General features: G+C 71.4%; 55 protein-coding genes, 3 tRNA genes and 2 pseudogenes (2 of these 60 cut by a window edge). 26 read left to right on the top strand and 34 right to left on the bottom strand.

All coding sequences use genetic code 11. From position 1 onward, the window contains the following. Together AC4IHM_RS20880 and AC4IHM_RS20885 are read left to right on the top strand one after the other, a co-directional pair. On the top strand, positions 1 to 749 hold the end of the coding sequence (locus AC4IHM_RS20880) for an MFS transporter (RefSeq protein ID WP_490868526.1). 757 nt of this gene lie to the left of the window's left edge; the window shows 749 of its 1506 coding nt (coding positions 758-1506); the start codon falls outside the window, past its left edge; the stop codon is at positions 747 to 749. Then, a complete protein-coding gene (locus AC4IHM_RS20885) occupies positions 749 to 1111 on the top strand; it encodes a VOC family protein (RefSeq protein WP_490868527.1) in 363 nt (120 codons plus the stop codon). The genes AC4IHM_RS20880 and AC4IHM_RS20885 overlap by 1 nt, the downstream gene beginning before the upstream one ends. A 34-nt stretch (positions 1112 to 1145) precedes the next feature. Here AC4IHM_RS20885 and AC4IHM_RS20890 read toward each other — a convergent pair whose 3' ends face one another. Continuing rightward, positions 1146 to 1448 (bottom strand): hypothetical protein, encoded by a 303-nt coding sequence (locus tag AC4IHM_RS20890; RefSeq protein ID WP_490868528.1) that lies wholly within the window; start codon positions 1446 to 1448, stop codon positions 1146 to 1148. Between the two features lie 215 nt (positions 1449 to 1663). Here AC4IHM_RS20890 and AC4IHM_RS20895 point away from each other — a divergent pair, with 215 nt between their 5' ends. Continuing rightward, positions 1664 to 2137 carry a carboxymuconolactone decarboxylase family protein gene (locus AC4IHM_RS20895; protein ID WP_490868529.1) on the top strand — a complete coding sequence of 158 codons (474 nt, stop codon included), beginning with the start codon at positions 1664 to 1666 and terminating at the stop codon, positions 2135 to 2137. A gap of 63 nt (positions 2138 to 2200) precedes the next feature. Here the strand turns inward: AC4IHM_RS20895 and AC4IHM_RS20900 are convergent, their stop codons facing one another. The 11 genes from AC4IHM_RS20900 to AC4IHM_RS20950 all read right to left on the bottom strand — a co-directional run bounded on the left by AC4IHM_RS20900 (position 2201) and on the right by AC4IHM_RS20950 (position 11072). Then, complete coding sequence (locus AC4IHM_RS20900; protein WP_490868530.1) at positions 2201 to 3427, bottom strand: cytochrome P450 family protein; 1227 nt, start codon at positions 3425 to 3427, stop codon at positions 2201 to 2203. Positions 3428 to 3438: 11 nt separating this feature from the next. Further along, positions 3439 to 4659: a cytochrome P450 gene (locus AC4IHM_RS20905; protein ID WP_490868531.1), complete on the bottom strand. Its 1221-nt coding sequence runs from the start codon at positions 4657 to 4659 to the stop codon at positions 3439 to 3441. Beyond that, on the bottom strand, positions 4656 to 5276 hold the full coding sequence (locus tag AC4IHM_RS20910) for a GTP-binding protein (protein WP_490868532.1): 621 nt from the start codon (positions 5274 to 5276) through the stop codon (positions 4656 to 4658). Before AC4IHM_RS20910 ends, AC4IHM_RS20905 begins: the two co-directional genes overlap by 4 nt. Then, on the bottom strand, positions 5254 to 5607 hold the full coding sequence (locus AC4IHM_RS20915) for a DUF742 domain-containing protein (protein ID WP_490868533.1): 354 nt from the start codon (positions 5605 to 5607) through the stop codon (positions 5254 to 5256). Before AC4IHM_RS20915 ends, AC4IHM_RS20910 begins: the two co-directional genes overlap by 23 nt. Further along, the gene (locus AC4IHM_RS20920; RefSeq protein ID WP_490868534.1) at positions 5604 to 6026 is read right to left on the bottom strand and encodes a roadblock/LC7 domain-containing protein; all 423 of its coding nucleotides are present in this window, start codon (positions 6024 to 6026) and stop codon (positions 5604 to 5606) included. The genes AC4IHM_RS20915 and AC4IHM_RS20920 overlap by 4 nt, the downstream gene beginning before the upstream one ends. 2 nt (positions 6027 to 6028) lie before the next feature. Then, positions 6029 to 7615, bottom strand: coding sequence for an ATP-binding protein (locus tag AC4IHM_RS20925; RefSeq protein ID WP_490868535.1), 1587 nt, complete (start codon positions 7613 to 7615; stop codon positions 6029 to 6031). Between the two features lie 716 nt (positions 7616 to 8331). After that, the gene (locus tag AC4IHM_RS20930; protein WP_490868536.1) at positions 8332 to 9177 is read right to left on the bottom strand and encodes a helix-turn-helix domain-containing protein; all 846 of its coding nucleotides are present in this window, start codon (positions 9175 to 9177) and stop codon (positions 8332 to 8334) included. Positions 9178 to 9199: 22 nt separating this feature from the next. Then, positions 9200 to 9643, bottom strand: coding sequence for a DUF6879 family protein (locus AC4IHM_RS20935; protein ID WP_490870888.1), 444 nt, complete (start codon positions 9641 to 9643; stop codon positions 9200 to 9202). Between the two features lie 43 nt (positions 9644 to 9686). After that, on the bottom strand, positions 9687 to 9914 hold the full coding sequence (locus AC4IHM_RS20940; protein ID WP_490868537.1) for a hypothetical protein: 228 nt from the start codon (positions 9912 to 9914) through the stop codon (positions 9687 to 9689). Positions 9915 to 10034: 120 nt separating this feature from the next. After that, positions 10035 to 10226, bottom strand: coding sequence for a DUF397 domain-containing protein (locus AC4IHM_RS20945; protein WP_490868538.1), 192 nt, complete (start codon positions 10224 to 10226; stop codon positions 10035 to 10037). Next, positions 10227 to 11072, bottom strand: a complete 846-nt coding sequence (locus tag AC4IHM_RS20950) for a helix-turn-helix domain-containing protein (RefSeq protein ID WP_490868539.1) — start codon at positions 11070 to 11072, stop codon at positions 10227 to 10229. Positions 11073 to 11289: 217 nt separating this feature from the next. Here AC4IHM_RS20950 and AC4IHM_RS20955 point away from each other — a divergent pair, with 217 nt between their 5' ends. Beyond that, complete coding sequence (locus tag AC4IHM_RS20955; RefSeq protein WP_490868540.1) at positions 11290 to 11925, top strand: ATP-binding protein; 636 nt, start codon at positions 11290 to 11292, stop codon at positions 11923 to 11925. Positions 11926 to 11955: 30 nt separating this feature from the next. On the opposite strand, the gene AC4IHM_RS20960 is transcribed toward AC4IHM_RS20955, so the two are convergent. Beyond that, on the bottom strand, positions 11956 to 12180 hold the full coding sequence (locus tag AC4IHM_RS20960) for a hypothetical protein (RefSeq protein ID WP_490868541.1): 225 nt from the start codon (positions 12178 to 12180) through the stop codon (positions 11956 to 11958). A gap of 27 nt (positions 12181 to 12207) precedes the next feature. Between AC4IHM_RS20960 and AC4IHM_RS20965 the strand changes: the two genes are divergently transcribed. Continuing rightward, on the top strand, positions 12208 to 12795 hold the full coding sequence (locus AC4IHM_RS20965; protein WP_490868542.1) for a hypothetical protein: 588 nt from the start codon (positions 12208 to 12210) through the stop codon (positions 12793 to 12795). Positions 12796 to 12843: 48 nt separating this feature from the next. On the opposite strand, the gene AC4IHM_RS20970 is transcribed toward AC4IHM_RS20965, so the two are convergent. The 4 genes from AC4IHM_RS20970 to AC4IHM_RS20985 form a co-directional block, all read right to left on the bottom strand. Then, positions 12844 to 15990, bottom strand: a complete 3147-nt coding sequence (locus AC4IHM_RS20970) for a DEAD/DEAH box helicase (protein WP_490868543.1) — start codon at positions 15988 to 15990, stop codon at positions 12844 to 12846. Positions 15991 to 16156: 166 nt separating this feature from the next. Beyond that, entirely contained in the window at positions 16157 to 17461 is a 1305-nt protein-coding gene (locus tag AC4IHM_RS20975; RefSeq protein WP_490868544.1) for a hypothetical protein, read from the bottom strand. Between the two features lie 245 nt (positions 17462 to 17706). Then, positions 17707 to 18750, bottom strand: coding sequence for an SEC-C domain-containing protein (locus AC4IHM_RS20980; RefSeq protein WP_490868545.1), 1044 nt, complete (start codon positions 18748 to 18750; stop codon positions 17707 to 17709). Positions 18751 to 18837: 87 nt separating this feature from the next. Continuing rightward, on the bottom strand, positions 18838 to 20187 hold the full coding sequence (locus AC4IHM_RS20985) for an MFS transporter (RefSeq protein ID WP_490868546.1): 1350 nt from the start codon (positions 20185 to 20187) through the stop codon (positions 18838 to 18840). Between the two features lie 32 nt (positions 20188 to 20219). On the opposite strand from AC4IHM_RS20985, the gene AC4IHM_RS20990 reads away from it, so the two are divergent. The 4 genes from AC4IHM_RS20990 (at position 20220) to AC4IHM_RS21005 (ending at position 22993) form a co-directional block, all read left to right on the top strand. Further along, positions 20220 to 20771, top strand: coding sequence for a winged helix-turn-helix transcriptional regulator (locus AC4IHM_RS20990; protein WP_490868547.1), 552 nt, complete (start codon positions 20220 to 20222; stop codon positions 20769 to 20771). Between the two features lie 56 nt (positions 20772 to 20827). After that, positions 20828 to 21148: a DUF6412 domain-containing protein gene (locus AC4IHM_RS20995; protein ID WP_490868548.1), complete on the top strand. Its 321-nt coding sequence runs from the start codon at positions 20828 to 20830 to the stop codon at positions 21146 to 21148. A 106-nt stretch (positions 21149 to 21254) separates the two neighbouring features. Further along, positions 21255 to 21974: a YidC/Oxa1 family membrane protein insertase gene (locus tag AC4IHM_RS21000; RefSeq protein WP_490868549.1), complete on the top strand. Its 720-nt coding sequence runs from the start codon at positions 21255 to 21257 to the stop codon at positions 21972 to 21974. A gap of 161 nt (positions 21975 to 22135) precedes the next feature. After that, entirely contained in the window at positions 22136 to 22993 is an 858-nt protein-coding gene (locus tag AC4IHM_RS21005) for a fumarylacetoacetate hydrolase family protein (RefSeq protein WP_490868550.1), read from the top strand. Positions 22994 to 23018: 25 nt separating this feature from the next. Here AC4IHM_RS21005 and AC4IHM_RS21010 read toward each other — a convergent pair whose 3' ends face one another. The 3 genes from AC4IHM_RS21010 to AC4IHM_RS21020 form a co-directional block, all read right to left on the bottom strand. Further along, positions 23019 to 23891 carry an LLM class F420-dependent oxidoreductase gene (locus tag AC4IHM_RS21010; protein WP_490868551.1) on the bottom strand — a complete coding sequence of 291 codons (873 nt, stop codon included), beginning with the start codon at positions 23889 to 23891 and terminating at the stop codon, positions 23019 to 23021. Between the two features lie 94 nt (positions 23892 to 23985). Then, positions 23986 to 24426, bottom strand: a complete 441-nt coding sequence (locus AC4IHM_RS21015; protein ID WP_490870889.1) for a heme-degrading domain-containing protein — start codon at positions 24424 to 24426, stop codon at positions 23986 to 23988. A gap of 38 nt (positions 24427 to 24464) precedes the next feature. Then, on the bottom strand, positions 24465 to 25568 hold the full coding sequence (locus tag AC4IHM_RS21020; protein WP_490868552.1) for a Gfo/Idh/MocA family oxidoreductase: 1104 nt from the start codon (positions 25566 to 25568) through the stop codon (positions 24465 to 24467). Positions 25569 to 25623: 55 nt separating this feature from the next. Between AC4IHM_RS21020 and AC4IHM_RS21025 the strand changes: the two genes are divergently transcribed. Continuing rightward, positions 25624 to 26751, top strand: a complete 1128-nt coding sequence (locus AC4IHM_RS21025; RefSeq protein ID WP_490868553.1) for an ROK family transcriptional regulator — start codon at positions 25624 to 25626, stop codon at positions 26749 to 26751. A gap of 125 nt (positions 26752 to 26876) precedes the next feature. After that, complete coding sequence (locus AC4IHM_RS21030; RefSeq protein ID WP_490868554.1) at positions 26877 to 27689, top strand: hypothetical protein; 813 nt, start codon at positions 26877 to 26879, stop codon at positions 27687 to 27689. 13 nt (positions 27690 to 27702) lie between these two features. Here AC4IHM_RS21030 and AC4IHM_RS21035 read toward each other — a convergent pair whose 3' ends face one another. Then, the gene (locus tag AC4IHM_RS21035) at positions 27703 to 28482 is read right to left on the bottom strand and encodes an HAD-IIA family hydrolase (protein WP_490868555.1); all 780 of its coding nucleotides are present in this window, start codon (positions 28480 to 28482) and stop codon (positions 27703 to 27705) included. Between the two features lie 187 nt (positions 28483 to 28669). Between AC4IHM_RS21035 and AC4IHM_RS21040 the strand changes: the two genes are divergently transcribed. The 3 genes from AC4IHM_RS21040 (at position 28670) to AC4IHM_RS21050 (ending at position 31074) form a co-directional block, all read left to right on the top strand. Further along, entirely contained in the window at positions 28670 to 29242 is a 573-nt protein-coding gene (locus AC4IHM_RS21040) for a hypothetical protein (protein WP_490870890.1), read from the top strand. 2 nt (positions 29243 to 29244) lie between these two features. Next, complete coding sequence (locus AC4IHM_RS21045; RefSeq protein ID WP_490868556.1) at positions 29245 to 29943, top strand: class F sortase; 699 nt, start codon at positions 29245 to 29247, stop codon at positions 29941 to 29943. Positions 29944 to 30033: 90 nt separating this feature from the next. Then, positions 30034 to 31074: a glycoside hydrolase family 6 protein gene (locus AC4IHM_RS21050; RefSeq protein WP_490868557.1), complete on the top strand. Its 1041-nt coding sequence runs from the start codon at positions 30034 to 30036 to the stop codon at positions 31072 to 31074. A 70-nt stretch (positions 31075 to 31144) separates the two neighbouring features. Here AC4IHM_RS21050 and glxA read toward each other — a convergent pair whose 3' ends face one another. From glxA to AC4IHM_RS21065, 3 genes are all read right to left on the bottom strand, one after another. Next, positions 31145 to 33082 carry a radical copper oxidase GlxA gene (gene glxA / locus AC4IHM_RS21055; RefSeq protein WP_490868558.1) on the bottom strand — a complete coding sequence of 646 codons (1938 nt, stop codon included), beginning with the start codon at positions 33080 to 33082 and terminating at the stop codon, positions 31145 to 31147. Then, entirely contained in the window at positions 33079 to 35043 is a 1965-nt protein-coding gene (locus AC4IHM_RS21060) for a glycosyltransferase family 2 protein (protein ID WP_490868559.1), read from the bottom strand. The genes glxA and AC4IHM_RS21060 overlap by 4 nt, the downstream gene beginning before the upstream one ends. Before the next feature lie 281 nt (positions 35044 to 35324). Then, positions 35325 to 35398 (bottom strand) — tRNA-Lys (locus AC4IHM_RS21065). A 210-nt stretch (positions 35399 to 35608) separates the two neighbouring features. Between AC4IHM_RS21065 and AC4IHM_RS21070 the strand changes: the two genes are divergently transcribed. The 3 genes from AC4IHM_RS21070 to AC4IHM_RS21080 all read left to right on the top strand — a co-directional run bounded on the left by AC4IHM_RS21070 (position 35609) and on the right by AC4IHM_RS21080 (position 38841). Then, the gene (locus AC4IHM_RS21070; RefSeq protein ID WP_490868560.1) at positions 35609 to 36922 is read left to right on the top strand and encodes a peptidoglycan-binding protein; all 1314 of its coding nucleotides are present in this window, start codon (positions 35609 to 35611) and stop codon (positions 36920 to 36922) included. A 60-nt stretch (positions 36923 to 36982) separates the two neighbouring features. Next, entirely contained in the window at positions 36983 to 38128 is a 1146-nt protein-coding gene (locus tag AC4IHM_RS21075; protein ID WP_490868561.1) for an SPFH domain-containing protein, read from the top strand. A gap of 107 nt (positions 38129 to 38235) precedes the next feature. Then, entirely contained in the window at positions 38236 to 38841 is a 606-nt protein-coding gene (locus AC4IHM_RS21080) for a lytic polysaccharide monooxygenase auxiliary activity family 9 protein (protein ID WP_490868562.1), read from the top strand. Positions 38842 to 38898: 57 nt separating this feature from the next. Here AC4IHM_RS21080 and AC4IHM_RS21085 read toward each other — a convergent pair. From AC4IHM_RS21085 to ehuB, 6 genes and pseudogenes are all read right to left on the bottom strand, one after another. Next, positions 38899 to 38972 (bottom strand) — tRNA-Lys (locus AC4IHM_RS21085). A gap of 100 nt (positions 38973 to 39072) precedes the next feature. Further along, positions 39073 to 39831, bottom strand: a complete 759-nt coding sequence (locus AC4IHM_RS21090) for an IclR family transcriptional regulator (RefSeq protein WP_490868563.1) — start codon at positions 39829 to 39831, stop codon at positions 39073 to 39075. Positions 39832 to 40005: 174 nt separating this feature from the next. Next, positions 40006 to 40791 (bottom strand): amino acid ABC transporter ATP-binding protein, encoded by a 786-nt coding sequence (locus AC4IHM_RS21095; RefSeq protein ID WP_490868564.1) that lies wholly within the window; start codon positions 40789 to 40791, stop codon positions 40006 to 40008. Further along, entirely contained in the window at positions 40781 to 41431 is a 651-nt protein-coding gene (ehuD, locus tag AC4IHM_RS21100; protein ID WP_490868565.1) for an ectoine/hydroxyectoine ABC transporter permease subunit EhuD, read from the bottom strand. Before ehuD ends, AC4IHM_RS21095 begins: the two co-directional genes overlap by 11 nt. Next, the gene (gene ehuC, locus AC4IHM_RS21105) at positions 41428 to 42129 is read right to left on the bottom strand and encodes an ectoine/hydroxyectoine ABC transporter permease subunit EhuC (protein ID WP_490868566.1); all 702 of its coding nucleotides are present in this window, start codon (positions 42127 to 42129) and stop codon (positions 41428 to 41430) included. Before ehuC ends, ehuD begins: the two co-directional genes overlap by 4 nt. Then, positions 42126 to 43046, bottom strand: a pseudogene (gene ehuB, locus AC4IHM_RS21110) (ectoine/hydroxyectoine ABC transporter substrate-binding protein EhuB). The gene ehuC and the pseudogene ehuB overlap by 4 nt, the downstream one beginning before the upstream one ends. Positions 43047 to 43153: 107 nt before the next feature. Here ehuB and AC4IHM_RS21115 point away from each other — a divergent pair. Further along, entirely contained in the window at positions 43154 to 43648 is a 495-nt protein-coding gene (locus AC4IHM_RS21115; RefSeq protein ID WP_490868567.1) for a DUF3830 family protein, read from the top strand. Positions 43649 to 43845: 197 nt separating this feature from the next. Here AC4IHM_RS21115 and AC4IHM_RS21120 read toward each other — a convergent pair whose 3' ends face one another. Then, on the bottom strand, positions 43846 to 45222 hold the full coding sequence (locus AC4IHM_RS21120) for an amidase (RefSeq protein WP_490868568.1): 1377 nt from the start codon (positions 45220 to 45222) through the stop codon (positions 43846 to 43848). Positions 45223 to 45250: 28 nt separating this feature from the next. Continuing rightward, positions 45251 to 46198: a D-2-hydroxyacid dehydrogenase gene (locus AC4IHM_RS21125; RefSeq protein ID WP_490868569.1), complete on the bottom strand. Its 948-nt coding sequence runs from the start codon at positions 46196 to 46198 to the stop codon at positions 45251 to 45253. Positions 46199 to 46384: 186 nt separating this feature from the next. Between AC4IHM_RS21125 and AC4IHM_RS21130 the strand changes: the two genes are divergently transcribed. From AC4IHM_RS21130 to AC4IHM_RS21155, 6 genes are all read left to right on the top strand, one after another. Then, positions 46385 to 47254 (top strand): maleate cis-trans isomerase family protein, encoded by an 870-nt coding sequence (locus AC4IHM_RS21130; protein WP_490868570.1) that lies wholly within the window; start codon positions 46385 to 46387, stop codon positions 47252 to 47254. After that, the gene (locus AC4IHM_RS21135; protein WP_490868571.1) at positions 47251 to 47982 is read left to right on the top strand and encodes a maleate cis-trans isomerase family protein; all 732 of its coding nucleotides are present in this window, start codon (positions 47251 to 47253) and stop codon (positions 47980 to 47982) included. Before AC4IHM_RS21130 ends, AC4IHM_RS21135 begins: the two co-directional genes overlap by 4 nt. A gap of 400 nt (positions 47983 to 48382) precedes the next feature. Beyond that, on the top strand, positions 48383 to 49909 hold the full coding sequence (locus tag AC4IHM_RS21140; RefSeq protein WP_490868572.1) for a pectate lyase family protein: 1527 nt from the start codon (positions 48383 to 48385) through the stop codon (positions 49907 to 49909). A 162-nt stretch (positions 49910 to 50071) separates the two neighbouring features. Beyond that, positions 50072 to 50443 (top strand): DUF8844 domain-containing protein, encoded by a 372-nt coding sequence (locus AC4IHM_RS21145; protein WP_490868573.1) that lies wholly within the window; start codon positions 50072 to 50074, stop codon positions 50441 to 50443. Between the two features lie 133 nt (positions 50444 to 50576). After that, complete coding sequence (locus AC4IHM_RS21150; protein WP_490868574.1) at positions 50577 to 51173, top strand: bifunctional DNA primase/polymerase; 597 nt, start codon at positions 50577 to 50579, stop codon at positions 51171 to 51173. Next, positions 51164 to 51237: transfer RNA gene (locus AC4IHM_RS21155), tRNA-Lys, on the top strand. The genes AC4IHM_RS21150 and AC4IHM_RS21155 overlap by 10 nt, the downstream gene beginning before the upstream one ends. Before the next feature lie 166 nt (positions 51238 to 51403). On the opposite strand, the pseudogene AC4IHM_RS21160 reads toward AC4IHM_RS21155, so the two are convergent. Further along, a pseudogene (locus tag AC4IHM_RS21160) lies at positions 51404 to 51917 on the bottom strand (isochorismatase family protein). A 26-nt stretch (positions 51918 to 51943) separates the two neighbouring features. Then, positions 51944 to 52930: a helix-turn-helix transcriptional regulator gene (locus tag AC4IHM_RS21165; protein ID WP_490868575.1), complete on the bottom strand. Its 987-nt coding sequence runs from the start codon at positions 52928 to 52930 to the stop codon at positions 51944 to 51946. A gap of 102 nt (positions 52931 to 53032) precedes the next feature. On the opposite strand from AC4IHM_RS21165, the gene AC4IHM_RS21170 reads away from it, so the two are divergent. Beyond that, the gene (locus AC4IHM_RS21170) at positions 53033 to 53398 is read left to right on the top strand and encodes a VOC family protein (RefSeq protein WP_490868576.1); all 366 of its coding nucleotides are present in this window, start codon (positions 53033 to 53035) and stop codon (positions 53396 to 53398) included. A gap of 101 nt (positions 53399 to 53499) precedes the next feature. Next, positions 53500 to 54147 carry the 5' portion of an LLM class flavin-dependent oxidoreductase gene (locus AC4IHM_RS21175; protein ID WP_490868577.1) on the top strand. It continues 453 nt past the right edge of the window, so the window shows 648 of its 1101 coding nt (coding positions 1-648); the start codon lies at positions 53500 to 53502; its stop codon lies beyond the right edge, outside the window.

The following is a 54147-nucleotide window of genomic DNA, read 5'->3' on the forward strand; positions in this document are numbered from 1 at the left end:
AGAAGCTGCCGCCACCGGCCGGTGAGATCACCATCCACCAGCGCAAGAGCGTCGGGTTCGGCCTGATCGCCAAGACCGTCTTCGGCCGCTACCCGCGCCGCGCGGTCCTCGGCCTCTCGCTCTTCGTCGGCCAGGCCTTCCTCTACAACGCCATCACCTTCGGCTTCGGCACCATCCTCATCACCTTCTTCGACGTGCCGACCGGCAGCACCGGCTACTACTTCGCCGTCATCGCCGCGGGCAACTTCATGGGCCCGCTGCTGCTCGGCCACCTCTTCGACACGGTCGGCCGCCGGATCATGATCTCCAGCACCTATCTGCTCTCCGGCCTGCTGCTGTTCGGCACGGCCTGGCTCTTCGACCGCGGCTCGCTCACGGCCACGACGATGACGGCCTGCTGGTGCGTGGTGCTGTTCTTCGCGTCGGCGGGCGCCTCCAGCGCGTACCTGACCGTCTCCGAGATCTTCCCCATGGAGACCCGGGCCATGGCCATCGCCTTCTTCTACGCCCTCGGCACCGCCGCCGGCGGGATCAGCGGCCCGCTGCTCTTCGCCGACCTCACCGAGTCCGGCGTGGTCGGCGACACGGTGCTGGCCTTCCAGATCGGCGCCGGGCTAATGTGCGCGGCGGGTCTGGTGGCGGCGTTCCTGGCGGTGAACGCGGAGCGCCGTTCGCTGGAGGACATCGCGCAGCCGCTGTCCACGGTGGGAGCACAGTCGCAGGGAACCACGCAGTCAGGAGCCAGCTGATGACCATCCGCAGGGTTGTCCCCAACATCCACGTCCAGGCCGAGGACCGGTGGAACACGAGCCGCGACTTCTACGGTCTGCTGGGCTTCGAGGAGGTCATGGACATGGGCTGGGTGACGACCCTGGCCTCCCCGTCCAACCCCACCGCCCAGATCGGCCTCTTCACCGAGGAGCGCACCGCCTCCGTCGTCCCCGACATGAGCGTGGAGGTCGAAAACGTCGACGAGGTGTACGACCAGGTGGTCGCGTCGGGCGCGGAGATCGTCCGGGAGCCGCAGGACGAGGAGTGGGGCGTACGGCGCTTCTTCGTGCGCGATCCCAACGGCCGGGTGGTCAACGTGATGACGCACAACCGGCCCTGACGCGTCCGGCCATGGTCCGTCCTCCGCCGGGTGTTCAGGCCCGTCGGTCGGCGACCGCCCAGGAGGCCAGTGCCACGGCACCGGCGACGCCGAACACGGCGGGCCAGGCGCCCACCTTCTTGGCCAGCGGGTGGGACCCGGCGAATCCTGCGACGTACGCGGCGCTCAGCGCCCCCGCGGCCCGGCCGCCGGCCCGCTGCCGCCACTGCCGCGCGGCGGCGGCCCCGGCGGCGGCGAGCACGACCCCGCCGAGCTGCCGCTTCCCGCTCCAGCGGGCCACGCCGTACCCGCCGACGAGCCCGCCCGCGGCGATCACCGCACTGGGAACCTTCGCCATCTCCGCCTCCTGCTCCTGCCGCGCCGACCGGTGCAACCGAGGCTAATGCCCGCCGGACCCGGCGCCCGAGCGGGGGTCGCAGGGGGAGCGGCGTTGCGCCGGACGGGTGAGACGCAGGTCACATCGATGTCTTTGCCGGGGCTGTCACATCGCACCCCCCGGGCTCCGTCGTAGCTGTGTAAGCGCGAAGACGTGACACCGACGGAGGAACCACCATGGAAGCTCGTCTCAACATGTTCGCCAGCCCGCTCGCCGGCAAGATCCTGCGGCACATCAACTCCGCGGGCAAGGCCGTGGCCGACTCGGGGCTGCCGGCCACCACCCAGGAGCTGGTCAAGATCCGAGCCAGCCAGATCAACGGCTGCGGCTTCTGCCTCGACATGCACACCAAGGACGCCGCGAAGGCGGGGGAGACCTCGCTGCGCCTCAACCTGATCGCCGCGTGGCGGGAGGCGAAGGTCTTCACCGACGCCGAGCGCGCCGCCCTCGAACTGACCGAGCAGGGCACCCGCATCGCCGACACCTCCGGCGGTGTCACCGACGAGGCCTGGGCGGACGCGGCGAAGCACTACGACGAGGAGCAGCTCACCGCGCTGGTCGGGCTGATCGCCGTCATCAACACCTACAACCGGCTGAACGTCATCACCCAGCAGCCGGCGGGCGACTACGAGCCCGGCATGTTCGGCTGACGGGCCCGGTCCCCGACGCCGCCGGGGACGGCTCACCCGAACGAGGGCGAGCCGTCCCGACGTTCACTCGGCGTACAGGCGGACCGGGAGCCGCTGGTGGCCGTTGCTGATCAGGGAGGGCACGGGCGGCAGTTCGGCCGCAGGTTCGGCGAGACGGATGTCGGGGAAGCGCTCGAAGAGGCTCTCCAGCGCGAGGGCGACCTCCATCCGGGCGAGGGGCGCGCCGAGGCAGAAGTGGACGCCGTGGCCGAAGGCCAGATGGTCCTTGACCGTGCGGGCCGCGTCGAAGGTGTCGGCGTTGTCGTGCCAGTCGGGATGGCGGTTGGCGGCGGCGTACGAGGCGAGGATCGCCTCCCCGCGCGCGATGGTCCGCCCGTCCGGCAGGGGGATGTCGGTGACGGCGTACCGGAGCGGCAGGTGTTTGACCGCCGGTTCGTGACGCAGCGTCTCCTCGATGACGTCCTCCCAGGTGACGGCGCCCTTGCGGACCAGTGCGAGCTGCTCGGGCTGGGTCAGCAGGGTGTGGACGGCCTGGTCGATGACGTTGACGGTGGTCTCGTAGCCGGCGCTGATCATCAGCAGCAGGGTGTCGCGCAGTTCCTCGGGGCCGAGGCGGGAGCCGTCCTCCTCGTCGTCCCGGGCGGCGATGAGCAGGGACGTCATGTCGTCGCCGGGAGCGGCCCGCTTGGCGGCGATGAGCTGGTCCAGCACCTCGTACAGGCGCACGGTGTTGGTCTGTGCCTCGGCGGGGCTCAGCGTGGTGTCGAAGACGCCGTCCACCAGGGCCCGGAAGCCCTCCCGCCGCTCCTCGGGGACGCCCATGAGGTGACCGATCACCCCGATGGGCAGCGGATAGGCCAGCTCCTGGCGCAGATCGACGGCCTCGTGCGCGGGCAGGCCGGCGAGGCGGTCCACGAGCCGGCCCACCAGCTCCTCGACGGCCGGCCGCAGGCCAGCGATGCGGCGGGCGCTGAAGGCGGGGGCGACCAGCCGGCGCAGCTTGCGGTGGTCGGAGCCGTACGCGGTGAACATGTTCTCCACCGCGACCCACAGGGCGAGCGGCCAGGTGCCGACCACCTGCTCGAAGGCGGGCCAGTGCGCCCGAGCGTCCTTGGACACGTCGGGGCTGGTGAGCAGTCGTTTGAGCAACGCCGGGTCGGTGATCGACCAGGCTTCCACACCGAGCACGTCCACCTTGGTGGCCGGGCCGCGGGCTCGCAGGGCGCGGTGCTCGGCCAGGTGACCGGTACCGGTGGGGTCGAGGACGAGGGGAGGCTGCTGGGCCGCCATGGCCTGGCTCCTTACTGTGTGGGGGGAAAGGCGACGGGCAGGGATTCCAGGGCCCGGTGGAACGGGCCGGGGCGCCACGTGAGTTCGCCGAGGGGACGGGCGAGGTCCGTCTGCGGCAGCGCGTCGAGGAGATGGGTGACCGCGGTCTCCGCGATGAGATAGGCGTGCGAGCGGGCGGGGCAGGAGTGCGGGCCGATGCTCCAGGCCAGATGGGCGCGGTTGCCCGTACGGCGGCCCTCGGGCACGCCCCGGGTGAGCGCCGGGTCGTTGTTGGCGGCGGCCATGGAGATCACCACCGGCTGGTCGGCCGGCAGCAGCACCCCCTCCACGTCGATGGGGTACGGGGGATACGAGATGCAGTAGTTCGCCATCGGCGGGTCGGTGTACAGGACGGCGTCGAGCGCGTCGCGCACCGTGGACAGCCCCGCGTGCAGGTCCGCGGAGAACTCCTCGTCGGTGAGGATCTTCAGGACGGTGTTGCTGATCAGGTTGGTCAGGGGCTCGATCCCGGCGCCGTACAGCGTGACCAGCTGATGGCCCATCTCCTCGTCGCTCAGCCCGGCGGGATGGAGGGTCAGCCGGGACGTGATGTCGTCGCCGGGGTGGCGCCGGCGCAGCGCCACGAGGTCGGACACGGCCTGGGCCAGGATCCGGTTGCCCTGCTCGGCGTTGGTGGTGTCGAAGATCTTCGCCATGCCGTCCGCGATGCGCTGCCCGATCTCGTCCGGGCAGCCCAGCAGCGCGCTCAGGACGCGGAAGGCGATGGGGAACGAGTACTGGGTCAGCAGGTCGGCCTCGCCCAGGGCGCGGAACTCGTCGATGGCAGAGGAGGCGACCTTCTCGACGAGGGCCCGCAGCTCGTGCTGGTCGACCCGGTCGATGGCGGAGGTGTTCGCCGAACGGTAGCGGGCGTGCTCGGCGCCGCCGGACCGCAGCGCGTTGGGACGCCACTCCATCATCGGTCTGACCGGGCAGGACGCCGGGATCAGCCGCTCCCAGACGCGCGGATCGGCGGGGAAGTGCAGCGGGTCGTTGAGGATGCGGCGGGCCTGGTAGTAGCCGATGACCAGCGTCGCGGGTACCCCGGGCGCCAGATCGACGGGGACGAGCGGGCCGTGGGTGCGCCGCATGCGCCGGTAGGCGGCGTGCGGGTCGGCGGCGAACTCCGGTGCGTACAGGGCGATCCGGCCCGGTGGGCTGGTGGGCGCGGGCTCGGCGGAGGGCAGCGTCATCGGCGGGACTCCAGAAGGGCGGCCGAGCGGTGCTCGGTGAGGTACTCGGTGAGCGTGATCAGGGCGTGCAGGGCGGAGGTGCGGTCGCGGGCGTCGCAGGTCGTCAGGGGGGTCAGGGCGTCGAGCGCCAGGGCCTCGCGCAGCTCGGCCTCGGGGTAGACCGGCGCGCCGGGGAAGGTGTTGACGGCGACGGCGTACGGGATGCCCGCGCCGTCCAGGAGACCGAGCGCGTCGTGGGAGGCGTCGAGGTCGCGGGTGTCGGCCAGGACGAGGCAGCCGAGCGCCCCCTCCGCCAGGTCCTCCCACAGCGGCTGGAAACGGGACTGCCCCGGCAGCCCGAACAGATACAGCGCGATTCTGCCCCCGGCCATGTGGATGCGGCCGAAGTCCATCGCCACGGTGGTCGTCGTCTTGTGCGGGGCGCCGCGCAGGTCGTCGACGCCTGCGCTGGCCTGCGTGATGGGTTCCTCCATCCGCAGCGGTGTCACCTCCGAGACACTGCCGATGAGGGTCGTCTTGCCGACGCCGAAGCCCCCCGCGACCACGATCTTGGCCGACCGTGTCACCGTGGCCGGGACGTAGGTGACGGGCGGGTCAGACCATGGCGCGCAGTCCACGGAGTACCTCCTGGAGCAGGTCGAAGTCGGGCTGGTGGTCGGTCGCGGGTGCCGGGCTGGACAGGTGGCCGGAGTCCATCAGCGAGGAGACGAGAATGCGCACCGTGGAGGGCGGCAGCTCCAGCGCGGCGGCGATGTCGGCGACGGCCAGGCCGCCCTCCGCGCCGGCGAACAGCCGCATCACCCGGCGGGCGTCCGGGCCGAGGGTGTCCGTGGGGCCGGTCGCGGCGATGACCACGCTCTCCAGGCGCACGTCGTCACGGGCGCGGACCTGACCGCCGGTACGGACGTAGGGCCTGACCATGTCGGGGTCACGCCGCGGCCCCGTCATGCCGGCGAGCCGCCTTCCGCGGCCGGCAGGCGCTCCGCGGTGGCCATCTCGTGCCCCACCCGGGTGGCGAGCAGCACCATGTGATGGGAGATCAGTCCGACGTCGGCCTCCGGACCCGTCGTACACACGGACAGCATGGTGTTCTTCGCCGCGGTGGTCGTCAGCCCGATGCAGCCGGCCGACTCGATCAGCAACTGCCGCATGCCCGCACCGCCGGTGAACTCGTCCCAGGCCTTGCCCGCGGCCCGCAGCGCCGCCGTCAGCGCGGCGAACTTCTCCCCGTCGTCCTGGCTGATCGTCTCGGTACGGGCCTTCAGCAGGCCGTCGCTGCTCATCAGCACGGCGTAGCGGACGCCCTCGACGGTGCCGAGTTCCTGGTCGAGCAGCCAGCCCAGGCTGTTGGTGTGTGTGTCTTGCACGGTCAGTGTCCTTCGTCGTGTGCGGCGTCGTGACCGGCGTCGGGTGCGGTGTCCGGTCCGGCGGAGGTCGAAGAGGGCTCGTCCTGCCGGCCGCGGCGGGTGCCCGCCGCCCAGGCCGCGGCGACCGCGGGCCGGCCGGGCCCGGCCTCGGCGGAAGCGGCGGTACGGCGCGACGGCGCGGGGCCGGAGGAACGGCGGCGGACGGTCAGGCCACTGGCGGTGGTGGTCGTGGGGGCGGTTGTGGTGCTGGTTGAGGGGGCGGGGGCGGGGCTGGGGCCGGGGCCGGGGGTGGAGGGCGTGCGGGGTGCGGGTGTGCCGGTCGCCGGGGTGGGGGGCCGCTCGGGCTCGGCGGCCGGTTCTGGCGCGGGCTGCGTGCCGGAGGCCGACAGCGCGGGGGCGGCGAGGGCCGGGGTGGCGACGGCCGGGGCGGCGACGGCCGGGGTGGCGAGGGCCGGGGTGGCGGCGGGGGCGGCCGTCGCGGGGTCGACGATCAGGTTCTTCGGCAGTACGACCATGGCCCGGGTCCCCTGGTAGATGTTCGGCGCGGTCAGCTCGACCCGGAAGCCGTAGCTCTCCGCCAGCAGGGACGCCACGCGCAGCCCGGTCTGCGGGTGGGCGCCCAGGCGCGTGATGTCGTCGCGCTGCTCGCCGGACATCACGTCGCTGGCCCACAGCAGCCGCTCGTCGTCCATGCGCAGCCCGGCGTCGTCCACGATCAGGAAGCAGGCGTGGTGGCCCTGTTCGAGCGAGACGTGGACACTGGCGGCGGGCGGCGAGTAACGCAGCGCGTTGTCCAGCAGCGTCGCCACGGCGTGCACGACCGCCTCCACCGCGCGGCCCTCGACCATGACGGAACCCATCTCGGGATGCTTGATCCGCTCGTATCCCTCGATCCGGCCCATGGCCGCCCGCACGATGTCGGTCAGTGTGGTGGCGGGCCAGCGCCGCGACAGCTTGTCCCCGGCGAGCACGGCGTATCCCGAGGCGGTGAGCAGCATCTGCTGGGCGAGATGGTCGATCTCCACGAGCGTCGCGTACGCCTCGTCCGAGATGTGCCGCCGCACGCCCTGGCTGACGGCCCGGCCCAGCCTCGCCGACCGCGCCACGATGTTGTTGGCGAAGCCGCGCACGGCGGCTCGGGCCACGCCCACGGACTCGTTCCGTACCTGCGCGATCTGCCGCTCCGCGTCCTGCCGTACCCGGCCGACGGCCTGATCCACAGCCTGTTCGACGGCCTGTTCGACGGCTTGGGAGGCCGCCGCCCGCTCCTGGGTCCTGACCTCCTCGACCGCCGAGGCGAGCGCCTTGGGGACGGCGGACAGGCGCTCGGCGAGCGGCGTGCCGTGGAGCTGAGCCGGTACGACGAGCCCGTCCCCCTGCCCGGCGCCCGCCACCGCCGGGACCACGGTGGCCGCGAGCTGCCCCACGCACTGCTCGGCGGCGACGAGTTGCAGGGTGAGCCGGTCGGCGTGCTCGCGCAGCAACTCGGCCTGGCGCCGGGCCTGATCGCGTTTGCGCCGGAATCGCCAGGCGGCCCCGAGTCCGGCCGCCGTCAGCAACGAGGCGACGGTCAACAGCAGTTCAGTCATCAGGTCCTCACGGATCAAAAGCCGTCGGTGTGGGGGGATGGGGCCGCGCCCGACCCGGTGGCGTCCGGGCGGGGCCGCCCGGGGCCTCCCGGAGCCGAAGTCACCGAGCCCGGCGGGCGCGAGGGCGCGGCGACGCCGGGTGCCGCCCGGGGGCGTCCTCAACAGTCCGCAGCGAACCGGTGTCTCCCGCCCTGCCGAGGGACGCGGCGACGGACCCGCGCCCTCGTCGGGCCACCATGTGCCGGGGGTTCAGCGCTGCGGACGACGGTGAGGGCGCACGACATGGATCTCCAAGGAACGGGCGAGGGCCTGTACGGGCGGGGGCAACGAGGAGCCGGGCACCCGGAGCAGCACACAACCGCACCGCCACCGCGCCTGAACTCCCTTGCCCACAAGCGGCGTTCGGCAGGGACCATACCGCTTGCGCTCACGCGTTGTGTCAGCTTGGTGACTGAGAATCCGATCCGCCGGGGGTTTGACACGAAAAATGCGCGCATGGAGGCCAACTCCTTTTGACTGAAAAGGAGTTGGCCTTTGGGGTGGGGGTGCTGGTAGGGGCTGCGCGCGCCGGTTGCCGCGTCGGGCCGGTCGCCTGGACCACCTACGCCGACCTCGCCGAGGGGGCCGCTTCGACGGCCCCACGCCGGGTTCCACGACGACGAAGTGAGGAACACGTGGAGGAACGCTGCAACGAGCACGCGTGGACTTGCGCGCAGTTACCCCAGGGAGTCGATGGCCGACGTGATCAGCGTGCGCGCGGGGGCGCCGTAGACAGCCGAGTCGGCAAGAGCGGCGAAGGTCCTTGCGTACATGCCGACCTCGTGGGGCTGCGTGATGGTCAGGAAGGCAGAGACCAGCTCGACGTTGACCTGGGAATCGTCAAAGATCCAGAAGTCCTCTGCCGGCCACAGTGCGGTGCGGTCCGTGCTCAGCGGAATCACGCCCAAGCTGACGTTGGGGAGCGTCGCCAGCGACAGCAGGTGCCCGAGTTGCCCGGCCATGGTCTCCGGACCACCGATCAGGTGCCGAAGCGTGCTCTCCTCCAGGACCACGGCGAACCGGCGTGCTCCCTCGTATAGGACGCGCTGCTTGTTCACGCGAACGTCGACGGCTGCCTCCAGGTCATCGGGCACCCCGCGACGGTCGCGGATCGACATCAGCAGAGCCCTGATGTACGCGGGTGTCTGAAGCGGTCCGGGTATGAGCCACGACGAGTACGCCCGGAAGTGCCGGGTGCGCTCCCACAACGGAAGGACCGATTCCTGCGCACGACGCAGCCCGGAACGCTCCATACGCCGCCACTCGACGTAAGCACCGTCTATGTTGCGCGCTGTGGCGATCAGGTCAGCCGTCTGGTCGGCCGCGGCGCAGTGGAGTGCGTACACGCGCAGATCGTCATCGGACGGTGGCGTACGGCCGTTCTCGATGCGGCTGCACTTGCTTTCATGCCAGCCCGCCCTGGAGGCAAGCTCCCGCGCGGTGAGCCCCGAGTCCTTGCGGATTTCGCGCAGTCGCTTGCCCAGGGCCTCTCGGGCCTGCCGGATGCTGGATGACGAAGACATGGGGTGTGGCGGGCGGGTCACGTCAGGCCGGCCGGTACTCCTCATGACGGATCGCCCGCTCCCAGACGGCAGCGAACGCGGAGGAGCACAGGCTGACGACAGTCTGGTCCGTCACCAGTTCCTCACCCGTCATCGTCCCGTCCCCCGCGAAGTGGTTGAACAGGACGGACGTGCCGTCGAAGAGCCAGAAGTCGTTCCCCGGCAGCGCAAGGCCCGAAGCCTGCCTGCGAGGCAGCCAGCGCACGTCTTCGCCGGCCTTGACGTTGTGCCCGTCCGTCAGCTCGTACTCGTAACGGGCGTAGGAGGACAGGGGTTCGGAGACGACGCGAGCGCGGTGCACGGCCACGCCCCGGGCCACCGCAGAGGAAACGAGGTCGATCCACCAGGGCCAGCGCTCCGCAGGATCGAACCGGTGCCCCGCTGACCACTCCTGGTAGTCCTCGTCGAGACCGTAGGCGTCGCGCATCTCCAGGTGATAGGCGCTGTGCCGGGCCGACCGGAAGAGTTCCTCAAACGTCGGCTGCGGCACTGCCGCTCACCTCCGGGAAGAACCGCATCATGCGCCTGGGGAACTCGATGACCGTCTCGTGCCCGGGGATGTCCAACTGGGCCAGGCGCTCAGCGTCTGTGACCCGCCATCCTTGAAGGATGTAGTTCCCCGTTTCATCGTCCAGGTACACGGTCGGAGAGCCGTTGTTGGGACTCTCGGGATCCTTGCCCAGGCGGCGCAGCGCCATGGTGTCCTCCAGTTGCAGCGATGTCTGTCGAGGTGACCAGGCTTCCGCGGTCGTGACTCCGCGTGCCAGTTACTTGCACGGACTTCTACGAGCCCGGCCTCTCGGGGCTCACTAGCTCTGTTACAGCGCGTCGACGAAGCGGCGCCAGGCCTCGGTGCCTACGGACAGGACAGGGCTGTCCGCGCACTTTGAGTCGCGTATCAGGGTTCCGGGCGGAGCGTAGGCGCACTCGACGCACTCGGTGGTGTTGCCACCGCTGTACGACGACTTGAACCACACAAGGCCGGAGGCGGCCTGGAGAGCGGGGGACATTCACAGCTCCTTGCGGACGCGGTGGATCAGGGCGGACGAAGCTTCCATGTCCAACGCTTGTGCGCGCAGGTACTCGAACGCAAGCCGGTAGCGCTCCAGTTCCTCGTCTTTCTCCAGGAAGAGGGACCCGGTGTGGAAGTCGACGTATACGACATCGAGGGCGGGCTCAGCGCCGCCGATCATGACAAAGCTTCCGAGGGCCGCGGCGTGAGCGCCCTTCGCGAAGGGGAGCACCTGGAGTGTGGTGTGAGGGGATTCGTTCGCCGCGAGCAGCCGGTCCAGCTGCTCGTTCATCGTTTGGGGTGACCCGACAACGCGACGGATGACGGACTCGTCGATGATCGCCCACAGGCGCAGCGGCTTCGGGCGGGTAAGGATCTCCTGCCGTTTCATGCGGATGTCCACGAGCCGTTCGATCTCGTCCGGCGACAAGGGAACCTCGTTGGCCTGCTGGAGGGCGGTGCTGTAGGCACGTGTCTGGAGGAGACCGGGGACGTACACGCAGGAGAAGTGATTCTCGTGTACGGCCTCGTCTTCGAGGGTGAGCAGCAGGTTCATGCTCTCCGGGATGGAGTCGGCGAACGAACTCCACCAGCCCTGCCGCTTGGCGTCTTTGGCTAGTCGTACGACGGCTTCGCGCTCAGCGTCGTTGGCCCCGTACTCCCGGCACAGGGCATCAACCACGATCCACTTCACGGGCCCCGCCTGCGTCTCGTAGCGGCTCACCGTCGCTTTGGAGACTCCGACAAGCCGGCCGGCCTCCTCCAGGGTCAACCCCTTGTTAGCTCGCAACTTCCTCAAGGTCGCCCCCAGTTGGCGGCGGCGAGTGGTGGCCCTCACGGTCATGCGGACTTCCTTCTGCGCGTGCGCCGGGCGGTCGCTCCGGGCCTGATCAGGCTAGGCAGTGAGAAGACCTCCCACCATCAGATTCACCCGACGAGTTCTCATGAGAAGTTACATAGCGAGACTTCTCTGTGTCATCCTCCTTACGAACCGCTACGCAGTGCAGCCGGACGGACACGGCAGGCGCAGCATGTGCGTGGCTCGGGAAGGAGGAGTTCGTATGCCAGAGGACGGGGTCAGGCGATACCGGCACCGGTCTGTTCTGCCCTTCAGGGCAGTGCCGGCTGAGGTACGGCTGCTGCGGCAGGCCACCGCGGCGCAGCTGCGGCGGTGGGGTATGTCCCAAGCCGTGGAGGAATCCGAGCTGGTGGTCACGGAGCTGGCGGCGAACGTCATCAAGCATGTGGGCGAGGGCACATCCGCCACGCTGGTCCTGGAGTGGGAGGGTGAGCGGCTGCGTGTCGAAGTCCACGACACGAGCCACTCAGTGCCGTCCTTGCCAGCAGCCGGCTGTGACGACGAATGCGGGCGCGGCCTGCACTTGCTCGCCGCCGTGACGGCGAACTGGGGAACGGTTGTGACGGCGATCGGGAAATCGGTGTGGTGCGAGATCGCGCTTGGGCCCGAGCGGGCGTGCCGACGGGTGGAACGGGCCGCCGCGGTGCTGGAGAACTACCGTAACCCGGGCGGAGGCATGGCTCAGGAAGGCCGGATGCGCGACACCGCCCTCAAGGTATCTGCGGTCGAGTTGATCGCCGACCTGCTGCGCTGGACGGCAGCATGTGGTCTTGACCCGGAGGATGTCCTGGACCAGGCGCAGATGCACTACGAGGCCGAGGAGGGCGTCGCCGCCTGATGGGTTCACTGGGCCGGCGGGGCAGGGCAATTACCTGAGAGGTCCGGTCCGTACGTCCTGGGAGAGTGCCGGTCCCGGGTGAGAGGCGGCCGTACGCAGAAGCGCCTCCGCGTCCGCGACGGCCCGCTGCTCGTGCATTACTAGTGCTGCCTGCACCACTTCCCGGTCATTGCGGTCGCGCGCATAGATGTGAACGAGGTTGTCGGTCAGTTCGTCCTGCCCCTGGGCCCGCAGCAGCGCTACCAGCAAGGCCACTTCCAGGGGTGTGCAAGCCTCCGCCGTATGCCGCAGCAGCGCGAGAGTGCTGTCCGGCCGGCCGCCGTGGAGCAGCTCTTCAGCGCGGCGGCCGACCACGCGGGCTGCCAAGGCTTCCTTTTGGCTCTGTTGCCGGTCCCCCTGTCGGCGGGGGACCGGCAACAGAGTTGCGGGTCGCGCCGCACCCCGGACCTTTTGCGGGCCGGCCTCACTTGCCAGTGTCGGCCGGGAGGCCTTCACCCGCCGGGATTCCTCCTTCAGGACGGCGGCGCGCTGGCGGAGTTCCCCGAGTTCCCGGGCCTGTTCTGCCGCCGACCGCTCAAGCTGTTCATTGGCGCTCTGCAACGCCCGGAGTTTCTGGCCAGCGGCACGTACCGCATCCCTGTGTCGCGAGCAGTTGGCGCATCGTTCCTGCTCGGCTCTCGCACGCAGCTCCAGAAACCTTTCTCTCGTGATGCCGATGTTCTGGCTGCCTCCCGCGTCCCCGCAAGCGGTGTTGAAGATGGCGGCGGCCCCCTTCTCCGGCGGGACACGCTGGCCCTGGAGGTATCGCGTCAGCGTGGTTTCGCTGACGTGCAGATACTCGGCGGATGGAGACCAACTCCTTTTGACTGAAAAGGAGTTGGCCTTTGGGGTGGGGGTGCTGGTAAGGGCTGCGCGCGGTCAGCTTGCCTGGATGGCCGAGTACGTCCACACGTCGGCCGGGAGTTCGTGAGCGAGGTGCCAGGTGATCGCCATCGGCTTGCTGCCGGTGTGTTCCACGTAGGTTGCCGGGCCGAGGAGCATCCAGGGCTGGGACTTGCCTATGTCCGTGTTCTTGTAGCGGCGCATGAACAGCAGGACGTGGCTGCCGCGACGTGCGTGCTGCTGGTAGCGCAGACCCGTGCGGGAGTCGGCTGATGTCGCGTTCTGGGACTCCCAGTGGAAGAGAGTCGGGCTCACCGCGTAGTCCTTGTAGCGGACAGTGGGTGAGAAGTCCCTCTCGTTCTTTTCGAGCGTGACGAGCAGGGCGTCTGTCTGAAGCTCCTCGACCCACTGCACACCCTGTGCGAAGGACCTCGGCATCTGTCCGCCGAAGCGCGCGACTCCGAGTGCGGCCAGAATCTCCGACCGGTTGTACGAGCTGTGCACCTTCAGCGGGACCTGGCTCAGGCCATCGTTCAGTGCGATCGGGAAGTGGTCGGCCCGCTCGATGACGTACGACAGCACCTGGCGGACCTCGTCCCTCAGCGCACGCTGCGGGTGCAGCGACGCAAGACCCTCCTGATAGCTGGTGAAACCGCCCGCGTTGTCCCACAGGTTGAAGAACAGCATGCGAGCGTAAGCCTGATCGGTCGGGCCGAGCGTCTCGTACGGTGGGGCCTCGTCCTCCAGGAGACGCAGGTAGGCCTGCGCGCGCTCGGGGTCGTCCACATGCAGGAAGGCATGAACCCTCTTGAGTAGTGCCGTCTCGCCCGCGGGGGCGGTTTCGGTGGTCAGACCGGCTCTGCGCAGGACAGTCGTCCAGGAGTTCTCACTCTTGTACAACTCCTTGATCTCGCGGCGGCTCTCCCGAAGATAGTCAGCGAGACGGGGAGTGCTGTACTCCCTGACCTCCTTCACCAGTGTCTTCACTGTGGCGCTCAGTTGGGTCCGGATGTTGTCGAGGACGAGGTCCTTCGCCTTGCCCTCCAAAATGATCTGGCAACCGGACGGCAACTGCGGGAAGCCGCGTTCGATGTGCTCTGCCAGCCGGTTCCTCGACAGATTGGTCAGGGCCCGGAACTGCTCCTCGAAGCGGAACTCGGCTCGATGCTGACCGATGAAGTCGAGCACCGTCAGGACTGGTTTCGTCTCGGTACGCCGCAGCCCTCGCCCAAGCTGCTGGAGGAAGACAGTGGCGCTGTTGGTGGGCCGCAGCAGGAGCAGGGTGTCAACGTCTGGAATGTCGAGGCCTTCATTGAACAGGTCCACCGAGAAGATCACCTGGAGCTTGCCGTCCCGCAGGTCGGACAGGGCCCGAGCACGCACGTGGGCGGGTGAGTCACTGTCGAGCGCCACGGCGTGAAGATTGGCCTTGCGGAAGAAGTCGGCCATGAAGTGAGCGTGCGCCTTGGTGACGCAGAAGCCGAGTGCGCGCATGGTGCCCGGATCGGAAACCTTGTCCCGGATCTGCTTCACGACGATACGAGCCCGCGCGGTGTTGCCCGTGAAGAGATTGCCGAGTTCCTGATCCGCGTACGAACCTTTCTGCCAGTTGAGATTCGTCAGGTCCGTGCCGTCCGGGATGCCGAAGTAGTGGAAGGGACACAGCAGGTCGTTCTCCAACGCTTCCCAGAGTCTCATCTCGGCGGCGATGCGGCCATCGAAGAACTCATCCTGAACATTGCGCCCGTCCATGCGCTCCGGAGTAGCGGTGAGCCCCAGCAACTCCTTGGGCGCGAAATGGTCGAGCACCCTCCGATAGGTGGAGGCCGTGGCGTGGTGGAACTCGTCGATGACGATGACGTCGAAGTGGTCCGGAGCCAACTGCTCCAGCCTTTGGACGTTGAGGGACTGGACGCTGGCGAAGACGTGGGCCCACTCGTGTGGATCCGCGCCGCCGTGCAGCAGCTCACCGAACGAAGCGTCGTCCAGCACCTCCCGGTAGGTGCGTAGGGACTGCTTGAGGATCTCCTTGCGATGCGCCACGAACAGCAACTTCGGCCGGCCGCCGGTCGACTCCTTACTCAAGCTGCGGTAGTCGAGTGCGGCCATCACGGTCTTCCCGGTACCGGTAGCGGCGACCAGGAGGTTGTGGTGCCGTCCACGAATGTCGCGCTCGACGCTCAACCGCTCCAGCATGTCCCGTTGATGCGGGAAGGGGTGCACCTGAAGGCCGGACAGATTGATCCGCACGTCGGTGGTCGACGCGGTCCCACTCGCCTGGGCCAGCGCTCCATCGAGGCGTGCGCCGTGGAGATCGGGGTCGTAGGTCTCGAAGGCCGTGTCGTTCCAGTAGGCGTCGAAGGTCGCCTCGAACTTGTCCAGAACCGCGGGGGTGGCCACGGACGACAGGCGTACGTTCCACTCCAGGCCGTCGAGTAGCGCCGCGCGAGAAAGGTTCGAGCTGCCGACGTATGCCGTGTCGAACCCGGTCCGGCGACGGAAGAGCCAAGCCTTGGCGTGCAACCTGGTCGAGCGGATCTCGTAGTTGACCTTCACGGTGGCGCCGAAGTCGCGCACGAGGCGATCGAGCGCGTGGCGGTCCGTGGCGCCCATGTAGGTGGTGGTGATGACTCGGATCGGTACGCCGCGCTCCTTCGCGGCGCGCAGGGAGTCCTCCAGCACGCGGATGCCGTACCACTTCACGAACGCGCAGAGCAGGTCGATACGGTCCGCGGTGGCCAACTCGGCTCTGAGCTCCGACCCCAGGCTGAGGTCCTCCGGCGAGTTGGTGAGCAACGAGGTCTCGGAGAGCGGGGTGAGCGGTCGGATCGCGTAGGCCCCAGGAGCCTCCTGCTCCGCCAGGGCGAGCAACTGCCGAGGCCCCTCGACGATCGTGCTGACGGGCTCGGTGTCGTCCTGCTCGCCGGGACCGGCGGCCAAGGACTCCAGGACCCGGTTCGCGAAGGGAACCCGCTGCTCGGCCGGGAGCTGATTCAGGCGACGGGCCACCATGTCGCCGATGTGTCGAGCCAGCACGTGAGGTGAGGACTCAGCGCTGACCGCGGCGTCGATGGCCTGCCACCCCGCGTCCTTGAGGTGCTCCAGTTCGCCTTGCACCTGATCTGTGATGAGTCGCTCGTAGACTCCCGCGACCGGTTGCGCCGATCCCTCCGTGTCGCCCATGACATTCCCCTCGACCACCCAGCGATGTGACTCAGTTCTAACAGGAGCCACTGACAATCGAGGAGGCGAACCTGTCGATGGCTGGCCCTTAGCTGTACCCGCAGATCAACGGCGCAGAGGCCGCCAAGAGCAGTCGTGCCCACCGTTTCCGTGCAACCGAACAGTGCTACCGCTGGTCTGTGTCGGACCCGCCCCGCAGCGAAGACACCACCAGCCGTCCGTACCGTGTGGTCAGGGCCGCCCCCGTCGCCGCCACCGACAGGGCCAGGGCGATCAGGAGATGGGTCGGTGAGGTGTCGCCCAGGACCTGGAGGATGCCGAGGGCTGTTCCCAGGGGGAGGCCGAGGATGGTGAGGACTCCCAGGGCACCGCTGATCTGCTGGCTCTCCTGGGTCTGGACCAGGCGGCTGTAGTCGGCGGCTTCGGCGAGGATCTCGTTGAAGCGGGCCGGCAGCCGGTGCTGGTTCTGGAAGGCGAGGAGCAGCTCGTTCGCGGGGCCGTGGGCCGTGAGGTGCTGCCGCCAGTAGCCGCTGCGGAAGAGTGCGATGTTCCGTTCCAGGGCGGTGACGCGGCGGGCGAGCCGCCGGGGGGAGGTGAAGACCTCGGAGAGTTCGTCGGTGAGTTCGTCGATGTGGTCGCGTTGGAGGGAACCGAGCAGCAGGGCGTCGAGGTAGACGGTACGGGAGTGCAGCGCGCCGAATCCGTAGAAGTCGCCTTCGCCGGTGTCCGGCCGGTGGCCGAGGAAGGCGGCGCCCTGTCGCAGTATCAGGGCGCTCCAGTCCGCGGAGACGCGTACGGCGTCCTTGAGGTGTTCGCCGGCCGTCTCCGGGGCCAGGGGGAAGTCCTGAGCGTTGGAGCGGGAGGCCAGTTGCCACAGCCAACGATCCGCTGTGGCGGGCAGCTCCGCTTCGGGGCCGTCGCGGAGCGCGGGGGTGTGGTGTGCCGTCGGGGTGAGGAAGGCGATCGTGTAGGGCCGGGCGATGGCGAAGGGCGCGCCGGGGTCGCGGACATCGGCGATGCCGTCCAGGAGCAGGGCCGGGTCGAACGGGCCCGTGAGTCCGGCGAGCGGTTCGTCGACGGTGGCCGAGCCCCGGCCGGCGACGGCCCGCAGCACCGGAAGCAGGGGTCTCTCCACACTGAAGTGCAGGACGGCCAGGGCGTGGTCGGGGTCGCGTGCGGTGGCCGCGCGGAGCAGTTCCACGCCGAGCAGTCGTAGCCCGTCGTGCTCGAGATCCGTCGGCAGATGCCAGCGGCGGGGCCGCCCGGGAGCGCCGTAGAGGGCGCGGGCGGAGGCGGGAGCGAAGTACGTGGACCGCGTCGCCGTGTCCGTGCGGCGGCTGCCGAGTTCGAACGGGAACGGGCCCTGCGACCAGCCGGGGTCCCGGCGCAGCCGTGCGGGCAGGACGACGGTCAGTTCCTGACGGGCTCCCGTGACGTCGTCGAGGGGCAGAACGGCCCCGGATGCCGTCACCGGTGGTACTCGGCAGGGCCGCAGTGGTCGAGCTCTTCGGTCGGCTTCCCAAGTACGGACTCGGGGTGGGCGGTTCGCATCACTTCGACGCCTTCGTCGATCTCGGGTCACTGAAAGCGGGGAGCCGCGACAAGGTATCGCGGCGCCGCGTCAGGTGCCGGACGACAGGATGAGCGGGGCGTGAACACTTCGCCGGTAAGTGTTCACACTTTCGCACAGGTGCCCCCACCCGCCGGCGCGGAACCTCAGCGGTCCGCCGCCGCGCTCCCCCGGACGCCGTGGCACTCCCCGTACGGTCGCTCGGAGCCGCACCAGCACGACGCTCCCCGCTGTGGCGGCCACGGCACCGCGCGGCCGCGGGCCGCCAGGGTCGTCGCGTACTGCGGCAGCAGGGCCGGGTCGGCCGGTGACGCGTGTTCCGAGGCCGCGAAGGCCTCGTACGAGGGGACAGTGCCCTGTACGACGCCCAGGTTCGGCGTGCCCGAGGACGCCAGCTCGCGCAGGGCCGCCTCTATGGCCGCCACGTGCTCCTCGTACGAGGGGTACTCGGCGGCCAGCGGCGGGTACGCGTCGAGCAGTTCGGTCAGTTCGTCGGCCGGCCAGTGGAGCATGGCCACCGGGAAGGGGCGGGAGAGGGCCTCGCGGTAGGCGCCCAGTTCCGCGCGCAGGCGGGAGATCTCCGCCTCCAGGTCCGCCGGGTCGTCCGAGCCCAGGGACCAGACCCGCTTCGGGTCGTGCAACTCGTCCAGCGTCACCGGCATCGAGTGCAGGGTGTCGGCGAGGGCGTCCCACTCGTCGTGGGCCAGGCCCAGCATCCTGCGGACGCGGTGACGGCCGTAGAGGAGGGGGTGCGTCGAGTACGGGGGCTCCGGCGCGTCCGCCAGGAGCAGGCGGGCGCCCTCCGTGAACGTCTCGTGCGCCGCCTCCAGCTCGTCGTGGGACTCCAGGGCCTCGGCCACGATCACCCAGGGGGCCGGGTCGCGCGGCGCCGCCGCACGGACGCCGTCGATGATCGCCCTGGCCTCCGCCTCGTGGTCGTACTCCCACAGGTTCGACGCCTTCAGGGCGCGGACCAGGGACGGGCTCTCCAGCCCGGGGGAGCCGACGGGGGCGGACAGCAGGCGGTCGTACAGCTTGGTCGCCGCGGGGCGGTCGCCGGACAGCTCCAGATGGGCCGCGGCGCGTAGGAGCAGGGCCTCGGCGTCCTCGGGATACAGACCGGCGGTCCGCTCCAGACGGGCCGCTTCGGCGGTGTGGTCGACGTTTTCGGCAGGCGTGTCGGGGCGCATGGGGGACACCGTACTGCCGCGAGGTGACAAGGGTGAGGTGCCGGGGGACCGGAGACGGGCCTCGGCGGTGCCGGGGCCCGTCGGGGCTCAGTCACGCTCCCGCAGCGCCCCCACCAGCACACCCGCCAGCACCGACAGTCCCGCCGACACCCACAGCGCCACGTCCGCGCCCCGGCCCGGACTCCCCGCCAACGTCGCGATCGCGATCGTCAGGGCGACGCCGGCGCACGAGCCGATGTAGCGGAACGTCTGCTGCGCGCCCGAGCCCATCGCCGCCCGTGCCGCCGGTACCGACTCCACCGAGAGCAGCGGCAGCGCTGCGTTCAGCAGGCCGCTGCCCACGCCGGCCACGACCAGGCCGGGCAGGAGACGGTGCCAGGAGCCCGCGCCGACCGCGCCGAGCATCGTCAGGACCCCGGCCGCGTGCAGGGCGAAACCGAGGGCGAGTTGATGGCGCGCGGAGACGCGGTGGGCGAGGCGGCGGGCCTGGAGGGCCACCGTGAAGGAGAGGCCGGACCACAGGAGGAAGAGCCAGACCGTGTCCATCGGGGACAGGCCGAGCGCCTGTTGCAGCAGCGCCGGCAGGAAACTGAGCAGGCCGATCACCGCCAGCCCCGTGAACAGTCCGCCGGCGGACGAGGCCAGGAAGCGCGGGCGGCGCAGCAGGGAGAGGTCGATCATCGGGGTGCCCGCGCGGCGCTCCAGTACGGCGAACACCCCGCCCAGCAGGGCGGACGCCGCCAGCAACAGGCCCACCGGCGCCCGCAGCCGGCCGTCCCGGCCCAGCGTCAGCGCCGCCACCAGCGCGACCAGCGCCAGCCCGAACGTCACCGCGCCGGCGAGGTCCGGCCGGCCGCCCCGCGGTGCGCGCGACTCCGACAGGCTCCGCGCCCCCAGTCCCGCCGTGACCGGGGCGGCGGCGCCGAGGACGCCGTACGCCGTCCGCCAGTCGGGGAACGCCCCGACCAGCAGCGGGCCCACCGCGATGCCGCCGCTCACGAAGGCACCCCACACGCCGGTCGCGCGCAGCCGTCCGGCGGGCGTCGGGAAGGTGTGGACGAGCAGGCCGAGGCTGCTGGTGAGCAGCGCCGCGCTCGCCGCCCCCTGCGCGATGCGGGCCAGGGTGAAGAGCCAGGTCGTGGCGGCGAACGCGCCCAGGACGGTGGTGATGCCGAGGGCCAGCGTGCCGGAGACGAAGATCCGGCGGCGCCCGTAGTCGTCCGCCAGGCTGCCGGCGACCAGGAGCAGGGCGGCCAGGCCCAGCGGGGTGCCGTTCAGCAGCCAGGCCTGGGCGGACAGCGGGGTGTGCAGGTCGGCGGCCGTCTCGGGGAGCGTGACCATGGGCGCGGTGTACGTCATCAGGGCCACGGTGGTCGCGGCGCTGGTCAGCGCGGCTCCGACGGCGGGTGCGATGGGATCCGTGCCGATGTCGCTCATGGGTATCCGCCTCATCCTGGGACGTGTGCGTCATGGCACTGGGCAAGGACTACGCGACGCAGGAGTGCTCGATCGCCCGCGCACAGGAGGTCGTCTGCGAGCGGTGGACGCTGCTCGTGATCCGCGACGCGCTCTACGGCGTCCGGCGCTACAACGACTTTCTCGTCCACCTCGGCATCCCGCACGCCGTCCTGGCCAACCGCCTCCAGGCGCTCACCGCCGAGGGCATCCTGGACAAGCGCCGCTACCAGGAGTCGCCGCCCCGGGACGAGTACGTCATCACCGACCGCGGCATCGCCCTGTGGCCGGCGCTGCGGGCGCTCGGCGTGTGGGGGCGCGAGCACCTCGGCGGCGAGCAGCTGCGCACCTTCCGGCACGCCGACTGCGACACCGAACTCGGCCCGTACAACGAATGCCCCGCCTGTGGAAGGGTCGTGGCCGTCCGCGACATCGACATGCTGCCCGGCCCCGGGCTCGACCCGGACCCGGCGGACCCGGTCGGCCGCGCGCTGCTCGGCCGGCGCCGGCTGCTCCAGCCGATCGACACGGAGCAGACCGAGCGGCCGGCGGCGGGTCCTGTATAACTGAGGCAAACACGCGTACGAGAGGCGCCTGCGAGCCTACGAGAGAGGAGCGGCCGATGACTCGGGACACCCGGGACCGGACCGTCCCGCGCCCCCTGCTCGTCCTGCTGCTCGTGCTCCTGCCCGTCGCACTCGTCGACGTGGGCAGCCTCTCCGTCACCGTCGCGCTCGCCGCGACCGCCGCGGTCGGTTCCGCGCTCGCCGTCTGCGCCGTCATCGCCGCACGGTGCGCGCCCGTCGTACCGCCCACCCGGGTGCGTACGGCCATCAGGGACCGGGACCTGCGGACGGCCTTCCTGCCCCAACGCGATCCGGACGCCCGCGGCCGACGCCGGCCCCGAGCGCCCGGACACGCCCTCCCGGCGACCACCGCGTAGGGCACACCCCACCCGTTCCACCCGAGGCCCCCTGCGCGGGTCGTGTCGTCATGCCGCTGATCCCGTCATCCCGGCACGACGAGACCCCCGGAGGGCTCACCCACCCATGTCCGTTTTCGCCAGCCTGGTCGAGCGCCTCGCCGACCTGCTCCAGCCGCTGTTCGGCGCGTCCGCCGCGGCCGCCGCCATCGTCCTGTTCACCGCCCTCGTACGGCTCCTCGTCCATCCCCTGTCCCGGGCCGCCGCCCGCGGACAGAAGGCGCGCACCGAACTCCAGCCGAAAATCGCCGAACTGCGCCGCAAGCACGCGAAGAACCCCGAGAAGCTCCAGCGGGCCGTACTCGAACTGCACACCGAGGAGAAGGTGTCCCCGCTCTCCGGCTGTCTGCCCAGCCTCTTCCAGCTCCCCGCCTTCTTCGTCCTCTACCACCTGTTCTCCAGCTCCTCCATCGGCGGCGAGGCCAACGCGCTGCTCTCGCACAGCCTTCTCGCCGCGCCGCTCGGCGGGCGCTGGGCCGACGCGCTCGCGGGCGGCGGGCCGGCCGGCGGGGCCGGGCTCGTGTACGCCGTCCTGTTCGCGCTCGTCGCCGGGGTGGCCCTCTTCAACTACCGGCTCACCCGGCGCAGGGCGGCCGAGCACCCGCTGCCGGCGGCCGGCGCCGGTGACGGGTCGCAGTCGCCGGGACTCGCGGCGATCGGCAGGATCATGCCGTTCATGTCCTTCTTCACGCTGGTCACCGTGGCCGTGGTGCCGCTGGCCGCCGCGCTGTACGTCATCACCAGCACGACCTGGAGCGCCGTCGAGCGGGCCGTCCTGTACCGGTGAGGAAACGGGCGGACGGCGCGGCCGCGGTCCAGTGCGTGAACGGGGTCTTGCGGAGTGGACTGCGAGCTTGGACGATCGACCAGTCCTCCGATGGCTGCGCACTGCCGCATCCAGGTCGCACCTCATCGGGCGGACTGCCCGAGACCGAGGAGTTGGGGATCATGAAGCTGTTGCGAGTCGGTACGGCGGGGTCGGAGCGCCCCGCGCTGCTCGACGCCGGCGGGACCCTGCGCGACCTGTCGGGTGTGGTGGCGGACATCGACGGAGCGCTGCTCGCCGACGAGGCCGCGCTCGGCCGGATACGGTCCGCCGCCGACGCCGGTGAGCTGCCTGCCCTGGACGGCGCGGGGCTGCGCGTCGGACCGCCCGTGGGGCGGATCGGCAAGATCGTGTGCATCGGGCTCAACTACCACGACCACGCCCGCGAGACCGGCGCCGAGCCGCCCGCCGAGCCCGTCGTCTTCTTCAAGGCGCCGGACACGGTGGTCGGGCCGCACGACACCGTGCTCGTGCCGCGCGGCTCCGCCAAGACCGACTGGGAGGTGGAGCTGGCGGTCGTGATCGGTCGTACCGCCCGCTACCTGGAGTCGGCGCGGGACGGGCTCGCCCATGTCGCCGGGTACGCGGTCGCGCACGACGTGTCCGAGCGGGAGTTCCAGATCGAGCGCGGCGGGACCTGGGACAAGGGCAAGAACTGCGAGACGTTCAACCCGCTGGGACCGTGGCTGGTGACCGCCGACGAGGTCCCCGACCCGCAGCGGCTCTCGCTGCGGCTGTGGGTGAACGGGGAGCTGAGGCAGGACGGGACGACGGCGCAGCAGATCTTCCCCGTGGGGGAGGTCGTGCGGTACGTCAGCCACTTCATGACGCTGTACCCCGGTGACGTCATCAACACGGGGACGCCGGCCGGGGTGGCGATGGGGCACCCGGAGCCCAGGCCGTATCTGCGCGCCGGGGACGTCGTCGAGCTGGAGGTCGAAGGGCTGGGGCGGCAGCGGCAGGAGCTGAAGGACGCCTGACGGCGCGCGCCGCCCCTCTCACGTCTCACGCCAGGAGCGCGGCCAGCCTGCGCCAGCCCTCCGTGGGGAGCGATGTCATGTCGTCCGCCACCAACTGGAGGGCCACGTGATCGGCGCCCGCGTCGTGGAAGGCGCCGACGCGGGCGCGGATCGTGTCCTCGTCGCCCCACGCGAAGACGGCGTCGACCAGCCGGTCGCTGCCGCCGCCGCTGACATCGGCGTCGGTGAAGCCGAGGGCGAGGAAGTTCTTCGTGTAGTTCGGCAGCTCCAGATACCGGGCGAGGTAGGCGCGGGCCGTCGCGCGGGCGCGGGCCGGATCGGGATCGAGGACGACCTTGAACTCCGGTGCCAGCAGCGGGCCGGAGCCGAGGATCTCGCGGGCCCGCGCGGTGTGCTCGGGCGTCACCAGGTACGGGATCGCGCCCGCCGCCCGGTCCCGGGCCAGCTCCAGCATCCTCGGGCCGAGCGCGGCCAGTACCCGGTGCTCGGGCCGCAGCCCGGCCCGGTCCAGTGCGTCGAGGTGGCCGACCATCGCCGAGTACGGGCGGCCGTACCCCGCCACCCGCGGGCCGTGGCTCACGCCGAGGCCGAGCACGAAGCGGCCGGGGTGGGCCACCTCCAGCTCGGCGAAGGCAGCCGCGGTGGCGGGGGCCTCGTGCTCCCAGATGCTCTGGATGCTGGTGCCGACGACGATGCGCGAGGTCGCCCCGATCAGCGGGGCGGCGTTCTCGGCGCTGCTGTTGCCGCCCAGCCACAGGGCGCCGAACCCGAGCCGTTCCAGCTCGGCGGCGGCCTCGGCGCGTTCGCCCGCGCGGTCCGGGTCCTCGGAGCGCAACTGCGTGCTCCAGACGCCGTACCGTCCGACCGATTCCTTCAGAGCAGCCGTCGCGTCGTTCATCGGTTCTGATCCCTCCGGTGGGCACCGTGATCACTTGCGTACCTGCCTGCCAACCACAGGTACCCACCGGGCGATTCCCGAGCGGCCGGCCGGGCTATTCGCCGAGGAACCGCTCCAGCGCCTCCACCACGAGCCGGTGGTCCTCCACCTGCGGAAGCCCGGACACCGTCACCGCGCCGACGACCCCGGCGCCGGCCACGGCGAGCGGGAAGGAGCCGCCGTGCGCCGCATACCTGTCGGGGTCGAGCCGCGAGGACTCCTCGAACGTCGTGCCCTTGGCCCGGAAACGGGCGCCCACCAGGTACGAAGCGGAGCCGTAGCGCTCCACCACCCGGCGCTTGCGGGCGATCCAGGCGTCGTTGTCGGGAGTGGAACCGGGCAGGGCCGCGTGGAAGAGCTGCTGGCCGGAGCGGTGGATGTCGACGGCCACCGGCGCCCGGCGCTCCCGGGCCAGCTCGACCAGGAGGGAGCCCAGCGCCCACGCGTCGTCGTGGGTGAACCGGCGGAAGACCAGACGGCGTTCCTGCGCCTCCATCTCCGCCACGCTCGGGGCGGGTGTCCGCCCGTCGGGGCTCACAGGATCACCACCGTCGCGTCGCGGGCCGACCGGCGGGCCGCCTCCAGCACGTCCAGGGCGGCGGCGGCCTCCCGGGCGCCGACCGGGTTCGGGCCGCCCGCCAGGAGGGCCTTCGCCACCATCGCGTAGTAGGCGGGGTAGTCGCCCGCGACGGTCGCCTCCACGCGTCCGCCGCCGGTCACCGGGGACTCACCGGAGCCGACGCGGCCCCACAGCGACTCGTCCTCCTCGCCCCAGCCGGGTCCTGGCCGCTTGCCCTCGCGCAGCGCCGCCTCCTGCGGGTCGAGGCCGTACTTGACATAGCCGGCCCGCGAGCCCAGCACCCGGAAACGGGGGCCGAGCTGGGCGGCGGTGGAGGAGACGTGGAGGTGGGAGCGGACGCCGTTCGCGTGCGTGATCGCGATGAACGTGTCGTCGTCGGCCTCCGCGCCCGCGCGCCGGACGAGGGACTCGGCGTACACCTGGGTGGCCGGGCCGAACAGGACGAGGGCCTGGTCGACGACGTGGCTGCCGAGGTCGTACAGGAGACCTCCGATCTCTGCCGGGTCGCCGGACTCGCGCCAGCCGCCCTTCGGCCGCGGCCGCCAGCGCTCGAAGCGGGACTCGAAGCGCCATACGTCGCCGAGCGCGCCCTCGGCGAGCAGCTTGGCCAGGGTGAGGAAGTCGTTGTCCCAGCGGCGGTTCTGGAAGACGGAGAGCAGCAGGCCGCGCTCCTCGGCCAGCGCCGCCAGCTCGCGCGCCTCGGCCGCCGTGCCCGCGACCGGCTTGTCCACCACGACCGGCAGACCGGCCTCCAGGGCCGTCGTCGCGAGCGGCACATGCGTCCTGTTCGGGGAGGCGACGACGACCAGGTCCAGCTCGGCGGCCCGGTCGAACAGCTCGTCGGGACCGGCGACGGTCCGTACGTCCGGGAACGCGTCGCGGGCCTGCCGCTGCCGGCCGGGGTCCGAGGTGACGACCGTGTCCAGGGTCAGGCCCTCGGTGGCGGCGATCAGCGGGGCGTGGAAGACGGAACCCGCGAGTCCGTAGCCGACGAGGCCGACGCGCAGCGGGCCGCTCCGGGCGCCGCCGGTGGGATTGCCGGGAGGAGTACCAGTCATGGCCCCACTTTGGCAACGGTGTTGCCAAAGTGCAAGCGCCGGAGACAATGGGGAGGTGAACAGGACGGACGGCGCCAACCTGCCCGCGCTGCGCAGCCACAACACGGCCCTGGTGCTCGACCTGCTGCGCACCGCGGGTGCCGAGGGCATCAGCCGGCTCGAACTCGCCGAGCGGACCGGGCTCACCCCGCAGGCGGTCAGCAAGATCACCGCCCGGCTCCGGGAGGAGGGCCTCGCCGCCGAGGCCGGCCGCCGCGCGTCCACGGGCGGCAAGCCGCGCACGGTACTGCGCCTGGTGCCGGGGGCGGGCCACGCGCTCGGTGTGCACCTGGACCGGGACGAGCTGCGGGCGGTGCTGGTCGACCTCGACGGCGCGGTGGTGGGGGAGTGGCGCTCCCCGCTGGACCTGGGCGCGGGCGCGGCGGCCGTGGTGGAGGCGGTGGCGCGGGCGGCCGGGAAACTGGCCGCGGACCTTTCGCACCCGCCGGACGCCCCGCTCGCCGCCGCCCCCACCCTCCTCGGTCTCGGAGTCGCCCTGCCTGGCCCGCTCGACCACGCGAGGGGTGTGCTGCACCGGGTCACCGGCTTCCCGGAGTGGGACGGCTTCCCGTTGCGGGACGCGCTGGAGCGGCGGCTCGGCGTGCCGGTCGTCGTCGACAAGGACACCAACGCGGCGGCGCTCGGCCTCGTGCTCGGCGGCACGGGCGGCTCCTTCGCCTATCTGCACCTCGGTACGGGGCTCGGTGCCGGGCTGGTGCTCGGCGGCGGCGTGCACCGGGGGGCCAGGACCGGGGCCGGGGAGTTCGGCCACCAGGTCGTCCAACTGGACGGGCCGCCCTGCACCTGCGGCGCCCGCGGCTGCGTGGAGGCGCTGTGCCTCGGCGCCGTCGCGCGCGGCGACCTCGCGGAGGCGGCGCGGGTGCTGGGCGCGGGCGCCGCCAACCTCGCCGGGCTGCTGGACATCGACCTGGTCCTGCTCGGCGGCCGGACCGTCGCCGCCGCACCCGAGGCCTTCGTCCACGGCGTCGCCGCCGTCCTGGAGGCCCGCGCGGGGCGGGAGGGCGGCCACGACGGCGCCGTACCGGTCCGCGTCGCGCCCGGCGGCACGCGCGGGGTCGCGGAGGGCGCGGCCCAACTGCTGCTCGCGCCGCTGTTCGGGCGCGGGGACGGGGGCCGGTCCTGAGCCGGACGGTGCGAGCGGGCCCGCGAGGCGGGTGGGCCGGTCGAGGGCACCGGCACCGCCGTTCGGGGGAGGTGTCCCGAACGGCGGTGCCGTCGGTCCCGACCATCCGACACGCTCATGTGTTTATGCGACTGTTCACGCCCGTGTCCCCCCGTCCGGCGGCGACAGCCGCCCTCCTCGCCGCCTCCGCGACCGCCGTCCTCGTGCCCGGTGTCCCCGCGTACGCGGACCCCCGGGCCCCGGCCCCGCTGCCGGCCTGCACGGCCCCGGACGACCACACCTTCCCGCTCACCACCCGCATCCACGGCGGCCCCGCCGGCTACGAGGCGGGCGGCGGCTTCGGCACCTGGTACCTGGAGCTGACCAACACCACCTCCCGCACCTGCGAGGGCGTCCACCCGGTGGTCGTCCTCGTCGACGAGAAACGGGCCCTGGAGGCCTCGCAGCCCCGCCTGGAGTTCTACGACGGCGACAGCCCCACCCCCGTGGTCTTCGAGGCGACCGACCGGGACGAGCTGATCGGCGCCTTCGGCGAGGGCGCGGAGGCGGGCGGTGACGGCTTCGCCGGCTTCACCGTCGGCCCCGGCAAAACCCTCACCGTCAAGCTGCGGCTCGCGCTCACCTCGGACGCCGCCCCGAACGAGGTCACCGCCAACGCGGCCGTCGTCCAGCGGCGCGGCGAGGACGGCGAGTGGATCGGCCAGTCGAACGACTACCGCTTCCGCGTCGGGACCGGCGAGTCCGCCGCCGGACGGAGCACCGACGACCCCGCCACCCCCTCCGTCGCCGCGACCCCGGACGGCCGGGGCTCCGGCATCCCCTTCGCCGACGAACTCGCCGGCACCGGGCTCGGCCGGATGGACACGGCTCTGGCCGCCACCGCCCTGCTCGTCGCCGCCGGCGGCGCGGCCGTACTGCTGGTCCGCAGACGCCGCTGACGCCCGCCCCGCCTCAGACCAGGTCCACCAGGTCCGCGATGGAGTCCACGACCTTGGTCGGCCGGTACGGGTAGCGGTCGAGGTCCTCGCGCGTCGTCAGCCCCGTCAGGACGAGGAAGGTCTCCATCCCGGCCTCCAGACCGGCCAGGACATCGGTGTCCATCCGGTCGCCGATCATCGCGCTGGTCTCGGAGTGCGCGCCGATCACGTTCAGGCCCGTCCGCATCATCAGCGGGTTCGGCTTGCCGACGAAGTACGGCTCCTTGCCCGTGGCCTTCGTGATCAGCGCGGCCACCGAACCCGTCGCGGGCAGCGCGCCCTGCGGCGAGGGTCCGGTGTTGTCCGGGTTGGTGGCGATGAACCGGGCGCCGTCGTTGATCAGGCGGATGGCCTTCGTCAGCGCCTCGAAGGAGTACGTCCTGGTCTCTCCCAGGATCACGAAGTCGGGGTCGGTGTCGGTCATCACATAGCCCGCGTCGTGCAGCGCCGTCGTCAGACCGGCCTCACCGATGACATAGGCGGTGCCGCCGGGGTGCTGGAGGTCCAGGAAGGACGCCGTGGCCAGGGCGGAGGTCCAGATGTTCTCGACGGGCACCTCAAGGCCGATCCGGTTCAGACGGGCGTGCAGGTCCCGGGCCGTGTAGATCGAGTTGTTGGTGAGGACCAGGAACGGCCGCCCCGAGTCGCGCAGCTTCTTGATGAAGGCGTCCGCACCGGGAACCGGGACCCCCTCGCGCATCAGCACCCCGTCCATGTCGGTGAGCCACGATGCGATGGGCTTGCGCTCTGTCATGGGGGTGGACTCCTGCCGTGCGTGGGCTGTGGAAGGCCCATGCTATGCAGTCATACGTTCGCAGGGATCGCCCGGTGGCAGCTGAAACCCGCAGGCCCGCCCCATGACCCGTTCGGAGCAGCCGGACCCCCCGCGGGATGCGGGGGCGGGTCCCGCGGGGGAGCCTCCAGATAACTGGAGGTACATGATGCGCTCACTGAAGGTCACTGTCTGTGCCGGAGCCGCGCTGGCCGCGGCGTGCGCACCGGCCGCGGCGCTCACACCGGCCGCGTACGCGGTGGACGGCGCGGGCGTCTCGGTGTCGCCGTCCTCTCCGGCGCCCGGCGGCGACGTTGACCTGCGGGTGAGGGACTGCGCCGAGAAGAGTGCCGTCGCCGTGTCCGCGGCGTTCGAGTCGGACGTCCGGCTCACCCTGGCCGCCGGGGACGGCGTCCTCGTCGGTGCCGGCCGGGTCGGCACCAGTGTGCGGGCGGGCGCCTACGCCGTGCAGGTCACGTGCGGGGACCACGCCCGCAGGGGCACCGTCACCATCGGCGACGAGCGGCGCCGGTCCGGGCGTCCGACCGCGCCCGCCTCTCCCGTCGCCCCCGTCGACGCGGGCGGCGGCGGCACCGCGCGGCTGGCCGCCGGCACCGGGCAGGAGGCCCGCTCCGAGCCGCCCGGCACGGCGCACACGGTGACCGGCCTGGTCCTCGCCGGCATCGCCGCCGTCGCCGTCGCGCTGCGGTCCGTCCGCAGCCGGAGCCGCGGGACGGACTGACCATGTCCGAACAGGACCCGCGAGGCGGCGCCGCACAGGACGGGCAGCGCACCGCCGTTCCCGGCGGCCGCCTGGTGACCGGCATCGCCTGGACGGTGCTGCTCCTCGGGCTGTGGCTGTGGGGCCGCGAGGCCACCGACGTACGCGAGGGCATGTCCCGCCCCGCCACCGGCGACATGGCGGCGGCCGGCCGGCCCCCCGACCTACCGCTGCCCCCCGCCCACGCGCCCCTCGGCGACGCCCTGCCGCAGCGGCTGGACGTCCCCGGACTCGACATCGAGGCCCCGGTGCTGGCCCGCGGCCTCGACGCCAAGGGCGCGATCGAACCACCGCCCTTCGAGCGGCCCGACTCCGTCGGCTGGTACGCGGCCGGCGTGACCCCGGGAGCGGTCGGCACCGCGCTGATCGTCGGACACGTCGACACCGAGACCCGGCCCGCCGTCTTCTACCGGCTCAGCACCCTGAAGCCCGGCGAGAGGGTCCGGGTGGCCCGCGACGACGCCGGGATCGCCGAGTTCACCGTCGACGACGTCCAGGTCCTCACCCGCGACGGCTTCGACGCCAGGCAGGCCTACGGACCGCGCGGCACGGACCGTGCCGAGCTGCGCCTGATCACCTGCGGCGGCACCTTCGACCGCGCCACCGGCGGCTACACGGCCAACGTGGTCGTCTCCGCGTACCTGACCGGAACCGCCTCCTAGCACAGCGCACGGGAGCCCGTCCGGGAACCCCGTGAGTGCCTACGGCGTATGTCAGGATTGAGCCTCGGAACAGGTACACAGGGGGGTTGGATGCACGGCAGCAGGGGGGCCGGAACCTTGTCCACGAGGCAGGCGGCCGCGGCGGTGCTGGGGGCGGCACTGCTGCTCGCGGGCTGCTCCTCGTCGGGGGACGGGGACGGGGACGACAAGGACAAGAACGCGGGGGCCGGGATAACCCAGCAGCCCAAGGAGGACGACCCGTTCTGGGTCAACCCCGACGGCAACGCCGCGCGGCACGTGGCGTCCCTGTCCCGGTCGGGGAAGAAGGACCAGGCCGAACAGATCCGCAAGATCGCCCAGCAGCCGACCGGCGAGTGGATCAGCCCGGAGAACCCCGAGGAGCAGGCCCGCGGTTTCACCGAGGCCGCCGACCGGGCCGGCCGCACCGCGCTGCTCGTCCTCTACAACATCCCGCACCGCGACTGCGGCCAGTACTCGGGCGGCGGCGCCGCCGACGGCAACGCCTACCGCTCCTTCGTCGACGGGGTGGCCAAGGGCATCGGCGACCGTGCCGCCACGGTCGTCCTGGAACCGGACGCGGTGCTCCACCTGGTGGACGGCTGCACCCCGGAGAAGTTCCACGAGGAGCGCTACGACCTCCTCAAGTACGCCATCGGCAAGCTCACCGCCCTGAAGAGCACCAAGGTCTACCTGGACGCGGGCAACGCGGGCTGGGGCCACCCGGACCAGATCTTCGAGCCGCTGAAGTGGGCGGGCGTCGACCGGGCCGACGGCTTCGCGGTCAACGTGTCGAACTTCTACACCACCGAGGACTCCGTCACCTACGGCAAGCAGCTCTCCGCCAAGGTGGGCGGCAAGCACTTCGTCGTCGACACCAGCCGCAACGGCAACGGCCCCTACACCGGCGGCGCCCCCGACGAACGCTGGTGCAACCCGCCCGGCCGCGCCCTCGGCGAAACCCCGACCACCGACACGGCCGACCCCCTCGTCGACGCCTACCTGTGGGTCAAGCGCCCGGGAGAGTCGGACGGCGAGTGCAAGGGCGGCCCCAAGGCGGGCGAGTGGTGGCCGGCCTACGCCCTGAGACTGGCGCGGGAATCGGACACCTAGGGGCGCGGGAACGGCGCGATCGGCCGCGGCGTTCCCGCACCCCCGGTCACCACCTCACAGGGCCATACAGCTAGGGCACCTTGACCCACTCCGCCTTGGACGGCGTCCCGTCCCCGTCCGTCGCGAACATCATGTACCAGCCCGGCTGCACCAGGTTCTTGCCCTCCGGCACCGTCACCGTCAGCCTGTCCCCGTCGGCCTTGAAGTCCAGCGCGATCGACCGCTGGTCCACGTCGGTGACATGCGTCGTGGCGCTCGGCCGGATCAGCCGCACCTTCTTGATCGTCGAGGCCGCCCGCGAGGTGAACGTGCCCGACTCACCGCGCGCGATGGTCTGCGGCCCGCCCGAGAGGTCGGGGCGCGAGTCCCGGTACAGATACGGCGGCGTGTAGATCTCGATGCGCTGCTCGAACTTGCCCGGCTTGGTGTTGGCCTTGTCGGCGTAGAGCGAGTCCGAGCCGAAGAACATCAGGCGCCCGTCGGGCAGCAGGATCGAACCGGAGTGGTAGTTGCGGCCCACCAGCGGGTCGGCGACCCGCTCGAACTCGTTGGTGTCAGGGTGGTACAGCCGGGCCTGGAGGATGTTGGAGTCGCCGCGGCCCCGGTAGTCCTCGGAGCCCCCGGAGACCAGCACGCTGTCGTCGGGCAGGATCGAGGCCTGCGGATAGCGCGTGCCCTTCTCCAGCGACGGCCCGTCCACGAACTTCGGGTCGTCGGCCTTCAGATCGACGATCCGGGTCTTCTCGCTGGACAGCCTGGACTCGCCGACCCCGCCGCCGCCGATCACCATGTACTTCTCGTCCTGCGCGGGCGGCAGCAGCACCGTGCCCGCGGTCTCCAGCATGTTGGCGTCGCTCATGCCGGGGATCTTGGTGAACTTGTTGGTGTCCACGTCCCAGATGCCCGGGTCGCGGCCCACGTCGTCCGGGCCGTAGCCGGCGTTCGCGCCCGAGTAGAAGACCTTGCCGTTCTGCATCAGGAACAGCGCCGGGTACGTCGGGAACTGGCGGACCTTGTCGGTGTAGGTCCACTTCTTGGTCTCCGGGTCGAAGACCTCGTTCTTGCCCGGGACCAGCTGGCCGATGTCGTCGAGGCCGGAGACGCTGAGGATCTTGCCGTCGCCCAGCGTGGTGAGCGTCGGGTACCAGCGGGCCTCGTGCATCGGGTCGACCTTGATGTACTTCTCGGCGACCGGGTCGAACTCGAAGGCGTCCCGGATCCCCTGGAAGTCCTTCTTGTCGAGGGCGAGCTTCTCCGCGATGCCGTAGGTGTTGCGCGCGTCCACGCCCGACAGGCCCTGGATCCGGTAGTTGTCCTGGGTGCCCGTCTCGTACTTGGCGCCGCTCTTCTGCGCCTCGACGTAGATCCGGCCGAGGCCCGGGTCGTTGCGCAGGAACTCGCCGGTCTGCGGGTCGAAGACCTTCTCGGCGCGGGGCACCAGCACCGGGTCCTTGGAGACGAAGGTCTTGCCGTTCTCCTTGCCGGTGAACCTGGTGCCCGCCGGCAGGGTGATCGGCTTGTCCGGGTTCTCGTTGTGGACGATCATCAGGCCGCCGGCCTTGGTGACGTCCCCCTTGAGCTTCTCGTAGCGCTTGGTGCCGCCCGCGATCAGCAGATTGCCGTTGGCGAGCTGCGTATGGCCCGTGCAGAACAGGTCGGAGGGGGTCGGCACCTTCTTGATGGTCCCCTTGACCGGGTCCCAGATCCGGGTGTCGAACCGCTTGGCGTCGAAGTTGTCCTGGTTGTTGCCCGAGCCCGCGACGAGCAGCACCTTGCCGGTGCGCAGCAGCGCCGCGTGGATGGTGTTCTGCCGGTACTCCTCGGGAAACTCGACGGTCTCCCACTTGCCGTTGGCGGCCTTGTACTCCGGCTGATTGATCTTGTACTGGTGGTATTTCTCGGTTCCGAAGCGGTAGAGCCACGGCCCGTTCATCCCGGCCAGCACGAGTACCACCGCCGTGCCTATCGCGAAGCGACGGGCCCGGCGGCGGCCGGCACGGTCCTTCATTCCTTACGTCCCCCAAGTCCACCAAGGGCGATCTGCATGGTCTGGTCGTTGTCCCCGTCGGCCGGGGCCGCCCAACTGGGCTTCGGCTGCGCCGCGTGCCGCCCGTGCGCGGGCTGCTGCTGCGGCGGGACCTGCGGCGCGGGTTCCGCCGCCGGGGCCGGCGGCCGCTTCTTCGCCTTGCGCAGCTCGTGGCGCCACGCGAACATCGGCGAGGCGGTGATCAGCAGCGCGAATGAGGCCCAGATGATCATGGCGGGGTGGGAGTGCCCCAGGGCGAAGCCCGCGGTGATCGAACCGGCAAAGATCAGGATGAAGTACCAGTGGTACCGGAAGGTCCCGAACAGCGTGTCCGGGCTGGCCGAGTCGCCCTTGGGCGTCACCACGAACTTGCTCTTGCGGCGCAGCACGGAGTCGATGAGCGCCTTCGCGTACAGCGGCGCCGACAGCGCGGACATGACCATGCCGGCCACGCCGCCGGAGCCCTCGGGCTCGTGCGGCGAGACGTTGTGGCGGCGGTTCCAGACGTACAGGCCGATCTGCAGCGCGGAGGCGTTGCCGTAGAGCATCAGCCAGACCGCGGGGTCGATGTTCACACCCGAGGCGCCGAGGCCCAGGAACAGGGCGCAGCTCAGTGCGGCCAGGATCCAGTTGAGGGCCGACATCGGGTAGAAGATGATCATCATGGTGTAGTTGAAGAGCTTGCCCGGCGGCAGCGAGTACCAGCCCTTCCAGTACTGCTTGAGGATCGTCTCGTACGTCCCTCGCGACCAGCGCATCTGCTGGGTGAAGAAGTCCGTCCAGGCATTCGGGCCCTCGCCGACCGCGAGCACGTCCGGGGTGTAGACCGAGCGCCACTTGCGGCCCGTGGCCGGGTTCTTGTGGCGGTGGATCTCGAAGCCGGTCGCCATGTCCTCGGTGATCGAGTCGTACAGGCCGCCGATCTGCTTCAGCGCGCTGATCCGCACGGCGTTCGAGGTGCCCACGAACATCGGCGAGCCGTAGCGGTTGCCCGCGCGCTGGATCAGCGCGTGGAAGAGGAACTGCTGCGACTCGGCGGCCTTGGTGATCGGGTTGTCGTAGTTGCCGTACACCTGCGGGCCGATGACGAAGCCGACGTCCGGGTCGCGGAAGAAGCCGAGCATCCGCTCCAGGTAGTTGGGCAGCGGCACGTGGTCGGTGTCGACCGAGGCGAAGAAGTCGTAGTCGTCGCCGTGCGCGTCCAGCCAGGCGTTGTAGTTGCCGTGCTTGGTTTTGGCGCGGTGCGGGCCCTTCTTCTGGTTCCACTTGGCGACGCCCTTGCGGGAGAAGTGGTGCACGCCCAGGCGCGCGCAGACCTCCTTCACCTCGGGGTCGTCGCCCTCGTCGAGGAGCCAGACGTGCATCAGACCGCGGTGGCGGATCTTCACGGCCGCCTCCAGGGTCTTCGTCACCATCTCCAGCGGCTCCTTGCCGGGCACGAAGGAGGTGAGGAAGGCGACCCGGGTGCCGGTCTCGGGCACCACCGGGACCGGGTCGCGGGCGACCAGGGTGGCGTGCGCGTTCGAGAGCACGTTCAGGCAGCGGAACAGCTCGATCAGGCCGATCGCGACGAGCATCACGATGTCGAGCGTGGGCAGCCAGTCGAAGGCCGGGTAGTCGCGCTCGGTCCAGTGCTCCGGCTGGAGCAGCCACACCAGCAGCACCACCGAGAGCAGCGGGGCCGCGGCCAGCATCAGGGCGACCCGGAAGCGGTGGGGCTCCTGGGATATCAGCGAGCGGTACTGCACCCGGTAGGGCGCCTGCGGGTCGGGCTGAGTGAGGGGGCCCGCGAGCCGGCTGTAGTGCTCGTAGTCGTACTTCGGCAGGGTCTTCTTTATCCGGCGGAACGAGCCGGTGCTCCAGTTCCGGTGCCCCGGCACCCTGAGCTGGGTGGTCTGGGACGGGTCGTGGTCCTGCCCGGCGCCCGTCGGCGTCGCCGTCATGAATCATCCCCCCACACGCGGTCAGGCGTGTTTCGTCGCATTTTTCGCCTGCACCGGTCCCCCTCGACCGTCACGGACGTCACAGTGGTGGGTAGCTTTCACCACACCATCCACACCCTATCTAGACAGGGAATGGTGGCCCCCGGTTGCATGATGCCCCCCTTGGCATCCGGCCCCCCAACCGGACCAGGGTTCTACGGCGTTCGCCATGATCGCAAGATGCCCTGCCCTCGGATACACCGAAGGCCCCTCGTGTGCTACGAGGGGCCTTCGATCGTCGGTGCGCCGCCAGGGACTCGAACCCCGGACCCGCTGATTAAGAGTCAGCTGCTCTAACCAACTGAGCTAGCGGCGCCTGCTGACCTGCACAACTCTACCCGATGCCGACCGGTGCTCCGGACCACGGGCCATGGGGCGGACGGGGGCTCGCGGACGGGCGCGTCCGCCCCGGCGTACATCATTCGGACCGTCAACATGCGGGCGAGGAAGACAGTTGCGAAGCTGATCAACATGTACCGAAGCGCATCATCGCGGACATTTCCGCCGGGAGTGTGAGGGGAATCGCATGGAGGCTCCCGTATTCGAGGAGATCGATCCCGCGAGCGACTGCGACTGTCCCGGCTGCCGCCACTGGCGCCGCGTCCTGCCGCACTCCCCGGCCGCCCGCGCGCCCGCCCACCCGGCGGCCCACCGCGCCCTGGTCGCGGCGACCGCCGCCGCTTCCGTCACGGCCGTCTCCGCCCTCGGCGTGGGCCAGGCCGCGGCGGTTCCGGCCGCCGTCCACGCGCCCCGCCTGCCGGGCGTCGCCGCAAACGACGGGCCCGGGACCGAGCCCGGGACCCCCCAGGGCCCCCGGGCGCCGCTGCACGGCGCGGCGGGCGGTCCGGCGCTGCCCGGGTCCGACGCGGAACTGGCCACCGTCACCCGTGCCGAGATCGTCGACCGGGCCAGGAGCTGGGTCAGTGCGAAGGTCCCGTACGGCATGAACGCCTACTCGCCCGACGGCTACCGGCAGGACTGCTCGGGCTTCGTGTCGATGGCCTGGAAGCTGCCCGCGAACGAATGGACCGGGAGCCTCGCCGGCTTCGCCGACCGGATCACCAAGGAGGAACTCCAGCCCGGCGACATGCTGCTGTTCCACAACGCCTCCGACCCCCACGGCGGCTCCCACGTGGTGATCTTCGGCGGCTGGACGGACCGGACGCACACCGCGTACACGGCCTACGAGCAGACCCCGCCGCACGCCCGCGCGCTCACCACGCCCTACGCCTACTGGAGCGACTCCGCCAAGTACCTGCCCTACCGCTACAAGGGGGTCGCGGCGGCCGGGGCGGGCGGGGCGCCGGCCGGGGCCGCCTCCTATCCGGGGGCGTCCGCCTTCGGTCCGGGCGCGGACAACGCGCACGTCACCGAGCTGGGCCGGCTGCTCGTGGCCCGGGGCGCGGGACGCTTCTACGCCACCGGGCCGGGTCCCCGCTGGTCCGAGGCGGACCGCAGGGCGACCGAGGCGTTCCAGCTGGCCCAGGGGTGGCGGGGCGCGGACGCCGACGGGCTGCCCGGCCCCGGCACCTGGCGGCTGCTGGCCGAGGGCGGCGGCAAGGACGTCCCCGCCCCGGCCGCGGACCCCGCCTCGCACGGGGTGGCCGGGTATCCCGGCCGGGCGCTGTTCCGGCCGGGTGCGGACAACCCGTACGTCACCCGGCTCGGCCGGCAGTTGGTGAAGAAGGGATTCGGCACGCACTACACGACCGGACCGGGGCCGCGCTGGGGCGAGGCGGACCGGCGGGCAGTCGAGGCCTTCCAGCGCGCCCAGGGGTGGCGCGGCGGTGCGGCGGACGGCTACCCGGGCCCGGAGACCTGGCGGCGGCTCTTCTCCTGAGCGTCCGCCCCGCGGTGATCACCCGTTCATGACGCGTCTGGCGCGGAGGCTGGAGCACGCATGAGTACGACATCTTCAACGAACCCGGAGACCACGTCGGCGGCCGCCGACGAGAGCGCGGCGGCGCCGGAGAGCGGCCACCGGGCCGCCCGGCTCATCCACAACGAGGCCACCACCGAGATCCCCGTCCACCTGCTGTTCCGCGACGATCCCGACCCGGCCCCGGTGCCGTTGCGGTCCGCGGTGGTCGGCCGCAGGCAGGGCACGGGGGAGCAGCCCCGGGCGCGGCGCCCCGTCACGGCGCGACCGCGCCCGGCGCCGCGGGTGGACCCGGAGCTGACGGAGCGTGCGGCCCGGGTGCTGCCCGGCGCGGCGGGCGTGCTCGCCGGGGCGTGCGGGGCGGCCGGCTGTGCGCTCACCTCCTGGTGGGCCGGGCTCGTACCGCCGCTCGCGGCCGAGGCGCTGGGGGTGCCGGTGCACGCGGGCGCCGGGCTCGGGCCCGCACAGTGGGCGGCGTACGCGTCCGCCGGGGCGCTGGGTCTCTTCGGGTTCGGCGGGCTGGCCCGGGGCCGCACCGGACGGGCCTGGGTGCTCGGGCTGTTCGGCCGCTACCGGGGGACGGTGCGGCGCACCGGCCTGATGTGGGTGAACCCGCTGCTGCTTCGCCGCCGGGTCGACGTGCGGCTGCGGCACTGGCGCAGCGAGCCGATGCCCGCGGCCGACGGCAACGGGGTCGCGCTCAGGGCGGTGACGCTGGTGGTGTGGCGGGTGCGCGACACCGCGCGGGCCACGCTGGGTGTCGAGGACCACGAGACCTATCTGCGCGAGTGCGTCGAGGCGGCGCTGGCCCGGGTCCCGGTGGAGCCGCTCGGCACGGTCCGCAGCTCGGCGGACGTGGCGGGCGAGACGCTGACCCGGCTGGTGGCGGCGGACGCGGCGCCGGTGGGCATCGAGGTGTTCTCGGTGCGGCCGGTGCGGGTGGAGTACGCCCCCGAGGTCGCCGCCGCGATGCACCGGCGCCGGATCGCCGCGCTGGACGCGGCGCAGCGGGCGAGCGTGCTCACCTCGGTCGTGGACTCGGTGGAGGACACGGTGACCCGGCTGACCGTGCGCGGGCTGGTCGAACTCGACAACTACGAGCGCAAGGTACTGGTGAAGGACCTCACGGTGGCGTTCTGCGCGGGGCGCGGGGACACGGGGCCCTGACACGTTCCTCGATTGGTATGGACATGTTCAATTGACGGCAATAATCTGGGACTTGGTCTAGACCTGCACGGCTCACTGAACTTCCCCACGTCCCAGGGAGCAGCAGTATGCGCACAAGGACCAAGTTCTACGCCGCCGCGGTGGGCATGGCGACCACCGGAGCCCTCGTGCTCTCGTCCGGCGGCGCCAGCGGCCACGGCTACACCGACCTGCCCGTCAGCCGGCAGAAGGTGTGCCAGAACGGCATGGTCGGCGGTTGCGGCGCCATCCAGTGGGAGCCGCAGAGCGTCGAGGGGCCCAAGGGCTTCCCGGCGGGCGGACCGGCCGACGGCGCGATCTGTTCGGCGGGCAACGGCCCGTTCGCACCGCTGGACAGCCCCAGGCAGCCGAACGGCCAGGCGTGGCCGACCACCAAGGTGAACGGCGGGCAGAGCTACACCTTCCGCTGGCAGTTCACCGCCCGGCACGCCACGACCGACTTCAAGTACTACGTCACCAGGGCGGGCTGGGACCAGAATCACAACCTGGCCCGGTCCGACCTCAACCTCACGCCGTTCCTGACGGTGCCCTACAACAACCAGCAGCCGCCGGAGACGCTCTCCCACAGCGGCACACTGCCGTCGGGGCTGAGCGGACACCACGTCGTCGTCGCGGTGTGGACGGTGGCCGACACCGCCAACGCGTTCTACGCCTGCTCGGACGTCACGTTCTAGGAGGGGCCCCGGGCGCACGCGAGGAGCCCCCCGCCGTCGCGAGGGGCTCCTTCGAAGTGCGCCGCCAGGGACTCGAACCCCGGACCCGCTGATTAAGAGTCAGCTGCTCTAACCAACTGAGCTAGCGGCGCATGACTCCCGCCGTCCGCTTCCGCGGCCGACGACGACGAAAATACTACCCGGTCCCCGGCAGTGCTCCCGACCAGGCGCCGGCCGGGGCCCGCGCATCCCCTAGATCGCCAGCGACAGCAGCACCGGCGCCGCGCTGCGGTTCAGCTCGTCCGCGGCCCGGCGCAGCCGGTGCGCGTGCTCGACCGGGAGGGACAGGGCCAGGCAGCCCACGGCGGAACCGGCGGTGATCGGGACGGCCGCGCAGACCGTGCCCACCGCGTACTCCTGGAGGTCGAGCACGGGCACGGTGGGCGGCTGGGACTCCAGCCGGGACAGCAGAAGCTTGTCGCTGGTGATGGTGCGCGAGGTCAGACGGGCCATCTTGTGCCGGGCGAGATGGTCGCGGCGCCCGGCGTGGTCCAGTTGGGTCAGCAGGCTCTTGCCGACCGCGGTGGCGTGCGCCGAGACCCGGAAGTCCACCCACTCGTTCACCCTGGGCGTGGCCGGGCTGTCGGCGTACTGGGTGACGCTGACCTCGCCGTCGACGTACCGGCTGATGTAGACGGCGGCGCCCGTCGCGTCGCGCAGCCCGTCCAGGGTGCGCTGGAGCTTGGCATGCTGGGCCTGCTCACGGCCGTGCGCCGAACCCAGCCGGGCCAGGGCCTCCCCGGTGACGTACGCGCCGTCGGCGGTCTCCTCGACGTAGCCCTCGCGGCCGAGCATGACCAGCAGCGTGGCCAGTCGCTCCCGGTCGAGGCCGGAGTGCCGGGCGAGTTCCGTGCAGGTGACTCCGGAGGTGTGCCGCGCCACCGTCTCGAGGACACGCAGGGCGTCCTGGGCCGAGTGGTGCGGCGCGGTCGGCTTGTGCTCCAGCGCCACGGTGGTCTCCCCCTGTGCTGGCTGGTAGGCCTGCCCTGCCCCCGACCCGGACAGCGGATCCCTTCAACGATAGCCGTCAAGGGGTGCGGTGCGAGGGGTTGTTGGCGGTATTCCAGGGCCCCCGGTCCGCCCCAGCGTCCCGGCCTCGGACGTTGGGGCGGCGACGCGGCGCGACTACAGCACCGCGCTGAGGAACTCCCGGGTCCGGTCGTGCTCCGGCTCGCTGAAGATCTTCTCCGGCGGACCGGCCTCGATGACCCGGCCCGAGTCGAACATCAGGACCTGGTCCGAAATGTCCCGCGCGAAGTTCATCTCGTGGGTCACACAGAGCATGGTGATGTCCGTGGTGCGCGCGATGTCCCGCAACACGTCGAGGACGCCCGCGACCAGCTCCGGGTCCAGCGCCGAGGTCACCTCGTCGAGCAGCAGCACCTTCGGCCGCATCGCCAGCGCACGGGCGATCGCCACGCGCTGCTGCTGGCCGCCGGAGAGCTGGGCGGGGTGGGCGCCGCTCTTGTCGGCCAGGCCCACCAGGTCCAGCAGGCCGTTGGCCCGCTCCACCGCCTCGTCCTTGGACATGCCGAGCACGGTGACCGGTGCCTCGGTGATGTTGCGCAGCACCGTCATGTTCGGGAACAGGTTGAACTGCTGGAACACCATCCCGATCTGCTTGCGCACCTCGCGGCGCTGCTTCTCGGGGGCCGGGAACAGGCGCTGCCCGCCCACGGTGATCGTGCCCTCGTCGGGCTTGAGCAGCGTCATGAGCAGCCGCAGGATCGTCGTCTTGCCCGAACCCGACGGCCCGATCAGGGTGACGTGCTTGCCGGCGTCCACGGAGAAGTCGAGATGGTCGAGGACGATGTTGTCCCCGAACCGCTTGGTGACCTGCTCCAGCCGGATCAGCTCGTCGCCGCCGCGCTCGGGGCTCTTCTCGGGGTTGGGCTGAGTGTCAGTGGACAAGGCGTCGCTCCAGGGCTCGCAGGGCAAGGGAGGCCAGGTAGGAGATGAGGATGAAGGCCACACCGATCACCGTCAGGGGCTCGGTGAACTGGAAGTTCTGCTGCGAGAACAGCCGTGCCTCGCCGAGCATCTCCAGCACCGTGATCGCCATCAGCAGCGGCGTGTCCTTCAGCATGGAGATCACGTAGTTGCCCAGGGCGGGCACCACCCGGCGGATCGCCTGCGGCAGGATCACCGCCGTCCACGTCTTGCGCAGCGGCAGGTTCAGCGCCGTCGCGGCCTCCCACTGGCCGACCGGCACCCCCTCGATGCCGGCCCGGTAGACCTGCATCGTGTACGTCGAGTAGTGCAGGCCGATCGCGACCACACCGGTGGTCAGCGCCGAGAAGGTGATGCCCCACTCGGGCAGCACGTAGAAGAGGAAGAACAACTGCACCAGCAGCGGGGTGTTCCGGACGAACTCCGTCACCACCCCGATCGGCCAGGTCACCCAGCGGCTCGGCACCCGCATCAGCAGCGCCCACACCAGACCCAGACCGAACGAGACCAGCGAGCCGAGGACCAGGATCTGCAGGGTGACCAGCAGACCGTCCCAGAAGTGCGGCATGAAGTCGGAGACCGCGCTCCAGTCCCAGTTCACGACACACCACTTCCCTCGGGCACCGGCACGGCGGCCGTCTTCTTCTGCGGCACCTTCCCGACGCCCGCCTTCAGCTTCTTCTCCAGACCCCGCATCACCCGCGTGAGCAGGAACGCGATCACGAAGTAGATCAGCAGGATGTACGTGTAGATCTCAGCGCTCTCCTGGAGCGCGAGCCGCACCAGATTGCCGCTGAAGGCCAGGTCGCCCATGCCCATGATCGACACCAGGGAGGTGCCCTTGAGCAGCTCGATCAGCAGGTTGGAGAAGGGCGGGATCATCTCGGGCACCGCCTGCGGCAGCAGGATCAGCCGCATCCGCTGCCAGGGCGTGAAGCTGAGCGCGATGCCGCCCTCCCGCTGCGCCGGGTCGACCGCGCCGAGCGCGCCGCGCACGATCTCGGAGCCGTACGCCCCGTAGGTCAGACCGAGCGCCAGCGTGCCGGCCCACATCGGCACCAGCTGCCAGCCGAACGCCGGTGGCAGCACGAAGAACACCCAGAAGATCATCACCAGCGCGGAGGTCCCGCGGAACACCTCGGTGTAGAAGCCCGCGAGGAAGCGGACGATCCACAGCCGGTGGGTGCGCGCGATGCCGATCACGAAGGAGACGGCCGCCGCAAGCAGCGAGCTGAAGAAGAGCAGCTGGAGGGTGACCCAGACGCCCCTGAGTACGAGTTCCCACAGTCCTGATGTCATCCGCCGCACAGCTCCTTCGCGGTCAGATCGGTCATCTCGTCCTGGGTGAAACCGAAGGGCTTGAGGATGCGCAGCAGCTCGCCGCTCTTCTTGAGCTTGTGCAGCTCGACGTTGAACGCGTCGCGCAGATTGGTCTCGTTCGGACGGAAGGCGAAACCGCCGCCGTCGGTGTGCGGTTCGCCGTCGACGAGCGGATGGAAGGCCTCCGTCGCCTCGGCCTTGGTGGACTTCTTGACCACCTCGCGCACCGTCAGCGCCGTGCCCGCGAAACGTCCACGCGCCCGGCCTCGACGGCGTTGAGGCCGGCCACCTGGTCGGGCACGATGAGGATGTCGCTCTCCTTGTACCCGGCCTCCGTCGCGTAGGCGATCTCGGCGTAGCCGGTACCGGTCGCGAACTTGGCCTTCTTCTCCACAACGTCCTTGTAGTCGTGCAGCCCGAGGGGGTTCCCCTTGCGCACGATGAAGGCGTCGAGCATCTGGTAGTCGGGGTCGGAGAAGATGACCTGCTCGCAGCGGTCCGCGTTGATGTACATGCCGGCCGCCACGACGTTCGAACTGCTGCGAGGCGAGCCCCGGGATGAGGGAGCCGAACTCCGTCGGCACCGGCTGCACCCGGTCCACCCCGAGCCGCTTGAAGATGACCTTCGCCAGCTCCGGCGCCTCGCCGGTCAGCTCGCCGTTCTTGTCGATGTACCCGAAGGGGATCTCGCCCGCGATGCCGAGCCGGGCCACGCCCTGTGCCTTGAGCCGCTCGAGAAGGTCGCCGCCTTTCACGTCGGACGCGGTGGCCACCCTGGAGCAGCCGGCCGCCCCCAGTGCGCCGAGCGCCGCCACCCCCGCGAGCAGCGACCGGCGTGTGGGTCCGGATGTATGGACGGATATACCCCTTGGCAGGGTTCTGTGTGGTCGAGCCATGGGCGCGCAGCTACCCGAAGGGGGGCAGGTTATGCCGATCTTTTTCAGTCCGATATCTCGGCCCGGCGCCCTTGACCCGGGGGCCGCGGGGCACTGCCATGGAGGGTATGGCTGATCGCTACATCGAAGTCTCGCTGGTCAAGCGCGGAATCACCTGCACGGCCCAACTGCTGGACGACCGGGCCCCGATCACCTGCGCGGCGGTCTGGGACGCGCTCCCTCTCGGCAGCGACGTGTATCACGCCAAGTACGCGCGCAACGAGATCTACGCCCTCTTCCCGCCCTTCGCCCCGTCCGAACCGCCACTGGAGAATCCCACGGTCACTCCCATTCCGGGCGATCTGTGCTATTTCGCCTTCGCGGGTGCCGAGCTGGGCACCAAGGCGTACGGCTACGACCGCGAGGTCCGGCCGGGCGCCACCCTCGTCGACCTGGCCCTCTTCTACGAGCGGAACAACCTGCTGCTCAACGCCAACGTCGGCTGGGTCCCCGGCACCGTCTGGGGCCAGATCGTCGAGGGCCTGGACACCATGGCCGAGGCCTGCAACGACCTGTGGCGCACAGGAGCAGCGGGAGAAACCCTCAGCTTCCGCCGAGCGTAGATCCATCCCTCGCAGCCGCCCACCCGTGCCGCCCCCAGCTGCGGACCCGCCATGCCGCCCCAGCTGCGGGCAGTCATGCCGCTGGGGGCGGCACGGGTGGGCGCAGCGGCCCCCGAAACGCCGGGCCGCGACACCCCCCCGGCCCACCCCCACGCCGGCCACCTCTCGACCGACGTACACGCGACGCACCTACCCCCTCAAACCCCCGCCTCGCACAACGCATGCCCCGCCCGCAACACCAGATCGTCCCGGTGACGCGCCGCGACGACCTGCACGCCGATGGGCAACCCGTCCCCGTCCACCCCCACCGGCACGGTCGCCGCCGGCTGCTGGGTCAGGTTGAACGGATAGGTGAAGGGCGTCCACCCCGTCCACCGCCGGTGCCCCGAGCCCTTGGGCACCTCGATCCCCGCCTCGAAGGCGGTGATCGGCAGGGTCGGCGTGACCAGCAGGTCGTACGTCTCGTGGAAGAGGCCCATCCGCCGGCCCAGCTCCATCCGGACGTCCACCGCGGCCAGGTACTCCAGCGCCGAGTACCCGGCCCCCACCCCGACGATCTCCCGCAGCCCCGGGTCGAGCAGCTCCCGCTGCCCGGCCCGCAGATGCTGCACCACGCGCGCCGCCCCGCTGAACCACAGCGTGTGGAAGGCCTCCACCGGGTCCGTGAAGTCGGGATCGGCCTCCGTCACGTACGCGCCCAGCTCCGCCAGCCGCTCCACCGCCCGCCGCACCGCGCCGGCCACCGCCGGACGCACCGCCACCTGCCCGCCGAGCGAGGGCGAGTACGCCACCCGCAGCCCCCGCACCCCGCCCGACAGGGCCTCGGTGTACGACCCGGGCGCGGGCCCCAGCGCCGACCAGTCCCGGGCGTCGGGCGTGCCGATGACGTCCAGCATCAGCGCCGCGTCCGCCGCGTCCCGGGTGATCGGACCGACGTGCGCGAGGGTGCCGAACGCGCTCGCCGGGTAGAGCGGCACCCGCCCGTACGTCGGTTTCAGGCCGAAGACGCCGCAGAAGGACGCCGGGATGCGCACGCTGCCCCCGCCGTCGGTGCCGAGCGCCAGCGGCCCCGCCCCGAGCGCCACGGCCGCCGCCGCGCCCCCGCTGGAGCCGCCCGCGGTGCGGGTCGGATCGTGCGGGTTGCGGGTGACGCCGGACAGCGGCGAGTCGGTGACGCCCTTCCAGCCGTACTCGGGCGTCGTCGTCTTGCCGAGGAACACGGCGCCGTGCTCGCGCAGCCGGGCGACGGACGGCGCGTCCTCGTCCCAGGGCCCGTCCGGCGAGACGGCCCGGGAGCCGCGCAGCGTCGGGTGGCCGCGCATCAGCAGGATGTCCTTGACCGTGACCGGCACCCCGTCGAGGCGCCCGCACGGCTCCCCGCGCCGCCACCGCGCCTCCGCCCGCCGGGCCTCGTCGAGCGCCTCCTCGCCGGTCAGCCGGACGAACGCGTTCACCTCCGCCAGGCTCTCCCCGGCCCGCTCCAGCGCCGCCCGGGTCACCTCCACGGGGCTGAACCCGCCCTTGCGATAGCCGTCGACGAGCTGGACCGCGGTCAGCTCGGTGAGGTCGGTCATGCACCCTCCCGGGTTTCCTGGGGGACGTTCAGTGTCCGGGCACGTATCCGCGCTTCTTGTCGACCACGTTCGCCAGCGGCCGACCCGCCGCCCAGCTCTCGAACAACTCCACGAACTGCGCCCCCAGCTCGTCCCGCCAGCCGATCGTGTCCCCGCTCATGTGCGGCGAGATGATCAGGCCGGGCACCTCCCACAGCGGGCTGTCGGGCGCGAGGGGCTCGTGGTCCAGCACGTCGAGGGCGGCGCCCGCGATCCGGCGCCCGGTCAGCGCCTCGGCGAGATCGTCCTCGACGACCAGTTGCCCCCGCCCCACGTTCACGAACCGGGCGGCGGGCGGCATCACCGCGAACCTCCGGGCGTCGAACATGCCGCGCGTCTCGTCGGTGAGCGGCGCCGCCGCCACCACCCAGTCGGCGCCGGCCAGCAGCCGGTCCAGCTCGCCGGTGCCGTGCACACCGGGGCGGGGGGTGCGGCCGACCAGCGCGGTGGTGATGCCGAGCGCCTCCAGCGTCCGCGCGACCGCCCGCCCGATCGGCCCGGAACCGACCACGCAGGCGCGGGTTCCGGCCACCCGCGCCGACTCGCGGTGCCGCCAGGTCCGCTCGCCCTGCAACCGCAGGGTCGTGGGCAGGTCCTTGGCCATCGCCAGTACGAGCGCGGCGACGTACTCGGCGATCGGCTGGTCGAAGACACCGCGCGCGTTGGTCACCACCGTGTCCGAATCGGCCAGCTCCGGGCACATCAGATGGTCCACCCCGGCGCTCGCCGTGTGCACCCAGCGCGGGCGCGGGCCGCCGCCGGGCCACGCCCGGCGCACCGCGTGCGAGGCGAAGTCCCACACGAGCAGCACGTCGGCGTGCGGCAGCCGCTCGGCGAGGTCCTGCCCGTCGGTGTGCTCGATGCGGGCCCGGCCGGTCAGCCGGCCCAGCCGGGGGAGGGGTTCGGCGTCCAGGACGAGGAGCGTGGGCGTGGTCATCGGCAGGCCTGTCTCCGGTGGGTGGGCACGGGCGGTTCAGGTGTTGACGGGGAAGTTAACCGGCTGTTGACCTGGAGGTGACGCGGGCGGATTGACCACGCTCGCACCGCAACCTACCTTCGTCAACACGGCCGTGCGTAACGGTGCGTTGTCCTCCCCTTTCTCAGTGTGAGGCCGGTGCGTGCCATGGACATCTCCTTTCTCGGCGGACCAGCTCCGCAACGCGGGGTCGGCGTGGTCGCCCCCTTCGACTTCGCACTCGATCGCGAGCTGTGGCGATGGGTGCCCGACGAGGTCTCGCTGCATGTGACGCGCACTCCGTACGTGCCGGTCGAGGTCAGTCTGGACCTCGCCCGGTTGGTCAGCGAGCACGAGACGCTCGGCGAGGCGGTGCGCACCCTCACCGCCATCGCGCCCAACGTCGTCGCCTACGCCTGCACCTCGGGCAGCTTCGTCGGCGGCATCACCGGCGAACGCGCCATGCGCGAGGCGATGACCTGGGCGGGCGCGGTCCCGTCCGTGACCACCTCCGGCGCGTTGCTGGACGCGCTGGCCGAGCTGGGCGTACGCCGGGTCGCGCTGGTGACCCCGTACACCGTGTCCGTGACTCGGGCGCTGGAGGCGTATGTCGCCGAGGCCGGCGTGACGGTCACCGGCTGCGCCTTCATGGGGCTGACCCGGCACATCTGGAAGGTCCCGTACCGGGACGTGGCCGAGATGGCACGCCAGGCGGTGCCGGCCCCGGGGGCGGCGGACGCCCTGTTCATCTCCTGTACGAACCTGCCCACCTACGACGTCATCCCGCAGTTGGAGGCCGAGCTGCGAATCCCGGTGATCTCGGCCAACCAAGTGACGATGTGGGCGGCACTGCGCCGATTGGGTACTCCTGCGGTGGGGCCGTATCAGGCGCTGACCGATCCGGCTGCGCGCACCGGTCCCACGGTGCCGGGCCCGGTGGGTCCGGCGGTGGCGGGTCCGGTCGGTCCCGCGGTGGCGGACATCCCGGGCGTCGGCGACGCCCCGGACACGGAACAGCAGCAGGAAGGGTGGACATGACAGCACTGGGATTCCTGTACCCGGGCCACTCCGGCGAGGACGACTATCCACGCATCGAGCAGCTCCTGGGCAGCGACATCCGGGTGGACCTGGTGCACACGGACATCGGCGAGGACGCGCACCGGGTCGACGCGCTGCGCGAGATGGGCTCGCCGCAGCGGCTCGCGGCGGGCGTGGCGCAACTGCGGCTCTCGGGTGCCGACGCCGTGGTGTGGGCCTGCACCAGCGGAAGCTTCGTACGCGGCTGGGAGGGCGCCCAGGAGCAGGTGCGCTCCCTGGCCCAGGCGGCGGGGCTGCCAGCCTCGTCCACGTCCTTCGCCTTCGTGCGCGCGGTGGAGGAGATCGGGGTCCGGCGCGTCGCGATCGGGGCGACCTATCCGGACGACGTGGCGCGGCTCTTCGCGGACTTCCTCGGCGCCGCCGGCATCGAGGTGGCCGACGTCGTCAGCTCGGGCATCATCACGGCGGCCGAGGTCGGCACCTGGACCGAGTCGGAGGTGCTGGCGCTGGCCCGCGCCGCCGACCGCCCGGACGTGGAGGCGATCCTGCTCCCGGACACGGCCCTGCACACGGCGGCCCACATCCCGGCCCTGGAGAAGGAGGTGGGCAAGCCGGTCCTCACCGCGAACCAGGTCACCATCTGGGAGGGCCTGCGGCTGGCGGACCGCCGGGTCAACGCGCCGGAACTGGGCGCCCTGTTCACGCGGGAGCCGTTGGTGCAGGCCTGAGCGGCGGACGCTGCAGAGCACGACCGGACACGGAAGAACCCCGGTCCCGCGAGAGCGGGGCCGGGGTTCTCGTCGAGCGCTGGGCAGGCCTTGCACCTGCATTTCCTCACGGGAAGTGAGGCGTCTTTCCTTGGACCACCAACGCACTACCCGCTGCCGGGGGTTGGGCCCCCTTGTTCAGGCAGGATGATCGTACCGCAGCTTGGGCCGGGGTGCACATCGACGCCCTCCGGTTCATGTCCATGGCCATGATTCCTCAATCTGAACGAACCTGAACCCTTGTCAGCCCTCGGGGGCAGTCCTATTCTCACGCCGAGAAAGCGCTTTCCCGCCTGGTCGTATTGACATGATCACGACATGGCGGTCGTTCCGGCATGTGAAGGCGAAGGGGAGACCGAGGATGAGACGACCAGTCGCGCTGCGACTCCAGGCGGCGCTCGGCACACTGGCCCTCGCGGCCGCCACCGGCGTACTGCTGCCGGCGCCCGAGGCGGCAGCGGCGGCCGGTGACGCCACCGGCTACGCGACCCAGAACGGCGGCACGACCGGAGGCGCGGGCGGACAGACGGTCCGGGCCACCACCGGGACCGCGATCCACCAGGCCCTGTGCGGCCGGGCCGGCAGCAGCACCCCGATCACCATCGAGGTCGAGGGCACCATCAACCACGGCAACACCAGCAAGGTGTCGGGCGGCAGTTGCAACACCGCCGACGACAAGATCGAACTCAAGCAGATCAGCAACGTCACGCTCATCGGAGTGGGCGGCGGTGCCGTCTTCGACCAACTGGGCATCCACATCCGGGAAGCCCACAACATCATCATCCAGAACGTGACGGTCCGGAACGTCAAGAAGTCCGGCTCGCCCCTCTCCAACGGCGGCGACGCCATCGGGATGGAGAGCGACGTGCGCAACGTCTGGGTCGACCACACCACCCTGGAGGCCTCCGGCGGGGAGGCGGAGGGCTACGACGGCCTCTTCGACCTGAAGGCCAACACCCAGTACGTGACCCTGTCCTACAGCATCCTGCGCAACTCCGGCCGCGGCGGACTGATCGGCTCAAGCGAGAGCGACCTCACCAACGGCCACATCACCTTCCACCACAACCTGTACGAGAACATCGACTCCCGTACGCCGCTGCTGCGGGGCGGCGTCTCGCACATCTACAACAACCACTACGTGGACCTCCACGCGTCCGGCATCAACTCCCGGGCGGGCGCGAAGGCCAAGGTCGACAACAACTACTTCGAGGACTCCAAGGACGTACTCGGCACCTTCTACACCAGCGAGGCCGGGTACTGGCAGGTCGGCGGCAACATCTTCGACAACGTGACCTGGTCCGCCCCCAGCGGCGACAACCAGCCCGCAGGCCCGAACCCAACGTCCAACACCACGGTGTCCGTCCCCTACCCCTACAGCCTCGACGACGCCTCCTGCGTGCCGAGCGTGGTGAGCGCCACCGCGGGCGCGGGCAAGGGGCTGCGGGTCTCGGACGGAAACTGCTCGCCGCAGACCCCGTCGCCGGGCCCGACCGACCCGACCGACCCGACGGGTCCGCCCAGCGGGGCCAACCTCAGCATCGGGGCCGACTCCGACGGCTCCAGCAAGGCCGCCGGCACCAGCTACGGCGACGTACGCGACGGCGACATGAGCACCTACTGGTCGCCGGCCGGCCCGACCGGCGCCATCTCCGTCAAGTGGGGCGCCGCCACCACCGTCTCCAGGATCGACATCCGGGAGTCGCCGGACGCCACGGGCCGCGTCGGCTCCTACCGGGTCGTCGACGCCGACACCGGCGCCGTCCTCGCCTCCGGCAGCGGAGCGGGCGCCGTCACCTTCCCGCCCACCTCCCTGCGCAAGATCACCTTCGAGATCACCGGCTCCTCCGGCACCCCGAGGATCGCCGAGTACGAGACCTACGCCGGGTAGCCGCCGGGCGGTCCCGCGAGGGCGGGCGGGGTGTGTCCGGAACGCGGGAGCGGACACGTGCCCCGCCCCCTTGCACGGACGCGGGACAATGGACGACGGCCCACTCCACCGGGGTGCCCCCGCACACGGGGAGGTCGTCGTCACGCACGAGGAGGAGAAGACATGGCGGAGCCCACGCCGCGTCGGAACGAACCGCGGCTACGCCCCGCGCCCCTGCTCTTCGAGCCGGCGGAGGCGGCCGCCGACCCGGAGCACTTCTTCGACCTCGAGTCGATCGACGACCCCCGGGCGCTGCTGGACCGGGCCACCGAACTGACCCAGGCGTTCCGGTCGGCGGCCGACCGGGCGATGGAGTTCCAGGCGCTCGCCGCCGCGCAACTGGCGGATCCGCGGCGGTTCGACCGGCTGACGGCCGCGGACATCGCCGAGCGGGCCGAGTGGACCGAGGACTACGCCAAGAAGATGGTGGAGTTCGGGCGGGACCTGATGCGCGACGGCGAGGGCGGCCCCCGGGGCCACGCCGACCCGATGTGACCCGCGAGGCCGGCCGGGCGGTGGGCCCGAATATGCCAGGAGGCTGGGCAAGATACTCCTGCCTCCGCCCTCCTGTCCCGGTTTCCCGCAACCCAGCGCAGCGGGTTCCTCACGCCGGGTAGATGTATGCGACATGAGGAGCACACGCAACGCCGCCCCCCACGCCTCGGACGTCACCTCGGCCGGTGCCGCCTGGCTGGCCTCGGCGGGCGCGTATCCGCGCGGCACGCTCGCGTTCTGGGAGGAGCGGCCCGCGGCCCCCGTGGTCCTGCCCTGCGGTTGCGTCTTCGACGTGGTGAGCACCCCCGCGATCTTCGGCCGCCGGATGCTGGACCGGATGTGGGAAGAGGGCCCGGGGTCGGGACCGGTGGCCGAGTTCCGGGGCCGGATGCTGCTGTTCGCCGCGCCCGGCACGGCCCAGCGGCTGCCCTCGCTGCTGGAGTGGGAGGAGTGGAGCGCGCGCGGCCGGGAGGACGGCCATGCCGGCTCGGTGCCGCCGCTGCTGTGCCACGGCGCCGGAGACGCGGTGACCGTACCCGCCCCCGGGGGCGCGCCGGCCCGCTCGGACTCCCGTTGGCTGGTGGCCCCTGACACCCGCCGGCCGTGGCTGCCGGGCCCGGAGGTCCTGCTCTGGGCGGCCGTGCGGGCGGCCCGCACGGCGGTGCGGATTTCGATTTTTCCCTCCGCCGACCAGGGTGCTAAGGTCTACGACGTCAGCAGGCGCCGCTAGCTCAGTTGGTTAGAGCAGCTGACTCTTAATCAGCGGGTCCGGGGTTCGAGTCCCTGGCGGCGCACGTTGTCGATGGCGAGGCATGTTCGCGGAATGCGCGAACCGGTCTCGCCATCGTTGTTTTGTGCGCGGCTTCGCCGCGCGTGGCGGGGGCTTCGCCACCCGCACCCCCTTGTCGTTGGGCACCGTTCCCTGTCCCTGTCCCTGTCCCGGCCACGGTGCACCGGGCTTCAACGGTCGCCCGGTCCAGGGCTGATCCGCCTCGTGGTTCGGGCGGTGGTCAGGCCGGTGCCGTGTCCGCCTGGTCCGCCGAGAAGTTCACCCGGTCCGTGGTGACCGTCGCCGACCAGGGTCACGTCGTAGCCGCGGACGAGGGCGCCGTGGAGGGTCGAGCGCACGCACATGTCGCTCTGGCGCCCGTCACCACGAGCCGGCCCACCCCGCGTTCGGCGAGGAGGGCCTCCAGGGCGGTGCCCTCGAAGGAGTCGCCGCAGCTCTTGTGGACGAGTGGCTCCGCTTCCCCGCGGACCAGCTCGGGCACGTACTGCCGGGGCTCGGTGCCTGTTCGAGTTCGTCGTCGGAGTGCTGCACCCGGAGCACGGGGACGTGTTGGGCGCGGGCCCTGCCGACGAGGGTGTCGATGTTCGCGATCACGGCGTCGCGGTCGGGGGCGCCCGTCACCACGCCGTTCTGGACGTCGATGACGAGCAGTGCGGTGTGGGGCCGGCCGGGCAGGGTCGTCAAGGCGGACTCTCTTCCTCGCCACGGAATCACGGGCCGCCGACAACGCCGCCAGGCGTGTGCGCGTCGGCGATCCGGGTGGCGAGCCGGTGGATCAGCAGGCGGGCCGGTTCCGGTGCGACGACCTCGATGTGGTCGCTGAACTGGAGCAACTGCCGCACCCCGTCGAGCCGGTCGTACGCCACGGTGATCTCGACCCGCCCGTCCTGCCCGGGGTCGCCCGCCGTCCCGAGCCGGGCGCCCAGCACCCGGCGGGCCAGGTCGAGGCGGTCGGCGTCGAGGCGTGCCGTGACGACGACGCGCCGCCTCTCCTCCAGCGCCTCGCCCAATTCCCGCGCCGTGCCGACGAGATCCGCGCCGGGGCGCAGCCGGCGGGCGGTGTCGAGCAGCGCCCAGTGCCCCAGGCGGGACAGCGCGAACATGCGGGGCCGCCGGTCGCGGTCGGCCACGAGATACCAGCGCCCGGCCCGCTGCACGAGCCCGTACGGGTCGACCACGTGCTCCTGGAGGGTCGCGGCACCGCTGCGCCGGTAGCCGATGCGCAGCCGCCTGGCCGTGCGCAGGTCCCGGACCAGGCCGGCGACGTCGGGCATCGGCGCGGGGTCCTCGAACCAGGGCCGGTTGTCGATCGCGATCACGTCCGTCAGGGCCAGCGGCAGGTCGTCCCGGGCGGACGGCACCGACCGGCGCGGGGTGAGCTTGCGCAGCGCCGACCGCGCGGTCGCCTCGCCGCCGAGATGGCGGGCCCGGTCCAGATCGAGCCCGACCGCACGCAGCAGGTCCGCCTCGCCGGTCGTCAGCTTCGACAGGTCCACCTGGTCGCCGGGCAGCAGGCCGATGCCGCCGTACTTGCCCCGCTCGGTGAAGACGGGGATGCCCGCGTCGACGAGCGCCCGCACGTCGCGGAGCACCGTCCTGGTCGAGATCCCCAGCTCCTCGGCCAGCGACTCGGCGGTGGTGCGGCGACGCGCCTGCAGCACCGCGAGGAGTTCGATCAAGCGTTGCGGTCGACCCATCCGACGGCTTCCTCACCCGAACACGACAGATGGTGTCAGGTTCTCACGCGAAGCTGACGGCGACGGCCGAAACCCGGCCCGCTCGGAAGGAGCCCGGCACCCATGTCCGCACCCAACCTCTTCCTCGTCTACGTCACCGACGTGGAGCGCGCGACCGCGTTCTACCGCGACCTGTTCGACATCGAGCCGGTCATGACCACCCCGCGCTACGTTCCCTTCGAGGTCGCGCCCGGCGTGCTGTTCGCGCTCTGGAGCGGCCGGGCGGACCAGGTCGCACCGGGGACGCCGCGCACCTCGGAGGTCGGCCTGATGGTCCCGGGCTCCTCGGCGGCCGTCGACGACCTCCACGCCGCGTGGGCGGCCAAGGGCGTCACCGTGCTCGAGAAGCCTCACGACGAGGTCTTCGGCCGCACGTTCGTCGTCACGGACCCGGACGGCAACCTGATCCGGGTCTCGCCCGTCGACTAGCCGCCAAGGACCCGCACCTCCCGGGGAATAACCGGAGGCCCCCTCCTGTTGGCTCGCGCAGCGAACCGCGTACGTCACACCACAACAGGAGGCACCCCACCATGGCCGCAGACGCCGCAGAGGAGATCCGGGGCACCGCCCACGGCAGCGCGCCCGTCCCCCTGTCCGTACTGGACCTGGTGACCGTCGGTGCCGGCCGGACCGCCACCGACGCCCTGCGGACCAGCGTGGACATCGCCCGGCTCGCCGAGTCCCGCGGTTTCCACCGGTACTGGGTCGCCGAGCACCACTCCATGCCCGGCGTCGCCTCCTCCTCGCCCGCGGTGATCCTGGCCCATCTGGCGGCCCACACCGGCCGCATCCGGCTCGGGTCGGGCGGCGTCATGCTGCCCAACCACGCGCCGCTGGTGATCGCGGAGCAGTTCGGGACGCTGGAGGCGATGGCGCCGGGCCGCGTCGACCTCGGCCTCGGCCGGGCGCCCGGCACGGACGGTGCCACCGCCGCGGCCCTGCGCCGCACCGACCGTCTCAACGAGGGCGCCGACGACTTCCCGCAGCAGCTCGTCGAGCTGGTCCGGTTCCTGGACGACGACTTCCCGGACGGGCACCCCTACCGCCGTATCCACGCCGTCCCGGGGCCCGTGCAGGCGACCTCTCCCGGCGGCGTCCAGTCCCCGCACCGGCCGCCGGTCTGGCTGCTCGGCTCCTCCGGCTTCAGCGCCCGGCTGGCCGGCACCCTGGGGCTGCCC

The organism is Streptomyces sp. SL06, from assembly GCF_058244745.1.

Bases quoted from the DNA above. Each gene is read 5' to 3' on its own strand.
- AC4IHM_RS20885 (WP_490868527.1), top strand. From the start codon at position 749: ATGACCATCCGCAGGGTTGTCCCCAACATCCACGTCCAGGCCGAGGAC.
- AC4IHM_RS20890 (WP_490868528.1), bottom strand. From the start codon at position 1,448: ATGGCGAAGGTTCCCAGTGCGGTGATCGCCGCGGGCGGGCTCGTCGGC.
- AC4IHM_RS20895 (WP_490868529.1), top strand. From the start codon at position 1,664: ATGGAAGCTCGTCTCAACATGTTCGCCAGCCCGCTCGCCGGCAAGATC.
- AC4IHM_RS20900 (WP_490868530.1), bottom strand. From the start codon at position 3,427: ATGGCGGCCCAGCAGCCTCCCCTCGTCCTCGACCCCACCGGTACCGGT.
- AC4IHM_RS20905 (WP_490868531.1), bottom strand. From the start codon at position 4,659: ATGACGCTGCCCTCCGCCGAGCCCGCGCCCACCAGCCCACCGGGCCGG.
- AC4IHM_RS20915 (WP_490868533.1), bottom strand. From the start codon at position 5,607: ATGACGGGGCCGCGGCGTGACCCCGACATGGTCAGGCCCTACGTCCGT.
- AC4IHM_RS20925 (WP_490868535.1), bottom strand. From the start codon at position 7,615: ATGACTGAACTGCTGTTGACCGTCGCCTCGTTGCTGACGGCGGCCGGA.
- AC4IHM_RS20930 (WP_490868536.1), bottom strand. From the start codon at position 9,177: ATGTCTTCGTCATCCAGCATCCGGCAGGCCCGAGAGGCCCTGGGCAAG.
- AC4IHM_RS20935 (WP_490870888.1), bottom strand. From the start codon at position 9,643: ATGCGCGACGCCTACGGTCTCGACGAGGACTACCAGGAGTGGTCAGCG.
- AC4IHM_RS20940 (WP_490868537.1), bottom strand. From the start codon at position 9,914: ATGGCGCTGCGCCGCCTGGGCAAGGATCCCGAGAGTCCCAACAACGGC.
- AC4IHM_RS20945 (WP_490868538.1), bottom strand. From the start codon at position 10,226: ATGTCCCCCGCTCTCCAGGCCGCCTCCGGCCTTGTGTGGTTCAAGTCG.
- AC4IHM_RS20950 (WP_490868539.1), bottom strand. From the start codon at position 11,072: ATGACCGTGAGGGCCACCACTCGCCGCCGCCAACTGGGGGCGACCTTG.
- AC4IHM_RS20955 (WP_490868540.1), top strand. From the start codon at position 11,290: ATGCCAGAGGACGGGGTCAGGCGATACCGGCACCGGTCTGTTCTGCCC.
- AC4IHM_RS20965 (WP_490868542.1), top strand. From the start codon at position 12,208: ATGCCGCAGCAGCGCGAGAGTGCTGTCCGGCCGGCCGCCGTGGAGCAG.
- AC4IHM_RS20970 (WP_490868543.1), bottom strand. From the start codon at position 15,990: ATGGGCGACACGGAGGGATCGGCGCAACCGGTCGCGGGAGTCTACGAG.
- AC4IHM_RS20980 (WP_490868545.1), bottom strand. From the start codon at position 18,750: ATGCGCCCCGACACGCCTGCCGAAAACGTCGACCACACCGCCGAAGCG.
- AC4IHM_RS20985 (WP_490868546.1), bottom strand. From the start codon at position 20,187: ATGAGCGACATCGGCACGGATCCCATCGCACCCGCCGTCGGAGCCGCG.
- AC4IHM_RS20990 (WP_490868547.1), top strand. From the start codon at position 20,220: ATGGCACTGGGCAAGGACTACGCGACGCAGGAGTGCTCGATCGCCCGC.
- AC4IHM_RS20995 (WP_490868548.1), top strand. From the start codon at position 20,828: ATGACTCGGGACACCCGGGACCGGACCGTCCCGCGCCCCCTGCTCGTC.
- AC4IHM_RS21000 (WP_490868549.1), top strand. From the start codon at position 21,255: ATGTCCGTTTTCGCCAGCCTGGTCGAGCGCCTCGCCGACCTGCTCCAG.
- AC4IHM_RS21005 (WP_490868550.1), top strand. From the start codon at position 22,136: ATGAAGCTGTTGCGAGTCGGTACGGCGGGGTCGGAGCGCCCCGCGCTG.
- AC4IHM_RS21010 (WP_490868551.1), bottom strand. From the start codon at position 23,891: ATGAACGACGCGACGGCTGCTCTGAAGGAATCGGTCGGACGGTACGGC.
- AC4IHM_RS21015 (WP_490870889.1), bottom strand. From the start codon at position 24,426: ATGGAGGCGCAGGAACGCCGTCTGGTCTTCCGCCGGTTCACCCACGAC.
- AC4IHM_RS21020 (WP_490868552.1), bottom strand. From the start codon at position 25,568: ATGACTGGTACTCCTCCCGGCAATCCCACCGGCGGCGCCCGGAGCGGC.
- AC4IHM_RS21030 (WP_490868554.1), top strand. From the start codon at position 26,877: ATGCGACTGTTCACGCCCGTGTCCCCCCGTCCGGCGGCGACAGCCGCC.
- AC4IHM_RS21035 (WP_490868555.1), bottom strand. From the start codon at position 28,482: ATGACAGAGCGCAAGCCCATCGCATCGTGGCTCACCGACATGGACGGG.
- AC4IHM_RS21040 (WP_490870890.1), top strand. From the start codon at position 28,670: ATGCGCTCACTGAAGGTCACTGTCTGTGCCGGAGCCGCGCTGGCCGCG.
- AC4IHM_RS21045 (WP_490868556.1), top strand. From the start codon at position 29,245: ATGTCCGAACAGGACCCGCGAGGCGGCGCCGCACAGGACGGGCAGCGC.
- AC4IHM_RS21050 (WP_490868557.1), top strand. From the start codon at position 30,034: ATGCACGGCAGCAGGGGGGCCGGAACCTTGTCCACGAGGCAGGCGGCC.
- glxA (WP_490868558.1), bottom strand. From the start codon at position 33,082: ATGAAGGACCGTGCCGGCCGCCGCCGGGCCCGTCGCTTCGCGATAGGC.
- AC4IHM_RS21060 (WP_490868559.1), bottom strand. From the start codon at position 35,043: ATGACGGCGACGCCGACGGGCGCCGGGCAGGACCACGACCCGTCCCAG.
- AC4IHM_RS21070 (WP_490868560.1), top strand. From the start codon at position 35,609: ATGGAGGCTCCCGTATTCGAGGAGATCGATCCCGCGAGCGACTGCGAC.
- AC4IHM_RS21075 (WP_490868561.1), top strand. From the start codon at position 36,983: ATGAGTACGACATCTTCAACGAACCCGGAGACCACGTCGGCGGCCGCC.
- AC4IHM_RS21080 (WP_490868562.1), top strand. From the start codon at position 38,236: ATGCGCACAAGGACCAAGTTCTACGCCGCCGCGGTGGGCATGGCGACC.
- ehuC (WP_490868566.1), bottom strand. From the start codon at position 42,129: ATGACATCAGGACTGTGGGAACTCGTACTCAGGGGCGTCTGGGTCACC.
- AC4IHM_RS21115 (WP_490868567.1), top strand. From the start codon at position 43,154: ATGGCTGATCGCTACATCGAAGTCTCGCTGGTCAAGCGCGGAATCACC.
- AC4IHM_RS21120 (WP_490868568.1), bottom strand. From the start codon at position 45,222: ATGACCGACCTCACCGAGCTGACCGCGGTCCAGCTCGTCGACGGCTAT.
- AC4IHM_RS21125 (WP_490868569.1), bottom strand. From the start codon at position 46,198: ATGACCACGCCCACGCTCCTCGTCCTGGACGCCGAACCCCTCCCCCGG.
- AC4IHM_RS21130 (WP_490868570.1), top strand. From the start codon at position 46,385: ATGGACATCTCCTTTCTCGGCGGACCAGCTCCGCAACGCGGGGTCGGC.
- AC4IHM_RS21135 (WP_490868571.1), top strand. From the start codon at position 47,251: ATGACAGCACTGGGATTCCTGTACCCGGGCCACTCCGGCGAGGACGAC.
- AC4IHM_RS21140 (WP_490868572.1), top strand. From the start codon at position 48,383: ATGAGACGACCAGTCGCGCTGCGACTCCAGGCGGCGCTCGGCACACTG.
- AC4IHM_RS21145 (WP_490868573.1), top strand. From the start codon at position 50,072: ATGGCGGAGCCCACGCCGCGTCGGAACGAACCGCGGCTACGCCCCGCG.
- AC4IHM_RS21150 (WP_490868574.1), top strand. From the start codon at position 50,577: ATGAGGAGCACACGCAACGCCGCCCCCCACGCCTCGGACGTCACCTCG.
- AC4IHM_RS21165 (WP_490868575.1), bottom strand. From the start codon at position 52,930: ATGGGTCGACCGCAACGCTTGATCGAACTCCTCGCGGTGCTGCAGGCG.
- AC4IHM_RS21170 (WP_490868576.1), top strand. From the start codon at position 53,033: ATGTCCGCACCCAACCTCTTCCTCGTCTACGTCACCGACGTGGAGCGC.